Genomic DNA, 57,671 nt, shown 5'->3' on the forward strand with positions numbered 1-57,671 from the left:
TGGTGGGTGCTGAGAGGCTCGAACTCCCGACCTACGCCTTGTAAGGGCGCCGCTCTACCAACTGAGCTAAGCACCCGTTGCTTGTCTCAGAAAACCATCCCGACGTTTGTCACCACGTCTGGAAGAGGCGCTATTATAGGACGGGCGAAATCCTTCTGCAAGCGCTTTTTTCACTTTACTCTGTAATGCCCCATTGCGATAGCATCCACGCCATATTGAACGCATTCTCGGCGATGGCGTTATAGCGGCCCGAGGCGCCGCCGTGGCCGGCGCCCATATTCGTTTTCAGCAGCAGGGGATTGCCATCCGTTTTGTACGCGCGCAGCTTGGCCACATACTTGGCCGGTTCCCAGTACATGACCTGGCTGTCGTTGAGGCCCGTCGTCACCAGCATGGCTGGGTAATTCTTGCGCGCAATGTTGTCGTACGGAGAGTAGCTGAGCATGTAGTCGTAGGCCGTCTTCTGGTTCGGGTCGCCCCATTCCAGGTACTCGCCCGTCGTCAGCGGCAGGCTGGCGTCCATCATGGTGTTCATCACGTCGACAAACGGCACGGCCGCATGCACGGCGTGGAACAGGTCCGGGCGCATGTTGACGACGGCGCCCATCAGCAAGCCGCCCGCGCTGCCGCCCTGGATGATCAGGCGGTTCGGGCTGGTCCATTTTTCGCGCACCAGGTAGTCGGCGCTGTCGATGAAGTCATTGAAGGTGTTTTTCTTCTTCATCAGCATGCCGTCTTCATGCCAGGCTTCGCCCATGTCGGTGCCGCCGCGGATATGCGCCTGCGCATAGATGACGCCACGGTCCAGCAGGCTGATGCGGCTGATGGCAAAACTGGCTTCCGTGGAAATGCCATACGAACCATACGAGTACAGCAGCAGCGGCGCGGAACCGTCGAGCTTGACGCCTTTCTTGTAGACGATCCACAGCGGTACTTGCACGCCATCGCGCGCCTTCACCCACAGGCGCTGCGTGGTGTAGCGGCTGCCGTCAAAGCCGCCGACGATTTCCTGCTGCTTCAGCACCGTGCGCTTGCCGTCTTGCATGCTGACGTCGATGACGGTGGGCGGCGTGACGGGCGACTGGTAGGACATGCGAAATTGCGTGGAGGAAAATTCCGGCGTACCGACGGATGTCGCCAGGTAGACGGGGTCGTCGAACTGCACCGTTTTCCAGTTTTTATGCGCGAAATCAAGGATGCGCGCGCGGTTCAGGGCACGGGCCTTTTCCATCACCACCAGGTAGCCCTGGAAGACGTCGATGGACTGGATCACGGCATCCTTGTTGTGCGGCACGACGGGTTTCCAGTTCTGCGGCTGCGGCGCGGACAGCGGCGCGCTGACGACACGGAAATTCTTCGCCTCCTTGTTGGTCAGAATATACAGCTGGCCATCGCGGTGCTCGATGCCGTAGCGGTGTCCTTTTTCACGTTTCAGCACGGATTGAAAGGTGCCTTGCGGCGTGCTCGTTGGCAGCAGCAGCACTTCGCTCGTATCCGTGCTGCGCGCGGTGAGCACAAAGTAGCGATGGTCGCGCGTGCGGCTCACGCCGATGGCGAACTGTTCCACCGGCTCGTGGTAGACCTGCTGCAAGGTGCCGCCCAGCGGCAGGCGGAACAATCGGTCCGCGCGCTTGGTCGTGGCGTCTTCCTGCGTCAGCATCAGGGTGGCGTTATCCGCCGCCCAGGCCAGCGATGTCACGCGCGGCATGCTGTCGCCCAGCAACTTGCCCGTCTTCAAATCCTTGACATGCAGCTCGTACTGGCGGAAACCCGTCGTGTCGGTGGTGTAGGCCAGCAACTGTTCATTCGGGCTGATGCTGAATGCGCGCACGGCAAAGAACTTCTGGCCTTCGGCCAATTGATTCTGGTCCAGCAAGATTTCCTCAGCCGCCTGCGCATCGTAGGCGCCGTTCTTGCCGACGGGGCGGCGGCAGTGAATCGGGTATTGTTTGCCCGCTTCCGTGCGCGTGTAATAGTAGAAATTGCCCTGGCGCGCAGGCACGGACAGGTCCACTTCCTGCATGCGGCCCTTGACCTCCGCAGTCACCTTGTCGGCCAGCGGCTGGATCGGGGCCGTGACGGCGGCCGTGTAGGCGTTTTCCGCATTCAGGTAATCGATCACGGCAGGATCGGTTTTCTTTTGCAGCCAGCGGTAGTCGTCCGTGACGACCGTGCCGTGGCGCGTTTCCTGCCACGCCGTCCTGGCGGCGACAGGCGCGGTGGCGAGGGGGCTGGTGTCGGCCAGCGCGGATGGCGATAGCGTGGACAGCAGCAGGGCCGGCAGGATGGATAACCAGGCGGACCGGCGGCGCGAAGCGTGATGTGCTGTGGACAAGGCAACTCCCTAGGTTTCGTTGTTGTGCAGCGATTCTATTCTTGCTAAATAGAAAAGCCAATCATGATTTCAGTCAATACCGTTCCGGCGCTTGCATCCACGGACATTTGCAGTGATACTGTATATAATTACAGTATCCGACAGCATCCCGCCGCGAGGTGCCCTTGACCACATCTGCCCTTACATTGCCTGAAACCCGCCGCTGGATTGCCCACCTGGACATGGATGCCTTCTTTGCCTCAGTGGAACTATTAAAATATCCGGAACTGCGCGGCGAAGCCGTCGTCATCGGCGGCGGGCGCTTGCAGCAGCCCGTGCTGCAGGAAGACGGCACGCGGCAGTTTGCGCGCATGCGCGATTATGTGGGGCGCGGCGTCGTCACCACGTCGACCTATGCGGCGCGCGCGTTTGGCGTGTTTTCCGCCATGGGCATCATGAAGGCGGCCAAGCTGGCGCCCGACAGCATCCTGCTGCCGGCCGACTTCGAGGCTTACCGCGAGTATTCGGCGCGCTTCAAGCAGGCCGTGGCCCAGTTGTGCCCCATCATCCAGAACGTGGGCATCGATGAAATCTATGTCGACCTGACGGAGTATGGCGAGCAGGCGCCGGCCATGGCGGCGCGCCTGAAGGCGGCCGTGTCCGAGGCGACGGGCCTGTCGTGCTCGATTGGCCTGGCGCCCAACAAATTGCTGGCAAAAATCTGTTCCGACCTGGAAAAACCGGACGGTCTCACCATTTTGCAGCCCGAGGATATCGAAGCGCGCGTGTGGCCCTTGCCGGCGAAAAAGATCAATGGCATCGGCCCGAAGGCGACGGCCAAGCTGGAGGCCCTGGGCATAGTCACCATCGGCGAGCTGGCACGGGCCGACATGGCCATGCTGCGCACGCAGTTTGGCGACTTGTACACGGGCTGGCTGCGCCAGGCGGCGCTGGGCATCGATGACCGGCCTGTGCAGACGAGCCGGGAAACCAAGTCCGTCAGCCGCGAAACGACGTTCGAGCGCGACTTGCAGGTGGTGCGCGACCGCGCCACCCTGTCGGAAAAGCTGGAAAGCCTGTGCACGCGCGTGGCGGGCGACCTCGACAAGCAGTCGCTGGCGGGGCGCACGGTGGGCATCAAGCTGCGCTTCGAGGATTTCAGCACCGTCACGCGCGACATCACCTTGCCCAGCGCCACGGCGGACGCGGCCGCCATCCTGCGCGCCAGCCGCGATTGCTTGCGGCGCGTGCCATTTGAAAAGAAAATCCGCCTGCTGGGCGTGCGCATCTCGACCTTGTCCGATCCGGCCATCGTGACGCGGCAGGCGCCCGCCCAGGCGGAGCTGTTTCCCGCCCTGTAGCGGCATTCCCCATGCATCAACAACACCGCGCCAGTCCGCGCTTTTGACGGCATTCCCGTGTCGAAAGTGTAGAATGGCGTTCCCCTGGCACTACTGAAACAAACGGAAGACAAAAACTATGTGGTTCAAGAATCTTCAGATTTACCGCCTGCCCGCACCATGGGCCTATACGCCAGAACAACTGGAAGAGGCCTTGTCCTCGAACAAATTTACGCCGGCGACCAGCATGGATCTGATGCGCCAGGGCTGGGATACGCCACGCCCGAACGGCGGCCTGGTCCATGTGGTCAACAAGCAGATGCTGATCTTGCTGGGCACGGAAAAGAAACTGCTGCCAGCGACCGTCATCAATCAGGTGGCCAAGGCCCGCGCTGCCGAGATGGAAGAAGCACAAGGCTTTGCGCCTGGCAAGAAAGCCATGAAGGAATTGAAGGAACGCGTGGCTGACGAGTTGCTGCCGCGCGCCTTCAGCATCCGCAGCAACGTCTGGACGTGGATCGACCCCGTCAATGGCTGGCTGGTGGTCGATGCCGCCAGCCCGGCAAAGGCCGATGAAGTCATCAAGCTGCTGTTGAAAGCCGTCGACAAGCTGCCGCTGGAAAGCCTGCGCGTGCAGCGCTCGCCCGTGGCGGTGATGACGGAATGGCTGCAGGCCGACGATGCGCCTGCCGGCTTCACGGTCGACATGGATACGGAATTGCGCGCCACGGGCGAAAGCAAGGCCACCGTGCGCTACGTGCGCCACACCCTGGAAGCGGACGACGTGCGCCGCCACATCGCGGCCGGCAAGCAGTGCACGCGCCTGGCCATGACGTGGAACGACAAGATTTCGTTTGTGCTGACGGAATCGCTGGCCATCAAGAGCGTCAAGCCGCTGGACGTGATCAAGGAAACGGAATCGAGCACGAAGAACGACGAAGAACGTTTCGACGGCGACGTGATGCTGATGACGGGCGAACTGAGCAAGCTGATGGCCGACGTGGTCGAGGCATTGGGCGGCGAAGCGACGGCGTAACAGCAGCCATGCTGCTACAAAAAAAGGAGCTGCGGCTCCTTTTTTTTCGCCTGTGCAATATGTTGCAACATAAAAAAGCGCCTTGCACGGTGAAGTGCAAGGCGCTTTCAGGACAATCTAATTTAAGACATCAAATTAGAACTTGTAGCTACCGGTGAAGTAGAACGAACGCATCATTGGATCGGCGTAGCGTGGATCGAAGCCAACCTGGTGGCCCGACGAAGCGCGCAGCGACAGAGGCGGTTCACGGTCAAACAGGTTCTTGATACCAGCGCGCAGCGTCACAGCCGAGTTGAAGGCATAGCGGCCTTGCAGATCGACGGTGGTGTACGAAGGAACTTCCAGACGGATCGTTTCCAGTTTCCTGGTATCGACGTTCAGTACCGAAGCGGCTGCATCGGTGTAGCCGTTACGATAGCTGACAACCATGGTGCTGGTCAGTTTGCCGGTTTCCAGGCTCATGTTCAGCTTGACCAGGTTACGGAACGTGACTGCATCGGTGATGCCGAAGTAGTTCATGTTGGTCGTCCACTGATTCTTGGTGCCTGGCACGGTGTAGTCAGCCTTGAGCATGTGGGTGCCGCTCAGGTTGGCCGTCAGGTTACCGAAATCAAAGCGATGACGCGCCGTCATGTCCCAGTCGATACCGCGGTTATGCGTCTGGCCGATGTTCATCGACAGCGATTTGAAGGCGAAGTAAGGCAGGCCGGTCGATGGCTCGATGTAGGTGCCGAACAGGTCTTTGTACAGCGTTGGATTGCCGAAGGCCTGGGTTTCGCTGACGGCCGAGACCGCGTCGGTGATCTTCACGTCCCACAGGTCGGCGCCGAACGAGAATGCCGAGCTAGGTTCGATACGGAAACCGACGGTGTATTGCTTCGATTTTTCCGGTTTCAGGTTTTCGTTACCACCAGCCAATTGGTTGTACTGGGTTGCTGCTGGACGGCACATGGCGTCGCCTGGGAACGGGCAGTTCCATGGTTTTGCCGTGAAGCCGTTGTTGACCAGCGGCTGGCCGATGTCCAGCATGCTCGGTGCCTTGAAGCCCGTGCCGTACGAACCGCGCAGCAGTACTTGCTGCACTGGCTGCCAGCGTGCCGTCACTTTGTAGGTGCTGGCGCTTTGGTCTTTACCGATGGACTTGTTCACCACGCCGTTGTCGATCTTGGTGATGGTGTCGTAACGGCCAGCCAGGCTCACTTCCACCGTTTTGGTGACAGGTGCCAGCAACTCTGCAAACACGCCGTAGGTTTCGCGGCTCAGGTCGTAACGTGGCGAGGTGTTGAAGTTGTAGATCGTGCTGGTGCTGGCACCGGCGCTTGGCGATTGCTCGTACTTGTATTCGCGGTAGTCGCCGCCGATACCGATATTGGCCTTGCCGCCTGGCAGGGTGAACAGTTCGCGCGAACCGTGCGCATCGATACCGCGCATGGTGGTCGATGCCGTACGGATCGAACCGTTGAATTGCGAATCGTTGATCAGCTTTTGCAGTTCTGGCGATGCGTTACCGGCTGGCAAGAATGGGTTGAACTGCGGATTGCTCTGCATCTTGACGAAGTCGGCGTTCTTGGCATAGCCGCCCACGTAGCGCTCGTCGATCGCGTTTTGCGACCAGGTCAGGGCCGATTCCACGTTCCATTCGCCGACTTCGCCTTCCACGCCGACGACGAAATGCTTGGTGTCGGTGATGGTGTTGCTGGCGCGGGTGCCCCAGTCGACCATGCGGTAGTTGGCGGTAACGGATTTCACGTCGTCATGCTGTGCTTGTGTCAGGCCTGGGCGCACGTACTGGTTGTACAGTGCGCTGTTCTTGGCGATGCTGATCGGTACCGGGTTGGCGGCGATACGTGCCGTCAGGTCAAAGCGCGACAGGGCCACTTCGGCAAACGCATTCAGGTTGTCCGTCAGTTTGTAGGTACCGCGAGCGAACAGGCTGTCGCGTTTCGATTCTGGAACGATTTCAACCGTCGAGCCGCCATCGAAACCGCAAGCCTTGCTATTGGTTGCCGTGACGTAGTTGGTCGGACCGCAATCGTTGCTGGCGCCACTGGCTGCCAGGTACGGATTGAACATGATCGGTTGCGTCGCGCTATTGTTGAACGCAACGGTGGCATTCGCTGGCGCGGTCGAGGTGCTGGTACGGTCGTAGATGTAGTTCTTGCCGCCATAGCTGACAGGAATGAACGACGAACGGGCGAACGAACGGTCCGTTGCGCGCAGTTTCGACTGCTCATCGTGGCGGTACGATACCAGCACGTTGAAACGGTCTTCGTCAAGATCGCCGAAGCCGTAGGTGACGTTGGTGTTCCAGGCGTTGCCGCCTTTATTTTCCGGGCCGCCATAGGTGGCTTCCAGAGTGCCGCCTTGGACATTTTTCTTCAGAATGAAGTTGATCACGCCGGCAATAGCGTCCGAGCCGTACAGTGCCGAAGCGCCGTCGGTCAGGATTTCGACGCGCTCAACCGCGCTCATTGGAATGGCGTTCAGGTTGACGGAGGTGCCCGAGCCTTGTGGCGCGATGCGGCGGCCGTTCAACAGGACCAGGGTGTAGCTTTCGCCGATATCATGGATCGACGCGCTGGTGCGGCCGCCCGAGTTGGAACCGGCAGCCACGGCGCCGATGGTGAAACCTTGCATGGCTGGCAGGCTTTGTACCAGGTCAGCCACGGTGGTAGCGCCGGTACGGGCGATCGCTTCTTGCGTCAGGCGCTGCACTGGCAGTGCGCCTTCGACGGCGATACGTTTGATACTCGAACCGGTAATTTCAACTTTTTGAATTGCTTCGTCCGCCATGGATTGGCCAGAGAACAAGACGCTACCTGCCAGGACGGTCAGGGCCAGGCGTACGCTGCGCACGCCAATTTTTTCTTTAAATGCCATTATAACAATTACTCCGTAGTAGTTTTAATAACGACAAGCAGTACACGAGCACCGCTCAAGCCATCGGATGGATGGCCAGCGGAGGCGTGTACGGTAGGCGGAACCACGTCTGGGGGAGGTGGAAGACTACTTAGCGCAATATTGTTATAAATGCACTTCTTACTTGTCGAGGCAAACATTATGTCGTCTCAGCAAGAAAAAATGCACCTCAACCGTGTCGGATTTGGCAATAAATTGTGGATACAGAAGAATATTTAATTTAACTGTTAAATTACAGTTTTATATTTATATATATCGTCGTTTTTAAAAATGATCAATGGTGTTTTTTTACAACATAAAATTATTCTATTGGCAATTCGATGTTTTACCTACAATAATTCGAGAAAAACTATTGCTTTGCAGAATTTATGAAAGGTAAAAAAACGTAAAAAAAGCCCGTTAAAACGGGCTGGTCGAATTGTGACAGAGTGTCAGTCAGACCGTGTGCCGGTCTGCTTGCCGCGCCCCGTCTGCCAAAGGCTTACAAGGGTTGGAACACGCCGGCGGCGCGGTTCTTTTGCACATTGTCCCAGGCGAAGATCTGGCCATTCATGGCCACATATACGCCGGCTGGCAAGGTTTGCGCCACACCGCAGGCAAAGCCCAGGTTGAACAAGGCATCGGAGTTGTCGATTTCGTAGGGAATCATGGCGCCCGTCAAGATCACCGTTTGCTGCAGGTTCGCCGCGCCCAGCACTTGCGCCGTTTCGCGCATGGTGTCGGTGCCGTGGATGATGACGATGGCTTTTTCCTGTGCCGCGCGGCACGAGGCCAGCACGCGCTGGCGGTCCGCATCTTGCATGTCGAGCGAATCGAGCAGGGGCAGTTGCTCCAGCGCCACGGGCGCCGTCATGCGCGCGCGGGCAATCGCTGCCGGCAAATGACTGTCGGAAAAGCCCAGGGTACCGTTCAATTCGTTGTAGTGTTTGTCGAAAGTGCCGCCAGTGGCGAGTATGCGCAAAGTCATGATGTGGTCACGATGTCAGTGGAGAATGACGCGCATGATAGCGTGGATTGGCACCGTTGCGTGAATGCCGCCGCAGATGGGGCAGCGTGCCTGCCGCCCTGTGCCAGCACCGCATCTGGAAAATTTGGCCATCTGTGAGTACACTGGTTTCTTTGTTTGCCTGCCACCCCGACTCCGTATGAAAGCGCTCGCTCCCGGCACCGTCATTTTTCACCGCCACCGCGGCTACGGGGTGATTACGTCCGTCAATTTGCTGACGGGCTGGATCGCCGCCCGTTTCGGCAGCGAAGCGCGGACCCTGGACCTGAACCTGTCGACCGATGACGTGCAATTCGCCGATGGCGAAGCGATCCTGTTTCGCCGCGCGCCGCCGGACCGCATGCCGCATGCACGCCTGATGGCCATGGTGCGCGAGCTGCACCAGGCCGGCTATCAAAAACTGTATCTGTATTCCTGGCCCAAGCCTTCCGGCCTGCACTGGCGCTGGCATTTGTTTGCGGGGCCGCGCGACTGGATGCAGCGGCCCTGGCGCGAAGGCTGGTACGGCTCGGGCGCCGATTACAACGTCAACCCCGTGATGGGCTGGGGCGATACGCCGGGCGCCACTACTGGCGAGCTGATCGATGCCCTGGCCCGTTTCGATCCGCAAGGCCTGGCGCAGGCGCTAGGGCGCGACGACGACCATAGCGACTGGTTTGGCCGCGTCTGCGATGCTTTATTGCCCAATTACATGTACAGCCTGGACATGCAGCGCACGCCAGGCGAGCCCTTGCAAGACATGCCACCCGTGCCGGTCGTCGCCGTGCGCGCCGGCGTGGCGCCGTACGGTGGGCCGGACATCGCCTGGCCGCCCGGCTGGGCCGGCCTGTGGCGCGGCCGGCACGTGCTGCCCGCGCCCGCCATCCGCATCACGGGCGAGCCCGATTTGTTGAAGGGCTTTCAGCGCTCCTGAGGGGCTTGCCGCGCGTGTTGCAATGCCTCGGGATTGAGCAGGCGCGTGCATTGACCTTGCGTAAAATCGACGATGTTTTGCAAGGCGTAGCGGAAATACAGCTCATAGCTGTCACGCTCGACGTAGCCCAGGTGTGGCGTGGCCAGCACGTTCGGCAGCAGCAGCAATGGCGAGCCTGGCGGCAGCGGCTCGTCCGTGAACACGTCCAGCGCTGCGGCGCCCGGGCGTCCCTGCGGCAGTGCCGCTTCCAGTACCCCATCGGCGACCAGTTCGGCGCGGCTGGTGTTGACGAACAGGGAAGTTGGTTTCATGCGCGCCAGGTCCTCTTTTGTGACCAGGCCGCGCGTCTTGTCGGACAGGCGCAGGTGCAAGCTCAGCACATCTGCCTGCTCGAAGAAGGCTACACGCGATTCTGCCGCCGTATCGCCGGCCGCCACGGCTGCCGCGCGGCTCGCTTCGCTGCCCCACACGAGGATGGTCATGCCGAAGGCGCGGCCATAGCCGGCGATCAATTGACCGATCTTGCCGTAGCCCCAGATGGCCAGGGTGCGCCCTTTCAATACCGTGCCGAGCGTGTTGCGCGCCGGCTCGATGGATGACGTTTGCCACAGCCCTTCCTGTAAATGTTGCGCGTACGGCACGATCTTGCGCTGCGCCGCCATGATCAGCGCCCACGTCAGTTCGGCCGGTGCCGTGGGCGAGCCGATGCCTTCCGCGATGGCGATGCCCAGCTCGGTGGCGGCCGGCACATCGATGTGTCCGCTGACCTTGCCCGTTTGCGAAATCAGTTTCAGATTCGGCAGTTTCGACAGCAAGGCCCGGTTGAAACTGCTGCGCTCACGGATCAGCACCAGCGCATCGAACGGCGCCAGACGGATCGCCAGCTGACCCAGGCCCCGCGCCGTATTGCTGAACATTTTGACCTCATGGCCATCGAGTAACTGGAAACAATCGAGGCTGCGCACGGCATCCTGGTAATCATCAAGTATGGCAATTTTCATGGTGGATGGCCGATTTTAGCGAGGATTTGGTAGGGAAATAACAGGATACGGGAAATGCTGAATAGCCTACTACATTAGTCAAGCTATTCTCCTACATTTTTGCGAGAATAGCTGTTTGGCGGGTGTACAATCGCCGGCACTTTTGAAGCTTCCTGATTATAGTTATAGCGCAAACTGTTCTTGCAGCCTGGGAGCATGATCCAGGTAAATGCCGCTGGCGCGAACGCCGCGGCTGACACGACACCAGAGCCCTGCCCGCGTGAACACGCCGCCCGCAGTGAGCCGCAGCCACCTCTCAACGATGCTGCCTGTCTTGCAGAACGACCAGAATTTCTTTTATTGGTATTGGAGGTAATATGAATCAGCCCGTCATGGGTGGCGTCGCCGCACTCAACGTCCCAGCTTATATTAAACAACAGAAACTGATCAACTGGGTGGCCGACATTGCTGCGCTGACCAAGCCAGAGCGCATCTACTGGTGCGATGGCTCGCAAGAAGAGTACGAGCGCCTGTGCGCCGAAATGGTTGCCAGTGGCACCATGAAAAAACTGAATGCGCAAAAGCGCCCGAATTCCTACCTGGCCTGCTCCGACCCGAGCGACGTGGCCCGCGTCGAAGACCGCACGTATATCTGCTCGGCAACGAAAGAAGCGGCCGGCCCGACGAACAACTGGACCGAACCAGGCGAAATGCGCCATACCTTGAACGGCCTGTTCGACGGCTGCATGCGCGGCCGCACCATGTACGTCGTGCCATTCTCGATGGGCCCGCTGGGCTCGCCAATCGCGCACATCGGCGTGGAACTGTCCGATTCGCCTTATGTCGCCGTCAACATGAAGATCATGACCCGCATGGGCCGTGCCGTGTACGACGTGCTGGGCACCGATGGCGAGTTCGTGCCGTGCGTGCACAGCGTGGGCGCCCCGCTGGCCGCTGGCCAGGCCGACGTGAAATGGCCGTGCAACAGCACCAAGTACATCGTGCATTTCCCGGAAACGCGTGAAATCTGGTCCTTCGGTTCGGGCTACGGCGGCAACGCCTTGCTGGGCAAGAAATGCTTCGCCCTGCGCATCGCCTCGAACATGGGTTACCAGGAAGCGCAATCGGCCGATAACAACCCGGGCTGGCTGGCCGAACACATGCTGATCCTCGGCGTGGAATCGCCGGAAGGCAAGAAGCATTACGTGGCGGCAGCCTTCCCGTCGGCTTGCGGCAAGACCAACTTCGCCATGCTGATCCCGCCAGCAAGTTTTAACGGCTGGAAAGTGACCACCATCGGCGACGATATCGCCTGGATCAAGCCGGGCGCCGATGGCCGCCTGTACGCCATCAACCCGGAAGCGGGCTACTTTGGCGTGGCGCCGGGCACCAACGAAAAAACCAACTACAACTGCATGGCGTCCATGCGCGACAACACGATCTTCACCAACGTGGCGCTGACGGACGATGGCGACGTCTGGTGGGAAGGCTTGACTAAGGAAGCACCAAGTCACCTGATCGACTGGCAGGGCAAGGACTGGACGCCTGCGTCCGGCACCAAGGCCGCGCACCCGAACGCGCGCTTCACTGTTGCTGCTACGCAAAACCCGGTGATCGACGCTGCCTGGGACGATCCGGCCGGCGTGCCGATCTCGGCCTTCATCTTCGGAGGCCGCCGCTCGACCACCGTGCCGCTGGTCACGGAAGCGCGCAACTGGGTTGAAGGCGTCTACATGGCCGCCACCATGGGCTCGGAAACGACGGCTGCCGCCGTGGGCCAGATGGGCGTCGTGCGCCGCGATCCATTTGCCATGTTGCCGTTTATCGGCTATAACATGAGCGATTACTTCCAGCACTGGCTGGACATGGGCGTCAAGGTGGGCAAGGTCAACCCGGCCGCCTTGCCGAAGATCTATTGCGTCAACTGGTTCCGTACGGACGAGGCTGGCAAATTCGTCTGGCCTGGCTTTGGCGACAATATGCGCGTGCTGAAATGGATGCTCGAGCGTATCGAAGGCAAGGCGGGCGGTGTGGAAAACCTGTTCGGCACGACACCGCAGTATGGCGACCTGAACTGGGATGGCTTGCCATTCACGCAGGAACAGTTCGACACCATCACCTCGATCGACAAGGCCGCGTGGGTGGAAGAATTGAAATTGCATACGGAGTTGTTTGAAAAACTCGCGTATCATCTGCCGCAAGAATTGGCAGATAACAAGGCTGCGCTGGAAAAGCGGCTGAGTGCGTAAGTAAGTTAACGTAAAGCGGCACATGACAAGCGTAGCGAGCGGCAGTGATTTGTGGCTAAGAAGCGCAACCGTACTTTAGTACGGTGAGCATCGCAGGCCGCAAAGCGCGCCGCGCAGTAGCTTGTCAGGTGTTGAGAGTTGTAGTGGGGGAGAAACACGCCGGCAAAGACTGGCGTGCGATAAATGACACGCCGGCAATGACTGGGGTGCTAGCAAAAAGAGAAACGGCGCGGATTGCATGAGCAATCCGCGCCGTTTTTTATTGCGCTGCCGTCGTTACTGCTTCAGCAGCGGCCCCAGGTACTTGCCCGTCACGCTGGCCGGGTTCAGTGACACGTCTTCCGGCGTGCCCGTGGCGATGATCTGCCCGCCGCCGGCGCCGCCTTCGGGACCCAGGTCGACGATCCAGTCGGCCGTCTTGATGACGTCGAGGTTGTGCTCGATGATGACGAGGGTGTTGCCCTGGTCGCGCAGGCGGTGGATGACTTTCAGCAGCAAGTCGATATCGTGGAAGTGCAAGCCCGTCGTCGGTTCATCGAGGATGTACAGGGTGCGGCCCGTGTCGCGCTTGGACAGTTCCAGCGACAATTTCACGCGCTGCGCTTCGCCGCCGGACAGGGTGGTGGCGCTCTGGCCCAGCTTGATGTAGCCGAGGCCCACGTCGAGCAGGGTTTGCAGCTTGCGCGCGATCAGTGGCACCGGCTTGAAGAATTCATGCGCCTCTTCCACCGTCATGCCCAGCACTTCCGTGATGTTCTTGCCCTTGTATTGCACTTCCAGGGTTTCGCGGTTGTAGCGCTTGCCGTGGCAGACGTCGCATGGCACGTAGACGTCGGGCAAGAAATGCATCTCGACCTTGATCACGCCATCGCCCTGGCACGCTTCGCAGCGTCCGCCCTTGACGTTGAACGAGAAGCGCCCCGCGCTGTAGCCGCGTTCCTTGGCCGTTGGCACGGTGGAGAACAAATCGCGGATCGGCGTAAACAAGCCCGTGTACGTGGCCGGGTTCGAGCGCGGCGTGCGGCCGATCGGCGCCTGATCGACGGAAATGACCTTGTCGAAATGCTCCAGGCCGCTGATCGAATCGTGCGGCGCCGGTTCCGTCTGCGAACCATACAAATGGCGCGACAGGGCAGGATACAAGGTATCGTTGACCAGCGACGATTTGCCTGAACCGGACACGCCCGTCACGCAGGTCATCAAACCCACCGGCAAGCTCAGCGACACCTTTTTCAGGTTGTTGCCCGTCGCGCCCGTGATCACCAGCTGCTTCTCCGGATTGCTGGCGTGGCGCTTGGTGGGCACGGCGATTTTCAGCTTGCCGTTCAGATATTGCGCTGTCAGCGATTTCTTGTTCTTCAAGATTTCGGGCAGGGTGCCTTCGGCGATGATTTCGCCGCCGTGCACGCCCGCGCCGATGCCCATGTCAACGATATAGTCGGCCGTGCGGATGGCGTCTTCGTCATGCTCGACCACCAGCACGCTGTTGCCGATGTCGCGCAAGTGTTTCAGCGTTTCGATCAGGCGGTCATTATCGCGCTGGTGCAGGCCGATCGACGGTTCATCAAGCACATACATGACGCCCGTCAAACCGGAGCCGATTTGCGACGCCAGGCGGATGCGTTGTGCTTCGCCGCCGGACAGAGTGTCGGCGCTGCGGTCCAGCGACAGGTAGTCGAGGCCCACGTTGTTGAGAAATTTCAGGCGCGAAATGATTTCCTTGACCACGCGGTCGGCGATCTCTTTCTTGGCGCCCGTCAGTTTCAGTTTCTCAAAGAATTCCAGCGTCTCGCGCAGCGGTTTTGCCGCCACTTCATAGATGGCCCGTTGCTGCTTGCCCGTGCCGACCTTGACGAAGCGCGCTTCCACGCGCAGGCGCGCGCCATCGCATGAGGGACAGCATTTTTCATTGATGAACTTGGCCAGCTCTTCCTTGACGGCCATCGAATCCGTCTCGCGGTAGCGGCGCTGCAGATTGTTGACCACCCCTTCGAACGTGTGTTCCTTGATGACGGTGCGGCCCCGTTCGTTGACATAGCTAAACGGAATCACTTGCTTGCCGGAACCGTACAACACGGCTTGCTGTGAGTTCAAGTCCAGTTGCTCGAACGGCATGTCCAAGTCGAACTCGTAATACGCGGCCAGGTTCGACAGCATCTGGAAGTAAAACTGGTTGCGGCGGTCCCAGCCCTTGACGGCGCCGGAAGCGAGCGACAGGTTCGGGAACGCGACGATGCGTTTCGGGTCAAAGAATTCAATGTGTCCCAGGCCGTCGCATTCGGGGCATGCGCCCATGGGGTTGTTGAACGAGAACAGGCGCGGTTCCAGTTCCTGCAGGGAATAGCCACACACATTGCAGGCGAACTTGTTGGAGTACACGTGTTCCTGGGCGGTATCCATTTCGTAGGCAATGGCGCGGCCATTGGCCAGACGCAGGGCCGTCTCGAAACTTTCCGCCAGGCGCTGCTTGATCTCCTGGTTCACCTTGATCCTGTCGATGACGACGTCGATCGTGTGTTTTTCCGTTTTCTTCAGTTTCGGGAGATCATCGACTTCATAGATCTTGGCCGCATGCGTGCCGCTCTGCACGCGAAAGCGCACGAAGCCCTGCGCCTGCATCTGCTCGAACAGGTCCACGTGTTCGCCCTTGCGGTTGGCGACGACGGGCGCCAGGATCATCAGCTTGGTGTCTTCCGGCATGGCCAGCACGGCGTCGACCATTTGCGATACGGACTGGGCCGCCAGCGCGTTTTCCGGGTGGTCGGGGCAGTAGGGTGTGCCCACGCGCGCATACAGCAGGCGCAGATAATCGTGGATTTCCGTCACGGTGCCCACCGTCGAGCGCGGGTTGTGCGAAGTTGCCTTCTGTTCGATGGAGATGGCGGGGGATAAGCCCTCGATCAGGTCGACGTCGGGCTTTTCCATCAATTGCAGGAACTGGCGCGCATAGGCCGACAGCGATTCGACATAGCGGCGCTGCCCTTCCGCGTACAAGGTGTCGAAGGCTAGCGAAGACTTGCCGGAGCCGGACAAGCCGGTAATCACGATCAGCTTATTGCGCGGCAAATCGAGATTGATATTCTTGAGGTTATGCGTGCGAGCGCCGCGAATGCGGATCTGTTCCATGTGATTGCCTTGCTTTCAGTGAGTGGTGCGGCCGGCGCATTGTGCCTGGGTGCGGATGAGGAGCCACAACGGGTCAACCTGTAACTATAGCCGGGTTTTGCTCTGCATGCCTGGGGCAGCCACGGGCGGATTGCGCCGCCAGGCGAACGTGCCCTGACAAAGTTTGATACAGATGCGTGCAGACGTTTAAACACTGTATATAATACCAGTATTCAAGTTTCTTGTTTTCACCTGCCGTGAAAAAAACGTGCTGCCGCACGGGAGAGGGCGTCCGCCAGAAAGCGGGTGCTTTGCGCCGCGTGGTCGCTTATAATCCTCGTTTAGTACACTAAACTAACGCGCGGGACACCGGCTCCCGCTGCAGTTCATCAGGAGTTATTCATGGCATCAGTCAACAAAGTCATCATCGTCGGCAATCTGGGCCGTGACCCGGAAATCCGCTACATGCCTAGCGGCGACGCGATCGCCAACATCGCCGTGGCCACTTCGTACAAATCGAAGGACCGCAACACGGGCGAACAAAAAGAATTGACAGAGTGGCACCGTATCTCGTTCTTCGGCCGCCTGGCGGAAATCGTCGGCCAATACCTGAAAAAAGGTTCGTCCGTCTACGTCGAAGGCCGTCTGCAAACCCGTAAATACACGGACAAGGACGGCGTCGAGAAGTACGCAACCGACATCATCGCGGAACAGATGCAAATGCTGGGCGGTCGTTCCGGCATGGGCGGCGACGCCGGCGGTGGCGATGACAGCTACGGCGGCGGCGGTGGTGGTGGCTACGAAGCCCCGGCCCCGCGCCAGGCACCGGCCCCGCGCCCAGCCCCGGCACCGGCGCCACGCCCGGCACCGAAGCCAGCACCGAACTTCTCGGATATGGACGACGACATCCCGTTCTAGGACCCAATAAGCCTAATTCGTAAACAACGTCCTGCAAGTCATTGATTTGCAGGACGTTTTTTTCGTTTACAGTTTTTCTCATTGAAAGGTATAATTTTTTATTACCTAGTTGAGGAAGTGTAAACGCAAATGAGCGAATATGCGGTGCGATTGGTTGCCTTCGGGGATGGTGAACGACTCCCGTTGCTTGTGAGTAATTCTACTTTGCTTGGAGATTTTGAGGCTGCAGCCTTTGCGCTGCATTTGCGAGGACAGGCGCTCAAGACTAAGACCATCGACTCTGCAATCCGCGCGGTACAGCTCCTTTACGAAGTCCTTCACGAGAAGAAGGTCTCCCTCCTAGAGCGAGCTCGTGCTGGCGAGTTGCTGAGGCAATCTGAGGTAGAGGCTATCTCCGACCGCTGTAAAACCCGGAAGGAAGCACTTGCTGACTCCTCAACGGGAGTCATTTCGCTGGCAGTTGCGCGGCGTCGAAAAGGGCGATTCACGCGTTCGAAAGAGGAGTCGGTCCGCTCCAAGACCGCTGTTATCCGCTTGCATTACATCATTGCCTTTCTTAAGCACTTCGCGGGCCGTGCCCGGCTGCAAAACCTTCCCATCAAAAAATCTGAATTCAACCAAGCTACTGAACTTACGCTCAATGCATTAAGGCTGAAAAAGCCTGTGGTTCCCAAAAAATCTGACCGAAAGGGCCTGCCCCAGGAAGCAGATGTACGGCTCTTTGAAGTCACCAATGTTGATTTTCCCGGTAACCCATGGAAGAGCGAGTTCGTCAGGCATCGCAATCAGCTAGTCGTAAAACTGCTGTACGGCTTGGGCATTCGTAAGGGCGAATTGCTTGGAGTGAAGCTGGAGGACATAAATCTGCGAAATGGCCTTATCTTCATTGCTAAGAGGACCGATGATGAAGATGACGACCGTGGGCGCCCGGCTACCACCAAAACTTTGTCCCGGGTGCTGCCTCTTAACGACGAGATGGTCCAGCTATTGCTGCACTACATACAAGACGTCCGGCCGACCCGCCGATTGGCTGGGTACAACCCGTATCTAATTGTCTCAGATGAAGGGAACGAGTTGGCTTTAAATGGCATCGATTATCTATTTTCGTCTCTCCGCCGTGCGTTCCCTGAATTCGTTCAGCTATCTGCTCACGTCTTGCGCCACACTATCAATGACCGATTCGCGAAACTTTGTGAGGGGATGGAAGCGCCTTTGGTTCAGTTGATTCAAAACTATCTTATGGGTTGGGGAAAGGGTTCACAAACCTCCCAAATTTATACGAAGGCTTATATCGAACAAAAAGCAAATGAAGTTCTGACGGCCTTGCAAGGGAAAGTGTACAAATGAACTTTCCGATAGCTACTGCCGCTCAGCGAAGCTTCTTTGACATCGGGCTTCCCACGACCGTTCGTCTTCGCAGCGGCGCCACGTTTCATCCGGACCAAGAGCACTGGAAATTTGTTGATGGAATTTACACTGTCTATATGAATTTCGCGGATTTACCTGTTCAGGTAACGCCGCTTATTCTTTACGTCAAGCTGGTTTTAATCAACTTTCTTGAAGTCAATGCTCCGTCATATGCGGTCAATATGTACAGAAGCTTTAACCGATTGGCTGACGTGATAGAGCTGACTGCCATTGCCGAAGTTGGGCAGGTTACTGAAGCCCACATCCTGAATTTCATTGCTTATCATCGAAGTAGGCTCGGCATTGATACGCACTTGTCGGCTCTAGTTACAAGGTGGGATGACTTGGGACTGCCTGGGCTGTCGAAGGACGCCGTCCAGCTCCTTAAGAGTATGCGCAAGAAGGGTAACAAGAAAGGGCATGCTGTGTTAACGCAGGACCCAATCGAAGGACCATTTACGGAGTTTGAAATCCAGCAGCTCTCTCAAGCTTTGAACTTGGCTTACGCCGATGGTCGAATCGTGCCGAAATTCTATTTCTTGACGTGGCTAGCTATGCTGACTGGGCAGCGAGTTTCCCAGTATTGTGCCCTTAAGGTGTGTGACTTGGTGGTTAGAAAGGACGGTGACGGCGCCTTGTCATATGAGGTCTCGATTCCGAAGGCGAAACAACGCGGCGCCGTTGTTCGTGATGATTTTTTGGTACGCCCGCTCCTTCGCCAGTTTGGCGAGGAGTTCCTTGCTTATGCGCTCGAGGTACAGGCTAGCTATCCAGTACTCGGCGTGAACGCACCGATGTTTCCGACCGATATCGACTCTAGTTTGGTTCAACTGGACGGTGATTTCGCCGAGCATTGGACCTCCACCAGCCTCGCAACACACTTTAGAGAAGCCTTGACAGCAATCGCGCCAATAAGCCCTCGAACCTCAGAGCCGATGCACATGGCTATCGGTCGCTTCAGGGACACGCTGGGCACGCGGGCTGCCCAAGAGGGGTTCGGCGAGTTGGTTATCGCTGAGATTCTGGGTCACGTTGATACGCAAAACGTGAAGTGTTATGTAGCCGTTATACCGGAAATCGCAGAGCGGCTAGACAAAAAATTGGCAAAGGATTTGGCTCCTATCGCAAAAGCTTTTGTCGGAACAGTTATAACCAAACTCTCTGATGCGACGCGCTTCGAAGATTCCAGTAGTCAGATTATTGACTACAAGAATAGCGGTATGGGTGTAGGCAACTGCGGCACGATTTATAACTGCCAATTCCATGCCCCTATCGCCTGCTATACCTGCCCTAAATTTGAAGCGTGGGTTGATGCCCCACATGGCGAACTCTATGAGCAGTTGACGAAAGAGCGAGAGGAAATGCTCGAAATTGGCGGGGAGCGCATGGCGGCTGTGAATGATTTGACGATAATAGCTATCAAGAACGTCATGGATGAATGTGCGCGTATGAAGGCTGAGTTGGTAGGAGAAATCGATGAGTGATGTTCTTCTATTTAAATCTAAGGCCGAGTTGTCTGCCGAACACAACCTGGCGGCTTTCGAAAAGTACTGTCGTCACGAGCTTGTTCTTTTTGGGGTGGACTTGCAATTTGATGACGATGTCTGGGATATCACGGCTACGTACCCCACTAAGGGCTCTAACAAAAAGTCGCGCGCGATTTTCTCTAGTTACGACGCCGCGCGGTCTCGAAATGACCTTCCGGCCATGTCGCCTGGATTTGTCGGCTTTGCGAAGTCCTATTTCCGCTACTCTTTGAGCCTCAAGGGAAGTACAACTTGGTCAAATCGGCTTGCCGCCCTGCGTGTCCTGGACCATGCTTTATGCATAGAAGGACTCAATGGTAAGGTAAATCACGCGACATACGATGTCTTCGTTGCCGCATGTCGAGTCATAAAGCGGGACTATCAGGCCATGACCGCACCAAAGATTGCTGGGCAGCTTGAAAAAATAGGCGACTTCTTGCTCGAACAGGGCTTGTGTCAAATGAAGATGGCCTGGGTTAATCCGCTCAGAAGACCGAGTGATACAGGTATACGAGTCGGTGCCGAAGCAGACAAAGCAAGGGATGAGAAGCTTCCTTCCAAAGAGGCAATCGAAGCCCTAGCATTCATCTTTCAGACGCCAGCTTCGCTTGCGGAGCTGTTCGTGACCTCTGCCCTTGCTGTGATGTACTGTTTTCCACAGCGTATCAACGAAGTCGTAAGGCTGCCTTACGAGTGTGAGGTCGAGTACGACAGTGAGCAAAAGCCGCACTACGGCCTGCGGGAGCCTGGTTCCAAGGGATTTAACGACTCTGTGCGATGGATTTTGCCAACTATGGAGTCGGTTGCTCGTAGGGCTATCAAGAACATTAAAGAAGCCTCGAGCAAAGCTAGGCAGGCTGCTTTATGGTATGAGGCTCATCCGCACGAGATTTACCTGTTACCAGAGTGTGAATACCTGCGTGAAAAGCAATACGTCAGCGAAGAAGAGGTTGGCCTAATGCTCTATGGTCGGCCGCGGCCTATGAGAAAGTTTTGCGTCAACGAAAAGGTCAAGCCCGTTATACCGAAGCACTATCTATTCAAGGACATTGAAAGGGTTGTGCTCGGGAAACTTCCCCAGGACATCTGCGAGCCTACAGCTGGACTGAAGTACAGCGATAGTCTGTTTATATGCTGCCGCTTTGACCTTGACGAGAAGCTGAATGCCTACTCGTGCATTATCGACAGAATTTCGCCTGGCGAAATCACATCGCGTTTGACCAGCAGTGGTAGTGCGAACTCCATCTTCGAGCGGCGCGGTTTGAAAGAGCGTGACGGCACCGCCCTTGAGATGCGTTCGCATCAGGCCCGGCACTACCTTAATACTTTGGCTCAGTCTAACGGTGCTTCTCAGCTGGATATTGCAATGTGGTCCGGCCGCGCCGACCCCTCCCAGAACTCGGCGTATGACCACGTCTCCTCTGGTGAAATTCTTAGCAAGACTAGGGCAATCGCCGTCGCTGTGGGGTCGCAGTTATTTGCGGGCGTCACCGAGATACCGAAAATTCGTGTCGTAGCGCACCGCGACGATGCTACTGGAAATCTGATAACGGGTACGGCTCATGCCACGCTGTACGGCATGTGCAGGCACGATTTCGCATCGTCCCCTTGCCCAATTCATCGAGATTGTCTGAACTGCCACGAGCACATCTGCGTTAAAGGCGCGCAGGTGAAGCTTGCAAATATCCGACGCCTGCGCGACGAAACCGAAGTCCTTCTTGCGCAGGCTGAGGCGGCCGAACAGCAGTCAAAGTACGGCGCGTCTCGGTGGGTTGTACATCATCGAAATACTCTGGTCCACTGCGAGCAACTCGTATCGATATTGGAGAACCCAGCCATAGCCGATGGAGCGCTAGTTGCCCTTAGCGAAGTACGGTCGGCATCCCGATTTGAACAGGTCGCCTTCTTACGGCAGGAGAAGCTAGGCGAGCCGAAAAAGAACAAGCTGCTAGAGAGGTTGCGAAATGGCAAAAAGTAGAGCGAGGGTCATTGATGACGACGTCATCGAAGTGGTACATGAGATTCTTTCCGATTGGACCGGGAAGCTGACCTGGGACCTACTAATTGCCGCCATAAAGAAGGGTATCGGTGCTGAATACACTCGGCAGGCACTTGCCAACCATAAGAAAATCACTCAAGAGTTCAACCTTCGTAAGCGTTCGCTTCAGCTTGAGGCGGGCCGTCCCGTTCCAGCCGATAGTCGAGTTGAGGCTCTGCAGAAGAGGCTGGACGGACTTCAGGCAGAAAACGAACGTCTCACCATTGAGTGCAACAACTATCGTGCTAAGTTTTTTGTATGGGTGCACAACGCAGGAAAGCACGGTCTGTCTGAAAAAAAGCTCAATGAGCCTCTGCCTCACTCCATGCGCGAAAGTACTGACGACATAGTGCCTGTCTACGATACGGCCCGTCGGAAGAAAGGCTAATTATGGCAAATGGCCAGCAGCTCGGAGAGTAAAACGGATGATGATTTTCGGCTAATCGTCGTCCGTGGGGGGCCTATCTCCGTGCTTGTCTCATTAAGTTCATAACTTGTCGCACGGTCGTATCTCTTCCCACATATTGCAGCAAACTTCGAACGAAATATGAGTTTTTGTTATTGAGATAAAAGAAAAAAGAGGCCAACTTCCTGATGTAATCTCCTCTTTTCTAGAGCCTGTTACATCGACAACTTCGACAGAAAATATTGCCCTTCTTGCTTGTTTCATCAAGTTTATAACTTGTGGTACGGGGGTGTTAACGTCAAGGCCGGAAAAATTACAAAAGTCAACTATCAACATATTGTGGAGGCGAGTTTGCTTTCTTTCTTCAGCATATTTAACTGTGGCATTCATTACTGCCTTCGCTTGGGACGAAATCCCTGCAGTATAAAGCTTATATGTGGTTTTTATGGTCATTGTTGCAATTTGCTCGGCCCATCGTCCGCATCTGGTTGATGCTTTAGCGGGCAACTCTATTGCTTGGAATTTGCGGCCTTAACGATAAGGCACGTCCCTGCAGGGACTGTTGATAAATGCAATGGCTCCTACTGCATGCCTTGCCGTTAGAGTTCAGAAATGCGTTGAGTGAGAAGAGCGCATCCAAGTTAGAAAATGAAATGACAATTCTACGTTCTTCGTAGAGATTTTTCAAGCTGATCCTACGATTATCGTAGGATGGTAATGAAGCAACCGTCGACAGTATTCGGCAAACGATTGAAAAGTGCACGGCAGAGACTCGGTATCCCCCAGGACCGGCTTGGATGGGCGATTGGGTTGGATGAGCACACAGCTAGCGCTCGTATGAGCCGGTACGAAACTGGTATCCACGAGCCACCCTACTCTTTGGCGCAAAAACTGGCAGAAGCTTTGGGCTTGCAGGTTGCGTATTTTTATGCGGATGATGATGAACTTGCTGAGTTAATTTTGAGGTGGGGGACGTTAGGGCAGATTGAGCGTACGCGAATGATGAGTTTGCTCAACACAGAGTTTGGTGACTGTGATGATTAACTGGCTTGCTTTCGACTCTTGCGATACCGTTCTGCGTTTTTATCCATAAATCTTGTATTTAAGGCATTCCAAGAGATCGGCAGCGATCACCTTTGAAAACCTATTGCCCCCCGTCATTGCTGGTTGGTCTAAAGCACAAGTTCCACTTTGCCTCCATTTTAGTCCTTCACCGAGCTAGGCCTAGCGCGCTTCGCGGGCTTGGCACAGTTCGAAACATCTATAACTGCGATCTCAGGCTGTGGACCAGGCGGTGATGTATTTCGAATGTTGATTGCCATTGCGCGCAGCCGTTGAACTACGGTTTCGAAGTTTATGTATGTTCCGTCAAGTAGTTCCCATCCCTTCGGGCGAGGTACTTGGTAGACTAACAAAAGGATGCCCTCGCGACCATTTTGGGAACGAAGGTACTGACCGCAAAGCTGTTTAATCAGAGCTGTCTCCAATTCTGCTAGTGACCAACTACTAGCCACCTTGATCTCAATCGCAACGCTGGCATCGCTAGCCTTTCCTCTGAAACGTATGTCTGGTTCCTTTTCTTCGGCAACATGCGGCTCACGCTCAATCGAATAGGCATGCCCTTGTACGTGCCGGAGCCGATCTGCTAACCAGTTCTGGACTGCGGCCTCATCTGGTAGCGCGCTCAGGGTTGTTCCCTGTTGAAAATCACCGTGAATCAAGTCATGCTGAATATCTTCCAGTCGCCTCAGTGCAACAATCTGTAGTTCTGTTCCCGTTATCGGCAGACGTTCAAATTGACGTTCAAATCGGACTACCTCATCCGCAGTCCATGGAGTATGTTCCGCGTCGGCTGAGGCTCGATCATGTGCGAGAGCGCGTAGGCGGGAGGTTTGTATCGGGAAGTTTGGCGTATCTATCAAGCGCATGATTGCCTTGAATGTCGCCGCGCCCGGAATACTCACCAGCGCCTTGAATGCCGTCGATCGCGCGTTCTGTGCCTCATCCCGTTCATCTGGTGAGTACACTTTATTGTTGGCACGAACATGATCGTTTTCGACCCGTACGATGCCATACGCTAAGATGACGAGACGCTCCAAGGTTGCTAAATCAAGGGACGTGGAAGTTGGCTCGGAGCGTGACCAGTGCGAGCGGAATATCTGAGGCAGAACGCGTTCCACAAGGGTAGTTGTTTTGGCTTCGTCTAGTCTGTCGAGCTTTAAGGCCAACGCATTGGTGGCACTTTGCGCGTTGATCGCATAAGCTGCGCCAAGGTATTGCGCACTAATCTGAGGGTCATCAGTACTATGAAACCGATCGACAACTAAGTTGTAAAGATTTTCCCTATCACCATCGGAGACGCTACGCACGAGAATGGGTAACAAATATCGTAACGCAGGCGGATTCAAGCCTGGGCGAGTTTGTAATTCGTGCCACAAGACGTGTGCCATTTGGTGTGCAAGGTTTGAGGGGCCACGATTAATGTCTTCCAATATCTGGTAATGAGCGGCCGGCGTAGGGTTATCGAGAGCACTGGCCGTTTCTTTCGCAAGCACCTGTTCGACTGCTGCAGGCCACGCTGTAGTCAACTCTCGAATCCAGTCAGGGAAACCGTTGATTTCAAGCGTCGCGTACTCGGCGGCACGGACGGCTTGTTCCCCTGTAAGTAGTGATGCCCAGTTTGGACATGTTGCTGCCTCAATGGAGACGCCCGCGATACACATGCAGTCAATGCTACTTATTTGGTTCCTCTCGCTGGGAGGGCGAATGCTACGCAGTGTTGGTTGCCACGCCCGCCAAATCTCCTTGAGCCCTTCGGTAAAGGCAGCGGCAACTTTCTCCCCGGCGATCTGCGCAATAGGTTCGGCGCTGGCAATGGCATAGTTTTCCGCGCGATAGGTCGCCTGACGAAGCAGTTGCCACAGGTCGTAAATCCGCCGATCAACAGTTTGCGTCGTTGTGGGGGAGAGTTTCCGAAGTTGCATAGGATCAGCCCGTATTGCCGCTATGAAATCGATCCAGGACTGTTCTCGTTTGGATTGCACTCTTTCTCCAATCCGCATTGACTTCGCCAGTCTTGCTTCGCTCTTTACCTCTGCCGCAGATTTGATTCTCGGAGTCATTGATTCAATGTAGGTTGCCTGCATCTCGGTATCAGTGCTGGCTACAGATGCAATACGTGCCCTTAATGCATCGTCTTGCTTGCCTTCGGATTGCCACAGGCTAAGCGCGGCATTAATTGCCAGATGCCGTTCCGTAGCGCGCTCTCTACCGGGCGCATCGACCAGCAACCAGTTGATGTCATCGAGGACTAGGCCAGGCGGCCAACCGAAGAACTCCATTTGGAATGTGTTTTGTAGCGGCTGTCCGGCAAGTGCGGGATGGTTGTTGAGACGGTCAGCCGCTCTCCAAAAGGCCGTTCGTCGACGCTCCAGCGTTAGATGTAACTGCTTGACGGCGTGTGCGCACTTATCGACATAACGTTGGGATCGATCAAAACGATGGTCACCTATCCGCAATATTGCGTCGATTGCTATTATGGGTGCGACATTCGGCGGCGAAAGTTTCAGCAACTGCTCGGCGGCTGTTGCAAGCGTTGTCGCGTACTGTGCACTTCTTAATGAGTTCTCGTCGGCGTCAGGATCGTAAGGTTCGTGTTCAAGCTGACTTAAGAGCCCTTCGATAAGCCGAGTTAGATCGGCGGCGCTTGTTAATTTCACGACTAGATCAGCACCGTGCCAATCCAGGTCGAATCCGCCGCCTTGATCATTTCCGAGGTGAATGGTTGCAGTAAATGTAAGTAAATCGTCGATATCAATTAACCGTGGAAACAGAGCTTCGACCGCTTCCCAAACTACGGTAGTGGGGATCACAGAGAAATTCTGCCTAATATAGTCGGCGTACGTTCTATGTTGATGAGCATCGCCAAGTGAGAGCAAGGCCCGACCAGCAGTGATCGCTGTATAAGTATCTGGGTAGTGTCCAAGTGATGCGGTCTCAGCCAAATCTGCGCACTGTTGGATGTTACCTAGCCATATCAAGCGCAGCACGAAACATCGGATCTCGACATTGGTTTTGTCTTGCTCCCATATGACGCGCAATGCAGGTGCGATGTCTGGCTGAGCAAATCGCACTAGACTGTTGTTGTCAAGCGATGGTATCTCTTCTCCTTTACGCATGCGGTCAACTAGAGCCTTCAGCGCAACTTGGCGGGCCGATGTGGAGAGGCTTGCTGGGTCGCCTGCTGTGAAGAGCAGGAAAGGCGCACGTCGACTAACCTCTACGGCTACACTCTCATCCCATAGGCTCAGCCAAGCCGCTGTTTCCAGCATTGAAGGCCTGACCAGTTCGATCTCATAGGTTCGAGAAAATAGTAGGTCGTGCAGCTGACCTAGAGATAGATTTTTCTGCCTTAACCGTAGTAGCCAGCGTGCGGTTAAGTAGGCACGCACCACACCTTCGTTGTCGTTATGTAACCTCGCACGGGCGAACGTTGCTGGGTCAAACGCTGGACGGGTCAACAACTGAAGACGATCTTGGGCTGACCAGTCCGACAGTACGTCGTCGATCTTGAGTGACGCTCGTGCGTCTTCGCTGGTAGCATCTGTGTCTGGTATCGAAATCGTATTTTTTCGACCGAAAACTAGCGCCGTACCGATCCGTTCTAGCCCTAGCAGCGCGCGATCAGCATCTAGACGATCACGACGCGCGCGGTCCGGGTCAGTTTCTTGTACTCGTTCGCGTAGGCTAGCCTCGATCATGGCTTTCAAACTGCCCAGGCGGCCGTGGCTGCGCCAGTAGCGCACGATCCAATTAAGGTCCAGCGGCCGTCGTGCAAATTCCCACAAGTTCGCCAGTTGGATCGCATCAAGGAGGCCATTAAGATCTGGAGCCTCTTTACCTGCGGCGTATACCTGAACCTTATTAGCATCGAGCGGAGCCATCACTACAATCAAAGATGTTTCTACCGGCCTCGGTTCCGGACGCTTGTCATTGCGCAGCAGGCCGCATACAAGTACTTCAAGTGAAGGTATGGGCTCAACCGTATTTTCAACTGGCAGTGGTAATTCTTCGTTTAGTCGGCGCGCGTCGCGGGTGAATTCCCAGTCTGTATGACGGCCGGACAAGACGATATGGGATCGGGCTTCGTTACCAGCTATCCCGTTCGCAATTTGCCTTAGTGCTCGTTCTAGACGAATGCTGTCGAGCTTTGCTTCATCAATTGAGTCGATGAAGAACCACCCGGGTTGGTCGCCGCTTTGCCATGTTTCCAAACGTTCTCGATCAATAGGGCGCAGAGCGTTTCGGAGCCCATCTCGACCAACGTCCTGAACGGTCGCATAGAAAGCGAACTTACCTGTGGATGCTAGAAGACGTGCTTGTTCCATCAGCTCTTCGGTCTTGCCGCTGCCGGCTTCTGCCAGGACTACGACACGACGTTTAGCAAGTAAATCGGACCATCCGAGTCTACCATCTGACCGGCCAGTGACTGTTCGGTACCGCGAACGGGAGAGCCCATCTGCATCGTCGCGCCATTCGTAGAACTGGCGGTCAAGGGGAATTGTGGTCACTCTGGTTTCTGCCTCTGTTAGCCCTAACTAGCGGGGTGATGAACGGTGTTGTTGATTGCGTGGTGCGATGACATAGCCTATCCACAAGAATAGCGTACCGAGGTTTTTATGCAAACGTCAGATCATCGCAAGCATCAATTGGCATGTGCCGCTCAAAACCTCGTTTACTGAGTTTGACGGACCAATCATAGGTTGCAGATCCTTTGGCGGAAGACCTTTCTACTCCGTCCTGAACTTGATCGCATCAATCGGATTTCGCAATTCCATTGGGAAGTACTTGGCCTCATATGCTTCTACGAGCGTGGCCAGCATGTCTAAGTGATCCCCTTGCGGTGTACCCAGTTCGGCCGACATAAGCTCGTCTAGCGCTTGGAGCGCTGCAGAGTAGTCTGCAGCGGTCTTGATTGGTTTGATTTCCATTTGCGACCTCATGGTGAGCCGCCCTCGGCTTGCTTGAGGATGGAGATGATCTGGCTATCGGTAAAACGGGACGTCTTCATATAGAGCTTTCAAAAATCTGAGTTTGGAAAATTCTACTTTTAAACGCGATCATTTGGTGGGGGGATCACCCCACGCCACTCACATACAGCTCTTTATTCTCGCTATTGAAGGCTGCAAACAAATAATTGTAGGCAGCGATCTAGTTGACAATCGACGTCATTTCACCTCAGCAGGCTCAGCCTCCAGCATGTCCTTCTGCTGCACGGCGATGGGCTCAATGAACCTGCTCAGTTCTATCTGTTGCTCCACAAGGAATGGAGCATCTTTCACCTTGTCGTAAAGCTTCAAAAGACGCTGTTCAGCGCGACTCAAGATAATGCTGTACAACAGGGGCTGAATCCTCACCTTGTCGTTGTCTTCGGTGCGGGTGCCGCCTTCACCAGCCTCAATCTGATCACCAAGGACGAAGCCATCCACCCGCGTTTCAGGCTGGATATATCCCTTCTTCTTCAACTCTTTCACATACTTCCAAATCTGTTCCTTTTCCTTGGAGCCCAGTGAAAGCTTGGTGGTCTTCAAATCAACGATGACCAAGTGCCCCACGCCCACTTCTTCATGTTCCTCGTTGTAGGAAGGCAGAGAGTAAAAGCCGATACTGCCGTCACCGCGGATCACAAAGTCTGGCCGATTCAACGAAGCCTTTTCAGCCGTACCGTCAAACAACTCACGGATCACGGTGGTCATGCCCTTATTGGACGTGAAGTGGATGGATTCAAACTTATCTCCAAACATCCAAAGGCCCTTGGCAAAGAGCGGCTGGAGTTCTTTGACTTCATCGATTCCAGCAACCTGAATCTTGATCCTCAACTCGTTGATGACTTTGAGCCGGCCCTGAATTTCGTCAAGAACGACCTTTGCCATGCCAATGGTCCACTGGCTCAAAACTTCGTGAAGGGCATCCAGGTCATGCGGATCTTGGTTGTGAAGGATTTCAAGCAGCCCATACTGAGACTTGCTCTTTTCCAGCTTCGCCAGAATGTCTGTCAGCTGCACAATCTCTTGCTCACCAAAATTAGGGCAAGAATCCACGACTTCATTAACGAACGTGGTAACGCGATCCTTACTCAAAAGTGGCAGGGCATTAACCGATTGCCCCACTCGCTCAAGAACAGCAGTACGCTTATCTTCGCGTTCTGCTTTGCTGGAATCAAAAATGATTTTGCGAATGCAGTCCTGGGCCGCCTCGCGGGTTTTCGTCCATGCCTGGTTGTCGTCCTTAAAACCACTCCAGTCACTCAGCACTGCATCTTGAGCATTCAGGTAGTCAGCTTTAACGATGAAGGTAAACCGTTTGGCTTCCGAGGTTCGTCCATCAAGAATGCGTTCGTAGTCACTTCGACTCCATTTACAATCACCGACAGCACGCCCTTGCACCCACCATGCCAGCCCATGCTGCTTTGTCGTTTTATCAGCCCTCTTGGTGTCGATGTGAAGGATCGTAACCTCACCATATCCCGGCACAACGACCACACTCCTTGAGAGCAAATTAGAGATGTCGTTGAACGTGATTTCACTGCCATTCAGCTTCACCTTGAACGCTGGGTTTGCAAGGAAGCGACTGCCGATTAATTCACGAGCTTTATCTTTCGAGAACATGAGCCGTGGGATATCGCCATTCCCGACAATTTCCGTTCCATGACCAACGACACCTTTATCCGTAAAGGAGACTTCCTCAAGGACCAGTGGATCAGTTGGTGTTCGGTGAACACGGCAGACGAACTCCTGCCCGTTCTTCCTAGAAGTGATCAGGTACTCAGTGGAAAAGCAAAAACTGGCAAAACGTCCTTTACCGTTTTTGCCGAACACAGCTCGCGGCAATCCTTGAACATCGGCCGGCGGCAGCGAAGTAGCATCACCAGCGCTGAGTCGGTTGTATGCGATGGTCCGCCAAATGTGCTGGAATTCTTCACGAGTCATTCCATGCCCATTGTCCGCAATCTTGAATTGTCTTTCAAGCTCGTGATCAGGCCATGTGATTTTCACTTTCGTTGCATAGGCATCCCAGCAGTTGGCGACAAGTTCAACGATGGCTGTGGCGGGATCAGTGATGATGGAGCCAGCGTAGCTTTCCAAGAAGCGTTCATCGTAAAGAAGTGTTCTTTGCTCCATTTGATTCCCTTACTGATTCTTATTTGAAACCCGAAAAATCCAGGCTTACCGCAACCGTCTCTAGACTAATTTTCTTCTGACCGGATCGGACCGCTGTTGGCCGACAGCGGCCTTCTGATATCCTTTTTAGCGCACTTAATCAATGCCCGTTTCATCCAACCAAGATGCAAGTCCAAGCTCTTTTGCGGTTTGGATAAAGCAGTTTTTTCCTCGACAGAAGATTATTTCAACTCCGCTGAAATCTTTTCGAGTGCCGCGACATCCTCCTCCGAGGTGTCGCCAGCTTGATTATCTATATATTGTGTGGTGAATATTATGGCGCGTGCAAGTGTTTTGATATGACTCTCCGTGAATCGAAAAATATGCTCATCGGCGTCCGTCTTTGGCCGCTAGCGGCCCATGAGCATAACGAATTAGCAAGCGAGAAAAGTCACGAATTGTCACGGCAACGCGAGTGGCGGCTTCTGCCTAAAGCGGAAGTCGTCCCTGGAAGATTGTATCGTATGGGGTAACAGCTTTACTCGAAATTTTGGATGATCCGGCTGTTCCGAATAGCGCCGTCGTCCGGTTGATGCCTGCGGATATTCCATCCAGATTGGAGCATGCAGCACAGGCCCGTGCGTTGCTGTTTTCTCCCATGGGTATACCCATCAGCGAGCCTTGGCGCTCGTCGCGCCAGTGTTTCGTCCCCGGAAGGTTGGAATCTTAGAGGGCTACAATTCTTCTGAAACTTCTTAGCTGGCTTGGAAAATACGGCCGCCCGCTAATTGGCCTAGGCTCAGTACTCTGCTACCATAACTGCCATACCTCTTGCGGAGCGATCACTTGACCACCAAGCAGCAGCCGATGTGGGTTTTACCCGCCGAGATCCCTTTCGCTAACCTGAAAGCGGGAGACCTCGAAGAGTGCGTCTATTGGTTATTGGATGCCATGGGGGCTCGCGACCTGGAATGGCGTACGGGCAGTGCCGGCGCAGGCGCGGCGGATGGTGGTCGAGATCTAGAGGCGACGTTTTACCAGTCATCGCCTGATGGCAACATGGAACCTCAACGCTGGTGGGTTGAATGTAAAGGCCGGAGCAAGACCGTTGAGCGCGATGCGGTACAAGCTGCGGTCGTCAATGCGCAGGCGAGACAAGGTCTCGCATATATTGTGATCGTCACAAATTCAGCTTTTTCCAATCCCACGCGCGATTGGGTGAGTGATTGGCAAATCACTCACCCGATGCCGAAAGTCAAACTATGGGATCGATCAACACTTGAACGCCTTTGCTCGGAGCAGCCTAGTGTAGTTCTCCGCCTATTTTCTAAGGCATTAAGCGTTGAAGGGCAGCTCCAGGCCGCGCGCGAAAGATTTTGGCAGAAGGTCGAATATGTGCAGGTCAAAGCCCTTGAAGAATTTTGGGCGCAACGGGAAAAACTGGAAATCGGTCCTTTCGAACGCATCGCCTTGATCGCCAACGAACTTGCCAACGGTAGTCTGATCGAGCGTCCATGGGGAGCGCACGCGAATTCGGAAGAGCTGCACGATGCGCTTCAGTTTGTTCTACTCAATCTGCCATACCTCTTAGCGCGTCTGATACATGCCGGCGCGGACCAGGAAGCCATCATAGGCATGGCGGCCCATTTGGTCATGCGGTCTCTGCAAGAATACTCGGCCAATTCGATCGCCACACTCATGCATCTCTGCGCTGCCCCCAAAGGCAAACTGTTATCGGAAGATGTGCTCGATGTTCTATGGTCACCTATTTTGAATCAAATTTGGGCTGAGCTACAGGACGTATGCACCGCAGACTGCGATCGGTTTCACGCAAATAGCCGGCAGGTGTTGGTAGCTGGTCGAGATCCGGTTGATACTTACTGGCTCCGATTCGATAACAAGGGAGCTCCACCGGATAAAGGCGATGGACGCTGGGTCCGTCTGGAAAATACCAAGGCTGCGTGCAAAGTTGGGTTCCAAATAGAGACTGGCTGTAGCTGCCCGCTCTTCGAAATCGATCCCCAGATAAACAATTTGACGAGCACCCTCGATACGGTAGAACGCATCATCGACTTTCGAGTACGCACTTAAATAGCAATGTTAAAAATTCGATTTGACCGCAGCTTAAAGGCATGGACAGGTCGACAGCAGGGGTTGCTGTTTCACTCAGATCAGGGGAGCCAGTACGCCAGCCGAAAATTCCGTCAGCGTTTGTGGCGCTATCGGATACGACAGAGTATGAGCCGTCGGGGAAATTGTTGGGATAACGCCCGGATGGAGCGCCTGTTCCGCAGCTTCAAAACGGAATGGCTGCCGTCAACCGGTTACATGACGGCACAAGAGGCACAACGGGACATCAGCCATTACCTGATGCACCGATATAACTGGATACGGCTACATCAGTTCAATCAAGGATTGGCACCAGCCGTCGCCGAAGAAAAACTTAACGTAGTGTCCGGGATGGGTTGACCACTACTCTACATTTCTGTCTGGAGGGGACTGCATGGCAAGCATTTATTCGGAGTACCATCGCTTTTTGGTGCATCTGGCTCAGCGTGACGTTCCTGAGGACACACGCAGGCTGGCACACTTGGTACTCAACCATCTTCAGCACCTCGCCGAAGTTGGTGCTGCGCGTCGCGGACGGTCGGCGCGTCTGGCACCACTAGCAGTGGCCCATTTGGCCCAGACGCCCGTTGCGCATGACGGGGAAGCTCACGACGCGGAAGGCGGTTCCGTGCTCGGACGACTGCATCGACTTGAAGTGGGACCGTTCCGCGGATTCATGAGACAGGAGACGTTCGATCTTAGTCATGACATAACCCTCGTCTACGGTGCCAACGGCACTGGAAAAAGCAGCTTTTTTGAGGCATTGGAAGTTGCCCTGCTTGGTTCAATCAGTGAAGCGCAGGTCAAGCGAGTAGACCAACGAATTTACTGCAACAACGCGCGCCTGCGGCGCCATGTGGTGCCGGCGCTTTCTGCGACCGGGGAAAGTGAGCCTCAAGCCGTGGTGCCAGATGAGGCCGAATACCGCTTCTGCTTCATCGAGAAGAACCGCCTAGACGACTTCGCGCGTATCGCCGCGCGGACACCTGGTGATCAGAGGCAGCTCATTGCAACTTTGTTCGGCGTTGACCAGTTCAGCGAATTCGTGCGTGGTTTCAACCCGTCTCTCGACCAGGACTTGATGCTCGTCGGAGTACACGCGACGCAATTGGCGCAGCGTCGTCTGCAGCTTGCCAATTCGGAACAGATGATTGCTGCGTACCCGCAAAAGGTCGCTACGATCGAGGTGGGAGAACAGCGATTGGCTCAGCTGCTGTTTCCAGGCGTGGCCTACCAGGCGTGCGTTGATTGGTTACTTGGTACGCCTGAGCAGCAGGGGCAACTTACATATGTGCAGGCACAGCTCGATGCAATGCCGCCCCCAGTCTACGATGTCAGTCAGGCGAAGTTGCATGCGCTGCTTGCAGAGGTATATCGCGTTCATGGACTATGGCAAGCATCATCAGGGCAGCTTGCTGTCCGCGCGGGCGAGGTATCCTACGCCAAGCTTTACGAGGCCGTCCTTGCTTTGGCGGAGGGGGCAACCGCCTGTCCAGCATGCGGTACCGGACTGGCGGCTGTTGCGCAGGATCCTTTTGCCAAGGCACGCGTGGGATTGCAGCAGCTGGCACAACTTGTCGTTCTTCAGCAGGAAGAGTTAAATCTTCGGACGCAGTTAAATGATGCGATGCGTGCGTTGTGGGATGAAATGCGGCGCGTGGTTACGGTTGCAGCAACTGCGTGCCCAGCGGACCTACAATTGAGGGGCCTGCCTCAGCTACCTCAGAGCGCTGCGGGAGCTTGGCTGGGCGCATGGGTCGATGGTGATCGTGTTGCCTGGAACGCACTGCTGCAGATCGCTGCAATAATCGAGGGCTTCGACGCGCAAGCACGTGAGGTGAATGCCCAGCGGGGCGTGCTGGCACAGCAACGGGATGTCTTGAACCAGCATCGCCTGGAGGTTGAGCGGCTGCGGACTTTGAGGGCAGCGGCGGAACAGGAAGTTGCCTCAGCTCGCCGAACTGTAGCCCAGTTCGATGAGGATAATCGAGAACTGATCCAGCTTGTCAACAGCGAACTGCCGGTGGTTGCACAACATCAAAGGATCAAGGCCGCGTACGACCGTTTCCTGCCAGAGATTCATGCCTACCTCGCAGCATTGCCAGGCGTGCTGCTGCAGGGGTTGGGAGAACAGGCCCGCAACCTGTACAACTCGTTCAACCGCGCTGATCCGCCCGGTGATTTACTGCATGCGTTGTGGTTGCCGGTGGCTGAAAATGGCAAGATCGAAGTAGAGTTCGCCAGCGAGCCTGGTGTACGCTATGACGCACTGATCATTTTCAGTGAAGGACACATCAAGTGTCTCGGGCTTGCGATCCTGTTAGCCAAGAATATTGCGCAAGGCTGTCCAGTGGTCATTTTCGATGACGTCGTGAACGCGATTGACGATGACCATCGTGATGGAATCTGGCGCACCTTCTTTGAAGAAGACCTGCTAAGCGATAAGCAAGTCATCCTCACTTCTCATGCTGAAGAATTTCTGCATCGTATTCAGCAGGAGTTGGGCGCCCGGCGCGTTGGCGCTATCAAGCGCTACAAGTTTTTGCCACATGAGGGCGAACACGAGCTCCGCGTTGATGGGGACCCACCGATGAAGAACTACGTATTGCTGGCGCAGCAGGCATTGGCGGCTGACGAGAAGCGCGAGGCACTGCGTCAGGCACGCCCTGCTCTTGAGAGCCTGACTGATCGCCTCTGGACCTGGCTTGGCCGCCGTGCCGATGGTCGCATCGACATCAAGCTTGGTGGCCCTCGTGTGCCTTGGGAGTTAAACAACAAATGCACAAAGCTGCGCGCCGCCGTCGCTCGCATTGCGGGGCAATATCCGGGGGCGTCGGATGCTGTTGCTGCTTTGGATCGCCTGCTAAATGTCAACGGTACCAGTATAGAATGGGGCTGCCTAAATAGTGGCGTGCACGATTCGCAGCGTGGTCATGAGTTCGACCGCGCTGCGGTAAGGACCGTGGTCGAGGCCGTTGTGGCTTTGGACGCAGCGCTTGATGTCATGCAAAGACGGTGAGGAGGCGGGCAAGCATTGCTACCATCCGCCCCTCGTCACGGTAGTTGTAGCCCCCACTAAGGTCAACGAGCGTCGCTTGGCCTTGGAGTGTCGCATTGGAAAATGAAGACGACAACCGAAGTTGGCTGGCCGGCTTCTGGAAACTGACGAGTGACGACCTTCACGCATGCCGAAAGATTCGTGACTGTAGGCGACTTTGTCGGAATATCAAGCACAAGGACACAGCCTAATCCGGTTACTGCAGCATAGGCGGCCGCTTGCCCGGTAGGCTTGTATTTTTCGTCGATGATGGTATCCACCAATGCCGTTTTTTGGCCCCTACGTGCTTTGAGTTCAATAGGGATTTCGCCGAACAGAATATCGACGTTGCCGCCGAATCGCTCGGGCTTTTTCGAAACTAGCGGACCAAATTTTTCCCTCAGTTTTTCATAGACGATGGGTAGGAAGAAGTCATCTTCCATGCGCTGATATACATCGCCATCATGAGCTTCTAACCACTTGAGTGCGGGAGTTTTTAAGTGGCTGGGCTCCTCCAGGCAATACACAATTTGCCTGACCGCCCAAGTGGAAAACTCGACGAACTCTGCTTGCAATTTGGGTTTGCCTACGAAGCAATGATTTGCCTGCAACGCTCGTATCATGTCCTCGTAGACGTTGATCTCGCCTTCTGTCATGAGCTTGCGCTTTTCTGGCGATAGCGAGCAGTACGTGGCGCCAAGATAGTTTTTCACAGCCGGTCGGCGAATAGAGAACTGAATTTCAACGTCTTCAATTTGCTGCACCGGTGTCGTGATTTTAACTTGTTCGATATCGATCTCACCTTTGAGCGCTAAAGCAAACGGCAAAATGGCCTTTATACCAGCGTCATTCGACAAGGGAGAAAGCATCAAGCCATTTCCGCCGAGTCCGTCAAATGATAGCAAGATACGGCGGTAGTTGAACTCTCTCAATTGAAAGCTGAACATCGTTTCACCGGTTGAGTCTCTCCTATGAGTGAGATAGGCACGTAAATAGTCGAGTTGTTTTTCAATCGAAACCGCAGGCTCGGACAGGGCGACGGTACCCCTTAGTCGCTCCTGCGCCATCTCTTGAAAATTCAACATGCCGACGCAGTTTGCCCTGAAGGCGGTGATGAATTTTTCTCGTATAACGGTGATATGGAAAGTAGGAACACCAAATTTGTCCAGAGTTTTCGCTTCAAATTCCTCGATTGCTGGCGTTGTAAGGCCTGTGTCCCCATCGCGAAGATATCCCAGAGTCAGTGTCAAATGGTCACCGAAATAGTCACCTAGCGTCTTTGCCTCCCTGGTATCCGCATTTGGTAATTCTTCCTTAATCACATCACCGAAGAAAAGCGAAAAGAAAGCGATCATGTCGCGGCCTGGGCCGCTGGTCTTTGGGACTCCCACAGTAGATTCAGGCGTTAGATCTCGCAGCGCGTTCTTGACGTAAAGATCCGAAAGTCCGAAATGAAGCGTTACAGGATCTTGTTCCTGATTCGCATTCAACTTTGTCAGAAGCACTCCGCTTATAAAAATTTCGCGCAGCTCATCGAAGGGGATTTTGTAGAACTCTGCTGCATCTTCAGTTCTTACGATTGTCATGTTTTCTCACCTGGTCTCGGTTGGATTATTAGCTATGCAATACCGCAGCAGTAAATTCTATCGCGCATTTGGCGTCCAACTCCAGTCTAAATAGCAAGCGGTAGCAGAATGCACCGTGAATTATTTCCACTGCCAGTGCCGGCTTGGATATGACATTGAGTGGATACTACAATAGTGTATCTGGATCGCGGCCGGCTTCACCGACATGCGCTGTGGGTTCAATGGACTGGCCACCAAGGCGTCAGCCAATGTCTGCCAGCGTGATGTGCCGGCCGGCGATGTTCTTGGTTCTAAAGTGGACCCGTCAGTCAAGACACTCTGCCATACTTGCTCGACCAAATTGCACGGAGCGAGACCATCGCGAGCGTCAGCGGCGACGGTACCTATGACACGAAAGGCTGTCACGAGGCCATTGCCCGGCGCGGCGCACAGGCGGCTATCCCGACTCGCAAGAATGCCAAGCCGTGGAAGGATGGGCGCCCTAGTGCCGATGTCCGCAATGCCATTCTGGATGCCACCCGGCGTCTCGGCCGAAAGATTTGGAAGCAATGGACAGGCTATCATCGACGCAGCCTCGTTGAAACCAAAATGCGTTGCTTCAAGCTGCTGGCGAGAGGGTGATGGCGCGTGATTTCGACCGCCAAGTGGCAGAATTACAGGTACGTGCCGCCATCCTTAATCGCTTTACCCGACTGGGCACGCCCACGACGGTGGCCATGTCATAAATCTGCCTGGGGTTTGGGGTATTACGCGTTCAGTCTATTTGTGCAACAAAGCCTCGCGGCGTTGTCCCAGCAATTTCCTCGGCGGATCGAGGAGCTCTCAAGCGCGAGTTGGTTAAAGTAAATAACCTAAAGGGCCGTTCGGGTTTAGCAATGATCTTAGTGCACTCGGTTCAACGCTTACATACGTCGGTCCATACGCTCCCGCGCAAATATCTCTTCTTTGATAAATTAAGGTCACGACACCATCCTTGATAAAGAATTCTTGATTGTCCTTGATTTCAGTTGGTTCCCCCATTTGCACCTTCTCCGCGTCGCAGTACGCACGTTGCTTGACTAAAGAAAGCAAAGATTTTTGGTAGCCAGATCGGAAGAGATCTTTAAGTTCAAAACGTTCACCATTTTCCAGATTAAAAACTAACGTTTTGACTGTGGACACGCTTGTGGCAGCACCGACATAGATACCACCGTCTTCCATAATGAGAGATAGGGTATTGTCTTTGATGTAAACCACTTCATAATTTGCAACGTGATCAAGATGCTCGCTCATATGGCTGGAGTTCACCCCTGCCCATTCAATGATTTGGTCATTGATTTTACGCTCAACTTGCTTATTTGGTAATCCACTTATTTGTGGATACTCAATTATTACATTAACTGTTACTGATTCTTTCCACAGATTATTAAAATCCGGATACTGCAATTCAAATTTCTTTGCATTAATATCGACAAAACGAGCGAGATCTGTCTTCAAAGTATTTGTGGATACCGTCGTTGGTGGGGTTGGCGGCAACGCTTGATGCGAATATTCTAATTTCTTGTATTTATAGAATGAGCCAAAAATGACTAAAATAAAGGGTAAAACAAATCCCAATATGAGAATAAGCTTCACCACTTGGCTGCCAGCTCCTTTGGTAAGTGGTGGAATTATGCCTTTTGCAATTAGTGTCTTGGCAAAGCCAGCAGATAAAAGCATTGAGAATCCGACCAAAATATAGGGATCGGTCAAATATGGCGCTACACGTGTGAAATCCATTGCTTTTTCTTTCAAAGGGATGATTTGATATTTAACGTTTTTTTAGAATCAAGATCATGTGGATTTTATCAGTAGTCCAAATCGACCGTGTAGTCGCGACGGAGGGATTGTGGAAGCTTATCTTTTTCGAGAACTATGAACTGGCGGTGAGACGTACGTTTTGGTAGCATATTGAATACTAATGAATTTTACAACCCATTTGTAGTGGATATTAGCTAAAAGACCGATTATTATCACGGGTCTCTATGCGGCATGGCTTGATAATCCCCCATTTTTAGATCGCGCTAAAAGTACAGGATAAACGGCCATGACAAGCTTCTGTTTTGGTGTAATGCCGCCAAGTGCCATGTTGGGCCAGTCGTGATTGTAAGTCCCCAGCCAGTAGGTTGCAAAATCCTGAATCTCATCGAGCGTTTCAAACAGATGATGTGCCAGCCAGTCGTAGCGCACCGCGCAGTTATAGAGTTCGACATAAGCGTTCTGCTGTGGCTGGCCAGGCTGGATGACTTCGATGCGTATGCCACGTCATTTGATGATCCTGTCGAGGTACTCCTGCCGTTTGTGCCTTGTGTGCAGGTTACGAGGGGGAAAGTGGCGCGCAGATGAGTACGACCAGGAAGCTGCGACTGGGGCCACTGCCTAAGATCGAGAACGTCAAGCTGACCTTCGCTTGCCCGGCCAGCCTGAAAGCAGACCGCGACCGCTACGCCGCGCTACACGCGCAGGCGTATGGCGAAACGGTCGATGCCATGACGCTGATTCCTCACATGCTGGAGGCGTTCATCGCTGGCGATTGGGGATTCAAGAGGGAGATCAAGTAGAAGTAACAAAATCCGAACGGGACTCTATAATTTCCGTAATCGGCGGCGGACAGTTATGGCCTGGACACAATCGACTGGCTATAGCTTCCAGTTTTTGCGGATCTGTGACCGCTGTCGTCATTACCAGTCATTGAACTTCCCACGGACTGAGTGACCGCTGCGCTGCCAGGGGCGGCGATTGAGCAGAGCGCTCGCAATGGCGAGCAAGTTTCGTTGTGCCCATACTGCTCAAAGACCGCTAATGCAACAGCGCCCACTGAGATTCGAACGCTAAAGGCTCCGGCGCGATCACACGCAACTGCATTGGTCAGTGCTTTCGGTCCTACGATGCGATAATATTCTGGGGAAATAAATCATATAAGCAGGGAGGTTGGGAATGACCAAGAGGGACGAATTCAAAGCAGCCACGAAAGTAGCTCTTGCCCGTCGGGCTGCACACTTTTGCTCCAACCCGCGTTGTCTCAAGCTCACGATCGGGCCGCACTCTGACCCAACCAAAGCTCTGACTTCGGGTCACGCCGCACATATTCACGCGGCATCCGTGCTGGGGCCCCGCTACGAGGTCTCGCAGACCGTCGCAGAGCGAGCGTCCATAAATAACGGCCTGTGGCTTTGTAGGGAGTGCGGAGTCATTGTCGATGGTGACGAGTGCGCTTACGACGCGGACTTGCTTCGCAAGTGGAAGAAAGACCACGAGAATATGGTGTCAGAGGTCCGCACCGAAGGATATTCACGCAGCCTTGCCTTGCTTCAATCTGGACGCATGGAGCCGCAGATAGCGAAGGAGATCGTCTCTGCCATGACGGATCGTCGCTCATTATGGGCCACATTCGATGCCGAATGTCCCGACCACGTCCGACAGTCGCTTGATGAACTTCGCCGACGGTTCACCACTATTCGAGGGAGTCTCCTTGACGGAACAGCACTTGATGAAATCCTGCTGTCGCTGAGCAAGACGATTCTGATTTTCTTCGACGCCATGAAATCAGTCGACCTTAGAACATTGCGATGCAGTTCAGCTGATCCTGAGTGGCTCTATTTCAATGACGCGCTGTCAGCACTTCGGAAATCCATAGGAATGCAGATTGCCAACCTTGCAAATGCCTATGGCATTGCCTTGTGCGAAGATCTTCAGAGTATTGCACCGACCAGAATATAGCCATTTTTTCACACAGAGGTGGTCGTATATTGAGGTGTGCAATGCAGGCCCAGATAATGCAAACCCGATGGCTTATCAACATCGCTTGAGGAAAATCCAAATGAATCCAGACCAAATCGAGTTCAACAAACTTCTGGGCCAAACCCAGAAAGACGCCAGCATAAAAGCTTGCTTGCGAGTAGGCGACGATAAACTTAAATGCTCTGGAAAAATTATCCACGCCCACTCCATCCAACGGGGCAAGATCCTCGAATCTATCGCAGATGTAGCGGGGGGGAACGAGGGAAAGATCTACCACCTTGGCTTCGTGCCGGCAGAGGACATGCAATCCATGCAGCCGGATTTCAATCTACAAGGAATCAAAAAATTCAGCACCTTCACCGGATTCTGCGGCGGCCACGACAAAGCCATATTCCAACCGATTGAAGATATGGCGTTCAGCGCAACGACCAAGCAACTGAACATCTACGCCTATCGGGCTGCAGCCAAGGAGTTGCACTCCAATCTTGAGTCGAAGAATTTTTGCGAAGTTCTGCTGGGCGACAAGTTGAACGTTGATGACTTTCCGCAGCACTTCCAGATGACGCTTCCACTGATCAAGGCGGGCGAATTCTCGGTCCCTGGCTTCATACTCGAAGGCATGTTGCAAGGCGAGAAGAACCATCAAATTCGGGTAAGGCACATGCAGTGCCGGCATAGTATTTCTGAGTTGCAGCAGATCTGCGATGACCTGACAGATGCTATCGAACGCGAAGAGTCGTTGGAATTCGAACACGTCTACCATGCCCTCGACGGTGCCTTCCTTGTAGCATGCTGCGCGTCGTTCATCCCATACTTCGACCATGATGGCAGTCGCATCATATCCAAGGAGGAAGAGCAGCGAATGGCTCGATCGAGCGCAGCGAGCAAGGCTGAAATGAAGAATGTGATGCTCAACGTTTTTCCGGAAGGCGGAAAAACCCATGTCATCTTCACCTTCTCTAAGGGCAACCAGAGCTTCAAGGCGTCGATAGAACGACTGCTCAAGCTCGAGGATGAAGCGCTGAAGATTGGCCTTTCAAACATTGTGCTCAACTACGTTGAAAACTCCGCCTACGGCCCGAAGTACATCAACGATAACTTCAGCCCCGAACAGATCAAAAACATTGCGGAGGTGTTCGCGGTCTCTGTATTCGATAGAAGTAAGTTTCGAAGGAGCGGCATAAATCTATTTGTTGGAAGGCCAACCGCTACGACTCTGTGACTGGCATCTCAGGGACTGGTGAGTTGCCCTCGGCTTGCTTGAGGATGGCGATGATCTGGCTATCGGTAAAACGGGACGTCTTCATGTAGAACTTTCAAAAATCTGAGTTTGGAAAATTCTACTTTTAAACGCGATCATTTGGTGGGGGGATTAGATGACCTGATAGATTCGTTGATGATCAGGTAGCGGTAACAACGGTCGTCGATTCATATCTTGGTCGCCCCGTCTAGCTTTCGATGAACGTAGGATAGGATTCCAAACACATCAATCGCGTCCTGCTCCGGCATAGCCCAAGTCGTCTTGGTTGCATGGGCTACAGGATTCCGTATCGCACCAAAAATACCAACCAGCATGTTGGCAATGCCCTTTTGCTCGCTCAGCTCGGTGTCTGTCTTGAGCGAGTTGATGGCTAAGATAGGAGTCTTCACCGAGAACACAGCATTTACAAGTTCAGCACCGTCTGATCCAAGTCCTGACATGAGTCGCAGCCGTTCGGCCACACCCTTCACGGCTTCGAGCACTGCATGGAAATAGTTCTCTTCGAGTAGCTCGGCCTTGCAATACTTGAGTACCTCCGTGTGGATGCCTCGGTTCTCAAGCAGGGACCGGAGGCGGCCAGCGCGAGCACGAGCACCATCTACGGTCGATTCCTGCGTCGAGTGCGCGACTTTGCCATCATCTCGTACCCTGTAACCAACGAACGCAAGGGCGACGTTGAGACCATCCCGACGCAAATGAAAAAGTTCAGGTGTGGAGACGTACTTAGCCGGAGCCATAGCCTTGTTGATGAACTGAATCACAAAATTGCCTGCTTGGACTTGGTTCTGCTTCTCAGCCAAAGCGTTGTACAGTCGCTTCCACTTGGTCATTGACGGAGCGGTGTCGACCACTCCAATCTCCGATAACAAGTGAGCAATCTCGCTGCCAGTTAAACCGTTCGTAGTATCGCCGAGCACTTTGCACGCGGCTTCGAGTTCCGCCGAAGCGAAGCATGGAAGATTTGCCATGGTTAGTTGTTTTGATTCCTCTTATCTGATGACGTTAGCCGAGATTCCATGCACCGCTTCGGTACTGGTACACCACTAACTGGTGTCTGCTAGGCAATCTTCAAGGGGGGGCGAGCGTTTCAGCGTATGATGCAGTCGAAGTGACTTGCCACTACGTTAAAGACGAATTAGATTGTTCGTTTGCGAGCAGGATTGACCCTGTCGACTTGACCCTCCGTCCATGTCCTCGCGAATGCCGCGACCCTGTCGTAAGACTCCTCAAATCCCAATTCTTTTAAGTCCTCATGGATCTGCTTTAGCGTGCGTCGCTGTTTGAGCGATCGTGCCGCCTCAGTTTTGAGCATTGCCGAAAGTTGGAAAGCGTATTGGTCGATAGCGCGCTTGGAGCGCCGCTCAGCGTAGGCTGGTTCTATGGTTTCCGAGCGCAGATAGCGCCGGACGGTGTTTCGTGAGATGCCGAGGCGCTTGGCACTTCTCTCAACGGAACTTGATCCCGAAGGTGTTGACGTCAAGTGCTGTCGATCGCCAGCATATGCTGCGTGCGTGACTGGCAGCGCCGGCAGCGTTGTGCAGCTGCCGCTGATCCAGCATCGAACCCTTGGAGCTTTCGTACCAAGTAGCTGTCGCTAGAGACGCGCTTGCGCGCCTTCTCATCAAGAGGTCGACCTAGTTGGTCAAGCTCCGTTAGCACCCGGGAGAGAACCAGTGAAATCGTGCAATAAAGAAATATCGATGTTAGCCATTTTTGCCATATTAGCTGTACAGCTAATCTCTCTTTGTGGAGGCGGAGCCCAGCGGTAAAGAGATAGTTTTCAAATGGTTCGATGGCAGTTGAATTGCACGTGGTTTTGACCCGGCACGCGGGCGTGTTTTGCATTGATCCACAACCCATCCCGCGCTGCCAGATGTTACGCTCCGGTAGCATAGTGAACATCCTGAATACGAATGGATTTTGCAACCTATTTGTGGTGGACCTTAGTTAAAAGACCGATTACTATTCACGGGTCGCTATGCGGCATTGCTTAAGTTTTATTCATTTCTCCACTATCTCTTGCGGCACGCCTCTTGACCAAGTCGTCTACTTGGACTGACCACGAACAGTTCGTCTTGCAGTATGTGTATGGCGACGTCCGACCACCCCATTCCTTTGTACAGACATGCACAGAGTGACGGCGAAACATAAATTGCATCAGACCACTATTGCCACTTGCTAGGCACAACTTTTACCTGTTTTCTGCTGCCGGAATCTTGCTTGCGGCGATTTTGGCTCTCAGTCATGGCCGTATCTCAGGGGGAAGAATGTGTGCTGATGTGCCAGAGCGTGAAGTTGCACAATGTTCTCAGGCGATGAGAGAGAAAATGTAAACAACTGCGTGAAAAACGGCTCTTTATTGACATTTTTTCTCTATGATTCTGTAGAAGCCTTTAGAATCAAGACTTACAAGACTGTTTACACTTTTTGTTGCGCATAACCGTTCTGATCGGAACACATCATGTCATCAGCAATGCCCTGCACATCCTTGATGTGCAGGGCATTTTTCTTTGGCGCGGCACAAGCGCGCACGTCCAGCACACAGGCCGAAGCGCACTATTTTTTTGAGGGAGCAAAAACCGCTGTCGATACAGTTTACTGCCCGGTGGTGACAAAACGAGAGAATGTCGTAGATGAAAGCTTATAAAATAATCTACGCCGCCCTTTGCCGGTGGCCGGAAGCGTGCATTTTTTGCGGTTCCGAGCGCAGGTCCATCACTCAAGGAGAAACTTATGATTAGTAACACTCAAGTGGTTCATGGTACCGGGTCTTTCAATACCTCTGGCTATTCCCTGAAACGCGCCAGCCGCGATATCGCTCCTGCCAGCAATGTCGCCGTTGCCGCACTGGATATTGCCGCGCTGGAAAACAGCCGCATGCACGGCGCCGCTCCGAAATGCTCGCGCAACAACCTCGAGTGCATCGTTGGCCCGAGCACCGTACTGTCGTCGATGTAATCACTGACTGTGCCCAAGGTGGTGCTAGGCCTAGCCCACCTTGGGCTTTATCCGAGGGAAGCTCAATGAATCGAGAATTAATTGTAGTAACGACCCATGGAACATCCAGTTTTGACATCGGCGAAGACGAGCGCGTGCTCGATGCCCTGGCGCGCAATCATGTGCCCTGGACGGCGGTGGCGACCTATCTGCGCGACCCATCCGGCGCCTATACCCTTTTTCCTTGCCTGAGTGAAACTGGCAGTTCGATTCCGCCGGACCGGCAAGTCTTTGCATTTTTTCAAAGAAATATTGATCCTTTCCTGCACACCAACAACACCTTGCAGGTTTCCCCGCCGGCCAACAATGAAGAAGCCGTTGCCGAATATATCTACGCCAACGGCGCGGCAAAGGGTGGCCCGAATATCCTGAAACGCCTCTCGTCGAACGAGTGCAAGCTGGCCGTGCGCGATGCCGTGGCACAAACGCTGCGCGACACCCTGTCGCCTGGCGACAAGCTGGTGGTTGGCGTGAGTGGCGGAGGCGACAGCAATGCCCTGCTGTATGCCTTGTCGCAATTTGACGAGTTCCCGATTGACATCCATCCGGTCATTATCGAAGGACCGGGCGAGTGGAATTCCGGCGTTCCGCGCGCGCGCGAGCTGGCGCAGGCCTACAATCTGCCGCTGACCGTGGTATCGGAAGAAGAATCGAAAGCGATACTCGGCGCCAGCGCTGGCGGCCTGGGCATCACCGACCGGTTTGCCCGGGAATTTCCCGACGATGACTTCGAATTCCTCGGCACCCTGATCATCCGGCGCGTACTGACGAGCGTGGCCAAATCGCTCGATGCGAAATTCATCGCTACCGGCCTGAATTTCGAAGACTTGCTGGGCGAGATGTTCGCGATCATGGCAACCGAGCGCCGTTTATTGCCTCTGCCGGCCCGCCCGATTGGCGATGTCACCCTCGTCTATCCCCTGTGGATGACGCCCAAGAAAATCATCGATGGCTGCTTCCCCAAGTATTCGTTTTCGAATTACGCAGACCGTTATCCCGGCTATGCGGAGGGACGCAACGCATACTATTCGATGGCGTACTGGATGGCGTCGGCGTTTCCTGGCTTGCCCGAGAAAATGTTGCGCTGGGCGGCAAAGGAAGGTTCTGCCGGGGAGACGGTGTTCCCTGTGGATGAGGTGCTGGGCTATGAGACGCTCGAGCCCGTGAACTGGGCACTGAGGGAGCGCTTCCTCAGGATGTTGCGCACGACCGCCTAGCCTGCCGGACAACCGCTGGCGCACCTTGCCCTGGGCATCCTTCGCATTGCCGCGCGCCACGGTTGTTCAGATGCTGTTGATACTCCATTAGCTACCGTTGGGAATGATATGTCCGTCATCAAAGAACACACGGCACACCTGGCTGCCGCCGCCCACGCCCTCGCGGCCATCCGGAACGCCTCGGCGCACGCGTTGATTACGGAACGCGAGGTGGCTGGCAAGATCGCGTGGTCCATGACCTTGCATGCGGCGCAGCAGGCACTGTCGACGGTACAGGATTGCTGCCAGAGCTTTGCCCTGGGTGAAGCGCCCGGCGCCCCGCATTGCGGGGATGAGGGCGTGCATATCGACGCGCATTTCGCCGCCCTCCGGCACAGCATGCAGGCGCTCGCCTCGCTCGGCTTGTGGGCCAAGAGCGAGCTGGCGGCACAGAAGGTCCTGTGGTTACTGCCTGCCATGCAGAGCGGTTGCCAGCGCCTCGAAGGCCAGGTGCTACCGGCGCAGTGGGATTGTCCCGAGCTGCCCGGGCGCCCCGAGCAGCTGGAGATCGTCGACTACGTGCGCTATGAGCTGGACCGTGATTATCCGCGCAGGAAATTGCACCAGCAGATTTTCAATGTGGAAGTATGCGCCGGCGAAGTGTGCGCCATGCTGGTGCTGCGATTCCCTGAGTTGCCGGGCGCCGTGGCCGAATCGCTGACCTTGCAGTGTGCGGAAGAATTCCGCCACGCGCAGCTGCTGCTGGGCGCATTGGCGAATGAGGGGGGCCGCATCGGCGAAACGCCGGTATCCCTGGGCATCTGGAAAAGTTGCCGGGCGGCGCAGAATGCGGCAGACTGCATCGGCCTCGAGCAAGTGATCGGTGAAGGCTTTTCGCTGGGCGCCGACCTGTACTATGCGGAGCTGTACCGTGCCATCGGGCGCGCTGATATTTCCCTGCTGCATGAATGCATTTATATCGACGAGGTCAACCACGTGAAGAATGGCCTGGCCAGTTTTCACACCCTGCTCGGTGCGCAAGCCGTGCAGCGTTTGCGCACCTTGGAAGAGTCGTCCAAGGTGAGCGTGATCGGCGGACGGTTTTTCAATGCCGCCGCGCGCCAGTATGTCGGTTTCAGCGCGACGGAAATCGAGCGCCAGCGGGACCGTTCGCAAGCGGTGGAGTTACCTGATCTGCAGGGGATGATGGAATGAATTTCGACGCAGCCCGCCAGTTGGTGGAACAACACATCCTGCCCGCCTATCCGCATGCCCAGGCGGCGATCATCGGCGGTTCCATCGCGCGCGGCCAGGGAACGGCCACCTCGGATATCGACCTTCTGGTCCTGTTCGAGAACGTGCCGCATGCCTGGCGCGAGACGCTCAAGCTGGACCAGCAGACGGTGGAATTATATGGCCATGACTTGCGCTCCTTCGATTACTTTTGCCGCAAGATGGACCGTCCCGGTGGCCGGATCCCGATGGCGATGATGGTCATCGAGGGCAGGAATCTCTTGCCGCAGACGAGCGCGTCCGCCGCCCTGTACCAGCTGGCGCAAGCCATTTACGATGAAGGCCCGCCAGCGCTGACGCCCGATGCCCTGGCCAGCCGGCGCTATGAAATCACGACCTTGCTGGAAGACCTCGTTGACAGCACGGTAGCCGAGGAAACGCTGGCGATCGCCACCAAGCTGTATGACGTGCTGGCCAATTTCGTGCTGCGTGCCGGGGGCGCGTGGAGCGGCGTCGGCAAGCATCTGGCGCGCCGGCTCAGGGCCCATAGCCCGTCGATTGCGGATGACCTGCATGCCGCCATGCGCGCGATCCTGCTCGACCCACCCGCCGGCAAGCAGGCGTTTGGCGACCTGGTCGCGCATGCGCTGCAGCCGTATGGCGGACCCTTGCTCGACGGGTATGCCTTGCATGCGCCGGCGGAATGGAAGAGTGACACGCCCGCGCTTGCCGCCTGAGACGGCTGGCACTGTGTTGATGCGCACGGTGCAAGGCCGGCCGGTACAGCTGTTCGGTTTTCCGCTGGTCTTCATGACCGTCCTGATCGACGTGCTGTGCGCGGGACTGGTGGCCCCCGTCTTGCCGCGCCTGCTGCTGCAATTGAGGGACAGTCCCGCCCAGCCCGTGTTATGGCTCGGTTATCTGGGGATGCTGTTTTCGCTGTCGCAAATGTTTGCCTTGCCACTGCTGGGAGCATTGTCGGACCGCTTTGGCCGGCGCCCGCTGCTGTTATTGTCGAACCTGGGCGTGGCCGTGTATTTCTTCTGCCTGGCGGACACTGAAACGCTGGGCCAATTGGTGCTGGGGCGTATCTTGTGCGGCATCACCGCCTCCAGCTTTGGCATCGCCTATGCATTTATTGCGGACTGTTCCGAAGGCGCCGCGCGCACCCGCGCCTTTGCCTCGATGGGCGCGGCGTACAGCATGGGACTGGTGGCGGGGCCGGCCCTGGGCGGCTGGCTGGGCAATATCGATGTGCGTTTGCCCTTCTACCTTGCCGGCTGGCTGTCGCTCGGCAATCTCCTGTATGGCGTGCTGGTCTTGCCCGAGTCTTTGCCGCCGGACAAGCGCGTTCCCGTCAGCTGGCGCATGAGCAATCCATTCGGTGCCGTGTTCGAGCTGGCCAGGCGTCCCGAACTGCGTTTCCTGACGCTCGCGTATCTGCTGGTGGCCAGCGCGCACTGGTCGATTTCCGTGGCGTTCGTGTTTTACACGCAACAGCGGTATGGCTGGGACTCCACCCAGGTCGGCTTGATGCTTGCCGTGCTGGCAGGCTGGGGCGGCGTGGCGCAGATGAAGTGTGCACCGTTTCTGATGACACGATACGGCCCGCGGCGCACGGCCATGCTGGCCTATGCCGGCTGCTGTGCCGGCTTCCTGTGCCTTGCCCTGTCGCGCCAGTCGGCGGGGGCATATTTGGCCATTTTCCTGCTCGGCGTGGGAGAGATGGCCAACCCGGCCCTGCAGGGTCTGCTGACCAGTGCCGTATCGGCGCGGCAGCAGGGCTGGCTGCAGGGCGCCGTCAAGAGTGCCGGCAGCCTGGCGGGGCTGGCGACACCGGCCCTGTTCGCCATGCTGGTCGCCGTTGATCCTGCCAGCCACGACAGCGGTGCGGCATTTGTCCTGGCCGCCATCCTGTTGCTGGCCGCGTGCCTGGCGATCGCCGCCAGCAAATACTCGGCTGGCAGCAAGCCGGCATGATGCGCATCAATGCGCTGCGGCTTCTTTGATGCTCATTTCCAGGCTGTAATTCGCCACCGCATTCCTGCGCGCCGCATTGCGCATCAAATACACCTGCACCGTGTACTCGCCATCGGCCGGTAGTGCCGCCTGGTACGTGTTGCCGCTGGTCGAGCCGATGAACAGGGCTGCATCCTGGCCTGGCTGGCGGAGGTTGAAGTAGTTCGATGGCTGATTGGTTTTCAGCTTGACGCTGAAGGTCTGTCCCGCCTTGCCTGACACCGTGTATTCGGCCGTGGCATAGCCCTTGATCTTGCCCTTGACCGTATGCGTGGCCTGGTTCGCCGTCAATGTCACGCTTTCCTTGTGGATGGGATCGGCGCTCCAGGCGGGCGTGGCAAAGACGAGTGCCGCCAGCAGCAGGCTGGCGCGGATGGGCAGTGGACGATGCGGCATGCGGTTTTCCCCTTGAAGTGGACACCAGCGCGGTTGCTGGCGATGCTTGCCATCTTACGCCAGGCACAAAAAACGGCCGCGCACTGGTCGAAGGCGCGGCCGGTTTGTGTTGCGTCAAGCGCGTTGATGCAAGTCTTAATTGAAACTGACTTCCTTGCGGTTATCGCGCGAGACCCGGTCGATCATCTTGTTGTACGGATCGACACCCACCTCGAACGGTTTTTCCTTCACCGTGATGGTGATCACCGGGTCGCTGCCCGGCAACACGCGTTTGTCGGTGAACAAGACTTTTTCATCTTTCTCCTTGGCGCCCGGCGCGCGCGCGAAGATGGCGATTTCCACCGGCTCGTCATAGGCGCGCGCGCTTTCCTTGCCCTTGCCGTCGGACTCCAGTTTGGCCAGGTGCAACTGCATGGTGACATCCCACTGGCCATCCGGGCGCTTGACGGCCGTCGCTTGCGTGACGCGGTTGTCGTAGAAGACGATCTTTTCGAACAGGTCCGTGATCAGGGCTTGCTTGTCCTGCGGCGCTTCGGCGCGGATGTACGCCAGCAATTCCGACGAGGTGGTGAACGGCGCCTGCTGGTAGCCCTTGTCCTGCAGATAGCGTTTCAGGGCACGGTTCAGCGCCTCTTCGCCGAGCTCGTCGCGCAGGCGGTAGAACACCAGGCTGCCCTTGTTGTAGTGGATGTATTGCTGTCCTTCCACGCGCGCCAGCGGCAATTCCTCGATGGCTTCGCCGCCGCGTCCGCTCAGGTAGCGGTCCAGTTCATAGCGCAGGAAGCGGCGCATTTTGTCGCGGCCGTATTCCTTTTCCATCACCATCAGGGCCGAGTATTGCGACAGCGATTCCATCAGCATGCTGGCGCCTTGCACGTTTGCGCCGATTACCTGGTGGCCCCACCACTGGTGCGCCATTTCATGCGCCGTGACGTAGAACACATAGTCGATGTCATCCTTGTCGCGCAGGTCGGCGATGAAGCCGATGCCTTCCGAATACGGAATCGTATTGGCAAACGACTGCGCAAAGCTCTGGTAGCCGGGAAATTCCAGGATGCGTACCTGCTTGTGCTGGTAGGGCGTGAATTGGGTCGTGTAATAGTCGAGCGACTTTTGCACGGAAGTGATCATGCGGTCCGTGTTGTAGCCGTGTTTCTTGTCGACATAGATTTCGATCGGCAAGCCGTGCCACTCGCCTTTTTTGACTTCCCAGCGCGCCGACAGGTAGGCAAAAAAGGGCAGCATCGGCTGGTCCATCTTGTAGCGGTAGTAGCGGCGGCCATCCTTTTCCCAGCTGCCTTGCAGATAGCCGGGCGCCAGGGCGATCTGCTCGCCGCTGGTGGAAACTGTCGTGTCGAAATGGATCCAGTCGGCATCGCCGCCCAGCACCGTGTTGCCATACGCGGAAGAGTCTTCCAGCTTGGCCATGCGCTGCGGCTCGCCCAGGCCCCGCTTGCGGCGCTCATTGCGGTCCAGCAATTCCATTTCCTTGGCATAGCCGAAGTGGGGGAAAAAGGCCTGGTTGTTGAAGAAGCTGCCGTTCAGGTTGAGCTGGTCCGGCGCGCCGCTGTTGGTGAAACCCTGGTGCGTAACGGCCACCGTGAAGTCCAGCGGCAGCGTGGCGCCCGGTGCCAGGGGCTGGGTCAGCTTGAGGATGCTGAAACCGAGTTCCTTGTCGTCCAGTTCGACCTTGTGCGCGGGCAAGTTCAGCCATGCCGTTTTCAGCTCGGGGTCGAGCTGGATGCGCAGGGTGTCGAGCGCTTGCGCCGTCTTGTTTTGCAGCACGTAGTGGCCCTTGATCAGCACCTTGCGTTGTTCAGGATAAATATCCACATTGGCCTGGACTTCCGTGATCTTCGGCTGCGGCAAGTGCTGGTACCGCTTGTACAATTTTTCATAGCGCGCCTGCTTGTCCATGCCGATGTTCGATGTCTCGTACCGGTTCAGCACATTCGTGTTGTAGAAGATCCAGCTGCCCGTGCCTATCCAGCACAGCAGCACCGCTGCCAGTGCGGCACCCGTACGGCCTTGCAATCGCTGGCCTGCCAGGCGCACGCGTGCCGGCCAGCCGTTGGACAGGCCGCGCACCCAGAACGCTTGCGCCAGCATGACGAGGGCCACGGTAAACAGGCTCCAGTACAGCGCAAACCAGGCCCAGCCCGTCAGGAAGTGGCCATAGCCGTTCATGTCTGAATACTTGATGGACGGCGTGGCGGCGAAGTTGTACAGCTTGTGTTCGAAGTGCAGCATGCCCTGCACGGCTTGCGCCACCATCAGCAGGATCACCAGCAGGTAGCCGATGAACTTGTTGTTCGACAGCACTTGCAGGGTCAGGGCGCACAAGCCCATCAGCACGAAGAAGAGGGCGCCCAGCAAGGTGCCTTGCAGGTACAGTCCCAGTTCCACGGGCGCGCCGCCCTTGACGAGCTGGAAGCCGATGGCCGTGAGGACGCCCGCCAGCAGGTAGCCGGCGATGACGCCGATTAAAGCCGTGCATTTGGCCAGCAGGGGCACCCAGTCGGGCACGGGCATGGCGTCGCCGACGTCGGCGATCCTGGCTTGCCGTTCCTTGAAGATCAGCTCGCCTGCATAGAAGGTGACGATGATGATCAGGAGGAAGCTGAAGCTGTTGCTGATTTGCTGCAACAGCAAATGCGTCATCGGATACACGGCCGTGCCATACATGTTCTTGTCGACATTGGCGGCCGCGATCAGGTTGATCATGCCGAACAGCAGCATGACGAGGAAGGGCAAGCTCTTGAAGACGCCGGCGGCGTCGAAGCGCAGGATGTGCCACCACTGGCGCCAGGCTGTCGCGGCGGTAAATGCGGGAGTGCTGCGCGGCAGGTGCAGCTGCGCCGTGACGGCCGGTGCGGCGGCGGCGGCCTTGGCCTTGCCGAACAGGCGTTTTCCCGTCCCCGTGCGCTGCGGCTTGAACAGCACGACGGTGGCGAGGAACAGCAGCGTCGTGATGCCCAGCCACAGCAAGCGGTTGGCCAGCAGGAAACCGGAAAACGGCGGCAGGCCCGCGTTCGATTCGGCGGAGGTGAAATAGCGCGTCATGCGGCCAAAGGCGCGCACGCCGAACGGGTCGAGCAGGACGGCAAGCCATTCGTTGTTGATGTCGCGGGTAAAGGCGCCGGCCACGGCCCACAGCACGAAGAATCCCAGCACGCCCACGTAGACGAGCATCATCGAACGCGTGGTGGCGGCCAGCAGCATCAGCAGGGCGCCGATGAAGAGCAGGTTGGGGATGACCAGGACGGCGAAGCTCCACGCATAGGTGTGCAGCGAGAACGCGCCCACGCGCTGGGGATCGACCCATGGCATGAGGGGCCCCAGCATGGTGGCCAGGGCGATGGCGACAAAGATCACCAGGCAGGCGACGAAGCCGGCGCCGAAGCGGCCGAACAGGTAATCCCACTTGCGCATGGGCGTGGCGAACAGCATGTCGGCCATGCCGACTTCGCTGTCGCGCAACACGGCGCCGGCGATGAAGACGGTGACGAGAAACATCGCCAGCAGGCTGAAGATCCCCAGCATCTGCGCCACCACGGTGGGCGCATTGCGGTTGATATTGCCGATGGCGCCGCCGATCTGGATCGAATCGCTGCTGCTGGCGCCAAAGGCCATCAAGGCCATGACGGCGGCAAATACCCACAGCAGCGGCTGTTTCAGCTGATAGCCGAGGTCAAACTTGAAAAATTCCTTCCACATGGTGTGCTCCTTACGCCGCGACGGCGGATGGTGCCTCAGCGGGAACGGCAGCGCCGTCGCGGGCCGCGTTGCGCACATGCAGGAAGTACACGTCTTCCAGGTCCGGAGCGATCTGCACGAAGCCGCTGTCGGGCTGGCTGTCGGCATACACATTGATTTGCGGTTTGCCGCCCACCAGGCGCGTCGACAGCACATTGTGCGACTGCTGGTACTGCGCCAGTTCTTCCATGCTGACGCTGCGGCGCCACACCTTGTTGTGCAAGGTGTCGATGGCCGCCTGCGGCTCGCCCTGCACCAGCACTTGACCCTTGACGATCATGGCCATGCGCGGGCACAGGTCCGTCACGTCGTCGACGATGTGCGTCGACAGGATCACCACCACCTGCTCGCCGATCTTTGCCAGCAGGTTCAGGAAGCGGTTGCGCTCGTCCGGGTCCAGGCCGGCAGTGGGCTCGTCGACGATCACCAGGCGCGGCGCGCCCAGCAGCGCCTGGGCGATGCCGAAGCGCTGGCGCATGCCGCCCGAATACGTGCCCAGGTTGCGCTTGCGCGCTTCCCACAGATTGGTTTGCTGCAACAAGGCTTCCACGGCTTCCTTGCGCGGCCCCTTCTCCGTCAAGCCTTTCAGGACGGCAAAGTGGTTGAGCAGGGTTTCCGCACTGACCTTCGGATACACGCCGAAATCCTGTGGCAAATAGCCGAGCTGGCGGCGCAAGCCGGCCTTGTCCTGCAACACATCGACGCCGTCGAAATGGATGCTGCCGCTATCGGGATCTTGCAATGTCGCAATGGTACGCATCAGTGAAGACTTGCCTGCGCCATTCGGCCCCAGCAAGCCGAACATCCCATGGGGAATTTCCAGGCTGACATTGTTGATGGCCTTGACGCCATTCGCATATGTTTTGTTCAGCTGTTTGATCTTTAGCATGCAGCACTCTCCAGGACATGGTTCTAAAAGCCGGCAGATGCCTGCCTGCCGGCCTGTGGAAGGGGATCCCCCTTGTTTTTATCAGCCGCGATGGCGGACGTTACTTAAAAACAATAATGTATATGCAACTGAAAGGAAAAGAATGGTTTTGCGACCAAGGGAGGAAATGCAGGCATGAAATGCCGGAGGGCGGGGATGAGTGACGGTGATAAGATCGCGGACTGGATCAACGCCATCGTGCGGGAAAGTTCTTCATGCATGCAATAAACAAGGTCATCGCGTTGCGCGCCATTGCCCCGGGCGAAGAGGGCGCATTGGCGCGGCTGTTTCAACTGTACTGTTATGACAATTCCGCCTGGAGCGGCGAGGCGCTGCTGGCCGGTGGCCGCTACGATGTGTGCGATGCGGGGCTGGCGTCGTATGTGCATGGCGCCGGCCACACGGCCAGCTGGATCGAGGTCGATGGCGAACTGGCCGGTTTTTTCATCACGGAGCCCGGCATGGCGGGCGAGCTGGCCGTGCAGGAGTTCAGCGACTTTTTCATCCTGAAGAAATACCGGCGCCGGGGCGTGGCGCTGGAAGTGGTGCGGCGCGTGCTGCTGGACAGCGCGCACACGTGGCTGGTGGCGACGTTTCGCGACGATGCCGCTGCCTGTGCGTTCTGGCGGCAGGCGTTTGCGCGCCTGCCGTTTGCCAGCGTCGAGGCGTGGAACGATCCGGACTTGCCGCAGTTCCAGCTGACTTTGCTGAAACCGGCGGCTTGAACTCGTTTAGAAGCGCACTTTCACATACGCCGATGGCCCCGTCAGGCGCACGTTCAAGTCGGCATCGCGTTCGCTGTCGCGGTGCAGCTTGATTTTCGAGATGCCGTAATCGGCCACGAAGCCAATGTTCTTGAACGGAAACCATTCCACGCCAATATTGCCACCGTAGATGTGGCCGTTGATGCGCCCGCCATTTTTCTTGATGCCCGACGCTTCCGCATACATGCGCAAGTCTGGCGTGAAGGCGTGGCGCCAGCCTACTTCCAGCAGCGGCGCGAACGCGTGCTCGCCGATGGAATCGCGCGCCGTGGCCGTTTCGCCATTGACGACGCCGGTGGCCGTGCCGTTCAGGTTGGCATTGTAGTAGGCGGCACCCAGGCCGATGCCGAAGGTGTCGTTGCCGCTGCCGAGCCACCAGCGGTAGGACATCTTGGCCAGGTCCAGCTTCAGGTCGGCGTCCGCCGTGGCGGTGCCGGAAACCGGCTGGCCATTGATGGTGGTCTGGCCGGTCAGCGTTGGCGTGTAGGATTTGTCGTAGCGGTAGTAGTCGAATGCCAGGGCATGATGGTCGCCGATCAGCAATTCGGCCTTGATGCGGGGAATGGTGGTGCGGCTGGGATTCGATTCGGGTGCGTCGATGCGGCCAAACTGCGTGTCGGCGCCGACATTGATGCGCGGATCGGCGGAAAACGCTCCCACCGAAATGCTGACACGGTCCAGGGTGGGCGACGGTTCGGCCCGCGCCGTGGCGGCGGCCGTGGCAATGCCCAGCATGCCCAGCATCATGGCGCCGCGCAAGGCGAGGTGGTGCGGGCGTGGTGGGGACAGGCGGGTGGACACGGACATGGCAAACATGGGGCTACTCCTCAAGATAAAGTGAAAACTGTCGCGACGCTTTGGGCAACAGTGCAATGAGGAAATGGTAGCAATTGTTACTTTTAAATTACGTAGCCGCACGTCGCAAGTGGCCGTCGGACTTGTCCTACCGCCGGTAAACCCACTGTAACGACTGGTAAGGAAGGGATGGAAACGATGCAGAAAATCATGGAACTGGTGACGCCGCGACTGGTGCTGCGGCAGTGGCGCGACAGCGACCTGGCGCCGTTCGCGGCCCTGAATGCGGATCCCCGCGTGATGGCATATTTCCCGACGGCCCTGTCGCGCGAAGCCAGCGACGCCATGGCGCGGCGCTGTAGCGGCTTGATCGACGAGCGGGGCTGGGGCTTATGGGCCGTTGCCTTGCGAGAAAACGATGTTTTCATCGGCATGACGGGCTTGCATATTCCCGCTGCGCAACTGCCATGTTCGCCGTGCGTGGAAATCGGCTGGCGCCTGGCGTTCGATTACTGGGGACAAGGTTACGCGCAGGAAGCGGCGCAGGCCGCCCTGCAGGCAGGTTACGAGCGCTTGCAGCTGCCGGAAATCGTCGCGTTTACGGCGCTGCCCAACGTGCGCTCGAGCGCGCTGATGGCGCGTCTGGGCATGCGCCGCGAGGCCGCCACTTTCGAGCATCCGGCCTTACCGCCAGGACATGCATTGCGCACGCATTGCCTGTATCGTCTGACGCGTGCAGAATGGTTGCACAGGGAGGTAACATGAGAATCGCCGCTATTTCCGATATCCACGGCAACCTGGATGCGCTTGAGGCCGTGCTGGACGACATCGCCCGGCGTGGCGTGGACGTGACTGTCAACCTTGGCGATATCGTTTCGGGCCATTTGCAGCCGCGCGCCACGGCGGCGCGTCTGATGGCGCTCGATTTGCCCACCATCCGCGGCAATCACGAGCGCCAGTTGCTGGGCGATCCGGCCCGCATGGGCGTCTCGGATGCCTATGCGCGCGCGCAACTGCTGCCGCAGCAACTGGACTGGATCGCGGCACTGCCGGCCACCGTGCGCCTGCGGCAGGACGTGCTGCTCGTGCATGGCACGCCCAGCAGCGACCTCGTATATTTTCTCGACAGCGTCACGCCGCAAGGCAGCCGCGCGGCCACGCCGGAGGAGGTGGCCGAACGGGCCGGTATGACGGACGCGGCCTTGATCCTGTGCGGCCATACGCACATGCCGCGCCAGGTGCGTCTGTCCGATGGGCGGCTGATCGTCAATCCGGGCAGCGTGGGCTTGCAAGCCTACGACGACGACCATGGTTATCCGCACGTGATGGAAAACGGCACGCCGCATGCCCGCTATGCCATCGCCGAACAGGGAAGCGATGGTGCCTGGACGGCGCAGCTGCATGCTGTGGCATATGACTGGGAAAAGGCGGCCCGGCTGGCGCTGGCGAATGGGCGACCCGACTGGGTCACGCCCTTGCGCACGGGCCGGGTCGGCTGATTAGCGGAACTCTTCCGCCA

40 protein-coding genes, 1 tRNA gene and 3 pseudogenes (1 of these 44 running past the window's edge) are annotated in these 57,671 nt (G+C 56.2%); 25 read left to right on the forward strand and 19 right to left on the reverse strand.

Going from position 1 to position 57,671, the window contains the following annotated elements; translation table 11 throughout:
- Positions 1–76, reverse strand: a tRNA-Val gene (locus tag IGS58_RS27580).
- A gap of 99 nt (positions 77–175) precedes the next feature.
- On the reverse strand, positions 176–2,335 hold the full coding sequence (locus IGS58_RS27585) for a S9 family peptidase (RefSeq protein WP_230523187.1): 2,160 nt from the start codon (positions 2,333–2,335) through the stop codon (positions 176–178).
- A gap of 185 nt (positions 2,336–2,520) precedes the next feature.
- Here IGS58_RS27585 and dinB point away from each other — a divergent pair, with 185 nt between their 5' ends.
- Both dinB and IGS58_RS27595 read left to right on the forward strand, forming a co-directional pair.
- Complete coding sequence (gene dinB, locus IGS58_RS27590) at positions 2,521–3,675, forward strand: DNA polymerase IV (protein WP_034781190.1); 1,155 nt, start codon at positions 2,521–2,523, stop codon at positions 3,673–3,675.
- Between the two features lie 118 nt (positions 3,676–3,793).
- A complete protein-coding gene (locus IGS58_RS27595; protein ID WP_034754435.1) occupies positions 3,794–4,690 on the forward strand; it encodes a recombination-associated protein RdgC in 897 nt (298 codons plus the stop codon).
- 135 nt (positions 4,691–4,825) lie between these two features.
- Here IGS58_RS27595 and IGS58_RS27600 read toward each other — a convergent pair whose 3' ends face one another.
- Together IGS58_RS27600 and IGS58_RS27605 are read right to left on the reverse strand one after the other, a co-directional pair.
- On the reverse strand, positions 4,826–7,570 hold the full coding sequence (locus IGS58_RS27600; RefSeq protein WP_230523188.1) for a TonB-dependent receptor: 2,745 nt from the start codon (positions 7,568–7,570) through the stop codon (positions 4,826–4,828).
- Between the two features lie 520 nt (positions 7,571–8,090).
- On the reverse strand, positions 8,091–8,576 hold the full coding sequence (locus IGS58_RS27605) for an asparaginase domain-containing protein (RefSeq protein WP_034781194.1): 486 nt from the start codon (positions 8,574–8,576) through the stop codon (positions 8,091–8,093).
- A gap of 178 nt (positions 8,577–8,754) precedes the next feature.
- Between IGS58_RS27605 and IGS58_RS27610 the strand changes: the two genes are divergently transcribed.
- Positions 8,755–9,528, forward strand: coding sequence for a hypothetical protein (locus IGS58_RS27610; protein WP_034781196.1), 774 nt, complete (start codon positions 8,755–8,757; stop codon positions 9,526–9,528).
- On the opposite strand, the gene IGS58_RS27615 is transcribed toward IGS58_RS27610, so the two are convergent.
- Positions 9,516–10,529 (reverse strand): D-2-hydroxyacid dehydrogenase family protein, encoded by a 1,014-nt coding sequence (locus IGS58_RS27615; protein ID WP_230523189.1) that lies wholly within the window; start codon positions 10,527–10,529, stop codon positions 9,516–9,518. The two genes, IGS58_RS27610 and IGS58_RS27615, sit on opposite strands and share 13 nt — an antisense overlap.
- A gap of 356 nt (positions 10,530–10,885) precedes the next feature.
- On the opposite strand from IGS58_RS27615, the gene IGS58_RS27620 reads away from it, so the two are divergent.
- Positions 10,886–12,757: a phosphoenolpyruvate carboxykinase (GTP) gene (locus IGS58_RS27620; RefSeq protein ID WP_070280132.1), complete on the forward strand. Its 1,872-nt coding sequence runs from the start codon at positions 10,886–10,888 to the stop codon at positions 12,755–12,757.
- A gap of 276 nt (positions 12,758–13,033) precedes the next feature.
- On the opposite strand, the gene uvrA is transcribed toward IGS58_RS27620, so the two are convergent.
- A complete protein-coding gene (gene uvrA / locus IGS58_RS27625) occupies positions 13,034–15,883 on the reverse strand; it encodes an excinuclease ABC subunit UvrA (protein WP_230523190.1) in 2,850 nt (949 codons plus the stop codon).
- A gap of 381 nt (positions 15,884–16,264) precedes the next feature.
- Here uvrA and ssb point away from each other — a divergent pair, with 381 nt between their 5' ends.
- The 5 genes from ssb to IGS58_RS27650 all read left to right on the forward strand — a co-directional run bounded on the left by ssb (position 16,265) and on the right by IGS58_RS27650 (position 22,139).
- On the forward strand, positions 16,265–16,780 hold the full coding sequence (gene ssb / locus IGS58_RS27630) for a single-stranded DNA-binding protein (protein ID WP_230523191.1): 516 nt from the start codon (positions 16,265–16,267) through the stop codon (positions 16,778–16,780).
- A gap of 129 nt (positions 16,781–16,909) precedes the next feature.
- Entirely contained in the window at positions 16,910–18,127 is a 1,218-nt protein-coding gene (locus tag IGS58_RS27635; RefSeq protein WP_230523192.1) for a tyrosine-type recombinase/integrase, read from the forward strand.
- A complete protein-coding gene (locus IGS58_RS27640) occupies positions 18,124–19,671 on the forward strand; it encodes a site-specific integrase (RefSeq protein WP_230523193.1) in 1,548 nt (515 codons plus the stop codon). Before IGS58_RS27635 ends, IGS58_RS27640 begins: the two co-directional genes overlap by 4 nt.
- Entirely contained in the window at positions 19,664–21,691 is a 2,028-nt protein-coding gene (locus IGS58_RS27645; protein ID WP_230523194.1) for an integrase, read from the forward strand. Before IGS58_RS27640 ends, IGS58_RS27645 begins: the two co-directional genes overlap by 8 nt.
- Positions 21,678–22,139, forward strand: coding sequence for a hypothetical protein (locus tag IGS58_RS27650; protein WP_230523195.1), 462 nt, complete (start codon positions 21,678–21,680; stop codon positions 22,137–22,139). Before IGS58_RS27645 ends, IGS58_RS27650 begins: the two co-directional genes overlap by 14 nt.
- Before the next feature lie 99 nt (positions 22,140–22,238).
- Here the strand turns inward: IGS58_RS27650 and IGS58_RS27655 are convergent, their stop codons facing one another.
- Positions 22,239–22,610, reverse strand: coding sequence for a hypothetical protein (locus IGS58_RS27655; RefSeq protein ID WP_230523196.1), 372 nt, complete (start codon positions 22,608–22,610; stop codon positions 22,239–22,241).
- A 264-nt stretch (positions 22,611–22,874) separates the two neighbouring features.
- Here IGS58_RS27655 and IGS58_RS27660 point away from each other — a divergent pair, with 264 nt between their 5' ends.
- Positions 22,875–23,201, forward strand: coding sequence for a helix-turn-helix domain-containing protein (locus tag IGS58_RS27660; protein ID WP_329958025.1), 327 nt, complete (start codon positions 22,875–22,877; stop codon positions 23,199–23,201).
- Between the two features lie 158 nt (positions 23,202–23,359).
- Here IGS58_RS27660 and IGS58_RS27665 read toward each other — a convergent pair whose 3' ends face one another.
- From IGS58_RS27665 to IGS58_RS27675, 3 genes are all read right to left on the reverse strand, one after another.
- On the reverse strand, positions 23,360–27,727 hold the full coding sequence (locus IGS58_RS27665; RefSeq protein ID WP_230523198.1) for a hypothetical protein: 4,368 nt from the start codon (positions 27,725–27,727) through the stop codon (positions 23,360–23,362).
- Between the two features lie 219 nt (positions 27,728–27,946).
- On the reverse strand, positions 27,947–28,147 hold the full coding sequence (locus tag IGS58_RS27670) for a helix-turn-helix domain-containing protein (RefSeq protein ID WP_329958026.1): 201 nt from the start codon (positions 28,145–28,147) through the stop codon (positions 27,947–27,949).
- Between the two features lie 237 nt (positions 28,148–28,384).
- Positions 28,385–30,337: an ATP-binding protein gene (locus IGS58_RS27675; RefSeq protein ID WP_230523199.1), complete on the reverse strand. Its 1,953-nt coding sequence runs from the start codon at positions 30,335–30,337 to the stop codon at positions 28,385–28,387.
- An 825-nt stretch (positions 30,338–31,162) separates the two neighbouring features.
- On the opposite strand from IGS58_RS27675, the gene IGS58_RS27680 reads away from it, so the two are divergent.
- The 3 genes and pseudogenes from IGS58_RS27680 (at position 31,163) to IGS58_RS27690 (ending at position 35,444) form a co-directional block, all read left to right on the forward strand.
- On the forward strand, positions 31,163–32,407 hold the full coding sequence (locus tag IGS58_RS27680; RefSeq protein ID WP_230523200.1) for a restriction endonuclease: 1,245 nt from the start codon (positions 31,163–31,165) through the stop codon (positions 32,405–32,407).
- Positions 32,408–32,455: 48 nt separating this feature from the next.
- Positions 32,456–32,785 (forward strand): annotated as a pseudogene (locus IGS58_RS27685) (integrase core domain-containing protein); the annotation flags it as partial.
- Positions 32,786–32,819: 34 nt separating this feature from the next.
- Entirely contained in the window at positions 32,820–35,444 is a 2,625-nt protein-coding gene (locus IGS58_RS27690; RefSeq protein WP_230523201.1) for an AAA family ATPase, read from the forward strand.
- Between the two features lie 62 nt (positions 35,445–35,506).
- Here the strand turns inward: IGS58_RS27690 and IGS58_RS27695 are convergent, their stop codons facing one another.
- Positions 35,507–37,048, reverse strand: a complete 1,542-nt coding sequence (locus IGS58_RS27695) for a hypothetical protein (protein WP_230523202.1) — start codon at positions 37,046–37,048, stop codon at positions 35,507–35,509.
- 318 nt (positions 37,049–37,366) lie between these two features.
- On the opposite strand from IGS58_RS27695, the pseudogene IGS58_RS27700 reads away from it, so the two are divergent.
- Positions 37,367–37,773, forward strand: a pseudogene (locus IGS58_RS27700) (IS5 family transposase); the annotation flags it as partial.
- Between the two features lie 112 nt (positions 37,774–37,885).
- Here IGS58_RS27700 and IGS58_RS27705 read toward each other — a convergent pair.
- Positions 37,886–38,806: a DUF3298 and DUF4163 domain-containing protein gene (locus tag IGS58_RS27705; RefSeq protein ID WP_230523203.1), complete on the reverse strand. Its 921-nt coding sequence runs from the start codon at positions 38,804–38,806 to the stop codon at positions 37,886–37,888.
- A gap of 243 nt (positions 38,807–39,049) precedes the next feature.
- Positions 39,050–39,328: pseudogene (locus IGS58_RS27710) on the reverse strand (integrase core domain-containing protein); the annotation flags it as partial.
- Between the two features lie 80 nt (positions 39,329–39,408).
- On the opposite strand from IGS58_RS27710, the gene IGS58_RS27715 reads away from it, so the two are divergent.
- From IGS58_RS27715 to IGS58_RS27725, 3 genes are all read left to right on the forward strand, one after another.
- Positions 39,409–39,627: a DUF2274 domain-containing protein gene (locus IGS58_RS27715; protein ID WP_230523204.1), complete on the forward strand. Its 219-nt coding sequence runs from the start codon at positions 39,409–39,411 to the stop codon at positions 39,625–39,627.
- 376 nt (positions 39,628–40,003) lie between these two features.
- A complete protein-coding gene (locus IGS58_RS27720) occupies positions 40,004–40,786 on the forward strand; it encodes a hypothetical protein (protein WP_230523205.1) in 783 nt (260 codons plus the stop codon).
- Between the two features lie 100 nt (positions 40,787–40,886).
- Positions 40,887–42,029 carry a hypothetical protein gene (locus IGS58_RS27725; RefSeq protein WP_230523206.1) on the forward strand — a complete coding sequence of 381 codons (1,143 nt, stop codon included), beginning with the start codon at positions 40,887–40,889 and terminating at the stop codon, positions 42,027–42,029.
- Positions 42,030–42,235: 206 nt separating this feature from the next.
- Here IGS58_RS27725 and IGS58_RS27730 read toward each other — a convergent pair whose 3' ends face one another.
- Entirely contained in the window at positions 42,236–43,036 is an 801-nt protein-coding gene (locus IGS58_RS27730) for a TIGR02391 family protein (protein ID WP_230523207.1), read from the reverse strand.
- 1,765 nt (positions 43,037–44,801) lie between these two features.
- Between IGS58_RS27730 and IGS58_RS27740 the strand changes: the two genes are divergently transcribed.
- From IGS58_RS27740 to IGS58_RS27760, 5 genes are all read left to right on the forward strand, one after another.
- Positions 44,802–45,026: a hypothetical protein gene (locus IGS58_RS27740; RefSeq protein WP_131688859.1), complete on the forward strand. Its 225-nt coding sequence runs from the start codon at positions 44,802–44,804 to the stop codon at positions 45,024–45,026.
- A 65-nt stretch (positions 45,027–45,091) separates the two neighbouring features.
- Positions 45,092–46,282: a hypothetical protein gene (locus IGS58_RS27745; protein WP_139144537.1), complete on the forward strand. Its 1,191-nt coding sequence runs from the start codon at positions 45,092–45,094 to the stop codon at positions 46,280–46,282.
- 108 nt (positions 46,283–46,390) lie between these two features.
- Positions 46,391–47,476: a DUF455 family protein gene (locus IGS58_RS27750; RefSeq protein WP_230523208.1), complete on the forward strand. Its 1,086-nt coding sequence runs from the start codon at positions 46,391–46,393 to the stop codon at positions 47,474–47,476.
- Complete coding sequence (locus IGS58_RS27755) at positions 47,473–48,231, forward strand: nucleotidyltransferase domain-containing protein (protein ID WP_230523209.1); 759 nt, start codon at positions 47,473–47,475, stop codon at positions 48,229–48,231. The genes IGS58_RS27750 and IGS58_RS27755 overlap by 4 nt, the downstream gene beginning before the upstream one ends.
- Before the next feature lie 19 nt (positions 48,232–48,250).
- Complete coding sequence (locus IGS58_RS27760; protein ID WP_070280128.1) at positions 48,251–49,474, forward strand: MFS transporter; 1,224 nt, start codon at positions 48,251–48,253, stop codon at positions 49,472–49,474.
- Between the two features lie 6 nt (positions 49,475–49,480).
- Here the strand turns inward: IGS58_RS27760 and IGS58_RS27765 are convergent, their stop codons facing one another.
- The 3 genes from IGS58_RS27765 to IGS58_RS27775 all read right to left on the reverse strand — a co-directional run bounded on the left by IGS58_RS27765 (position 49,481) and on the right by IGS58_RS27775 (position 54,554).
- On the reverse strand, positions 49,481–49,909 hold the full coding sequence (locus tag IGS58_RS27765) for a hypothetical protein (RefSeq protein ID WP_230523210.1): 429 nt from the start codon (positions 49,907–49,909) through the stop codon (positions 49,481–49,483).
- Positions 49,910–50,044: 135 nt separating this feature from the next.
- Positions 50,045–53,626, reverse strand: coding sequence for an ABC transporter permease/M1 family aminopeptidase (locus tag IGS58_RS27770; RefSeq protein WP_230523211.1), 3,582 nt, complete (start codon positions 53,624–53,626; stop codon positions 50,045–50,047).
- Positions 53,627–53,636: 10 nt separating this feature from the next.
- The gene (locus IGS58_RS27775) at positions 53,637–54,554 is read right to left on the reverse strand and encodes an ABC transporter ATP-binding protein (RefSeq protein ID WP_176374352.1); all 918 of its coding nucleotides are present in this window, start codon (positions 54,552–54,554) and stop codon (positions 53,637–53,639) included.
- A gap of 254 nt (positions 54,555–54,808) precedes the next feature.
- Here IGS58_RS27775 and IGS58_RS27780 point away from each other — a divergent pair, with 254 nt between their 5' ends.
- Positions 54,809–55,318, forward strand: a complete 510-nt coding sequence (locus IGS58_RS27780) for a GNAT family N-acetyltransferase (protein WP_230523212.1) — start codon at positions 54,809–54,811, stop codon at positions 55,316–55,318.
- 6 nt (positions 55,319–55,324) lie between these two features.
- Here IGS58_RS27780 and IGS58_RS27785 read toward each other — a convergent pair whose 3' ends face one another.
- The gene (locus IGS58_RS27785) at positions 55,325–56,173 is read right to left on the reverse strand and encodes a MipA/OmpV family protein (protein WP_092613279.1); all 849 of its coding nucleotides are present in this window, start codon (positions 56,171–56,173) and stop codon (positions 55,325–55,327) included.
- A 177-nt stretch (positions 56,174–56,350) separates the two neighbouring features.
- Between IGS58_RS27785 and IGS58_RS27790 the strand changes: the two genes are divergently transcribed.
- The gene (locus IGS58_RS27790; RefSeq protein WP_230523213.1) at positions 56,351–56,917 is read left to right on the forward strand and encodes a GNAT family N-acetyltransferase; all 567 of its coding nucleotides are present in this window, start codon (positions 56,351–56,353) and stop codon (positions 56,915–56,917) included.
- Positions 56,914–57,651 (forward strand): metallophosphoesterase family protein, encoded by a 738-nt coding sequence (locus IGS58_RS27795; protein ID WP_230523214.1) that lies wholly within the window; start codon positions 56,914–56,916, stop codon positions 57,649–57,651. The genes IGS58_RS27790 and IGS58_RS27795 overlap by 4 nt, the downstream gene beginning before the upstream one ends.
- Here IGS58_RS27795 and IGS58_RS27800 read toward each other — a convergent pair whose 3' ends face one another.
- On the reverse strand, positions 57,652–57,671 hold the 3' end of the coding sequence (locus tag IGS58_RS27800; protein ID WP_034781227.1) for a sigma-54-dependent transcriptional regulator. It continues 1,324 nt past the right edge of the window; the window shows 20 of its 1,344 coding nt (coding positions 1,325–1,344); the start codon falls outside the window, past its right edge — the gene reads right to left on this strand; the stop codon is at positions 57,652–57,654.

This window comes from Janthinobacterium sp. EB271-G4-7A (assembly GCF_020858075.1).
In the GTDB taxonomy this organism is placed as follows: Bacteria; Pseudomonadota; Gammaproteobacteria; order Burkholderiales; family Burkholderiaceae_D; genus Janthinobacterium; species Janthinobacterium lividum.

Excerpts from the sequence above, each read along its gene's own strand:
- IGS58_RS27595 (WP_034754435.1), top strand. The coding sequence starts at position 3,794 with ATGTGGTTCAAGAATCTTCAGATTTACCGCCTGCCCGCACCATGGGCC.
- IGS58_RS27600 (WP_230523188.1), bottom strand. The coding sequence starts at position 7,570 with ATGGCATTTAAAGAAAAAATTGGCGTGCGCAGCGTACGCCTGGCCCTG.
- IGS58_RS27605 (WP_034781194.1), bottom strand. The coding sequence starts at position 8,576 with ATGACTTTGCGCATACTCGCCACTGGCGGCACTTTCGACAAACACTAC.
- IGS58_RS27610 (WP_034781196.1), top strand. The coding sequence starts at position 8,755 with ATGAAAGCGCTCGCTCCCGGCACCGTCATTTTTCACCGCCACCGCGGC.
- IGS58_RS27615 (WP_230523189.1), bottom strand. The coding sequence starts at position 10,529 with ATGAAAATTGCCATACTTGATGATTACCAGGATGCCGTGCGCAGCCTC.
- IGS58_RS27620 (WP_070280132.1), top strand. The coding sequence starts at position 10,886 with ATGAATCAGCCCGTCATGGGTGGCGTCGCCGCACTCAACGTCCCAGCT.
- uvrA (WP_230523190.1), bottom strand. The coding sequence starts at position 15,883 with ATGGAACAGATCCGCATTCGCGGCGCTCGCACGCATAACCTCAAGAAT.
- ssb (WP_230523191.1), top strand. The coding sequence starts at position 16,265 with ATGGCATCAGTCAACAAAGTCATCATCGTCGGCAATCTGGGCCGTGAC.
- IGS58_RS27635 (WP_230523192.1), top strand. The coding sequence starts at position 16,910 with ATGAGCGAATATGCGGTGCGATTGGTTGCCTTCGGGGATGGTGAACGA.
- IGS58_RS27640 (WP_230523193.1), top strand. The coding sequence starts at position 18,124 with ATGAACTTTCCGATAGCTACTGCCGCTCAGCGAAGCTTCTTTGACATC.
- IGS58_RS27645 (WP_230523194.1), top strand. The coding sequence starts at position 19,664 with ATGAGTGATGTTCTTCTATTTAAATCTAAGGCCGAGTTGTCTGCCGAA.
- IGS58_RS27650 (WP_230523195.1), top strand. The coding sequence starts at position 21,678 with ATGGCAAAAAGTAGAGCGAGGGTCATTGATGACGACGTCATCGAAGTG.
- IGS58_RS27655 (WP_230523196.1), bottom strand. The coding sequence starts at position 22,610 with ATGACCATAAAAACCACATATAAGCTTTATACTGCAGGGATTTCGTCC.
- IGS58_RS27660 (WP_329958025.1), top strand. The coding sequence starts at position 22,875 with ATGAAGCAACCGTCGACAGTATTCGGCAAACGATTGAAAAGTGCACGG.
- IGS58_RS27670 (WP_329958026.1), bottom strand. The coding sequence starts at position 28,147 with ATGGAAATCAAACCAATCAAGACCGCTGCAGACTACTCTGCAGCGCTC.
- IGS58_RS27675 (WP_230523199.1), bottom strand. The coding sequence starts at position 30,337 with ATGGAGCAAAGAACACTTCTTTACGATGAACGCTTCTTGGAAAGCTAC.
- IGS58_RS27690 (WP_230523201.1), top strand. The coding sequence starts at position 32,820 with ATGGCAAGCATTTATTCGGAGTACCATCGCTTTTTGGTGCATCTGGCT.
- IGS58_RS27695 (WP_230523202.1), bottom strand. The coding sequence starts at position 37,048 with ATGACAATCGTAAGAACTGAAGATGCAGCAGAGTTCTACAAAATCCCC.
- IGS58_RS27705 (WP_230523203.1), bottom strand. The coding sequence starts at position 38,806 with ATGGATTTCACACGTGTAGCGCCATATTTGACCGATCCCTATATTTTG.
- IGS58_RS27715 (WP_230523204.1), top strand. The coding sequence starts at position 39,409 with ATGAGTACGACCAGGAAGCTGCGACTGGGGCCACTGCCTAAGATCGAG.
- IGS58_RS27720 (WP_230523205.1), top strand. The coding sequence starts at position 40,004 with ATGACCAAGAGGGACGAATTCAAAGCAGCCACGAAAGTAGCTCTTGCC.
- IGS58_RS27725 (WP_230523206.1), top strand. The coding sequence starts at position 40,887 with ATGAATCCAGACCAAATCGAGTTCAACAAACTTCTGGGCCAAACCCAG.
- IGS58_RS27730 (WP_230523207.1), bottom strand. The coding sequence starts at position 43,036 with ATGGCAAATCTTCCATGCTTCGCTTCGGCGGAACTCGAAGCCGCGTGC.
- IGS58_RS27740 (WP_131688859.1), top strand. The coding sequence starts at position 44,802 with ATGATTAGTAACACTCAAGTGGTTCATGGTACCGGGTCTTTCAATACC.
- IGS58_RS27745 (WP_139144537.1), top strand. The coding sequence starts at position 45,092 with ATGAATCGAGAATTAATTGTAGTAACGACCCATGGAACATCCAGTTTT.
- IGS58_RS27750 (WP_230523208.1), top strand. The coding sequence starts at position 46,391 with ATGTCCGTCATCAAAGAACACACGGCACACCTGGCTGCCGCCGCCCAC.
- IGS58_RS27755 (WP_230523209.1), top strand. The coding sequence starts at position 47,473 with ATGAATTTCGACGCAGCCCGCCAGTTGGTGGAACAACACATCCTGCCC.
- IGS58_RS27760 (WP_070280128.1), top strand. The coding sequence starts at position 48,251 with ATGCGCACGGTGCAAGGCCGGCCGGTACAGCTGTTCGGTTTTCCGCTG.
- IGS58_RS27765 (WP_230523210.1), bottom strand. The coding sequence starts at position 49,909 with ATGCCGCATCGTCCACTGCCCATCCGCGCCAGCCTGCTGCTGGCGGCA.
- IGS58_RS27770 (WP_230523211.1), bottom strand. The coding sequence starts at position 53,626 with ATGTGGAAGGAATTTTTCAAGTTTGACCTCGGCTATCAGCTGAAACAG.
- IGS58_RS27775 (WP_176374352.1), bottom strand. The coding sequence starts at position 54,554 with ATGCTAAAGATCAAACAGCTGAACAAAACATATGCGAATGGCGTCAAG.
- IGS58_RS27780 (WP_230523212.1), top strand. The coding sequence starts at position 54,809 with ATGCATGCAATAAACAAGGTCATCGCGTTGCGCGCCATTGCCCCGGGC.
- IGS58_RS27785 (WP_092613279.1), bottom strand. The coding sequence starts at position 56,173 with ATGTTTGCCATGTCCGTGTCCACCCGCCTGTCCCCACCACGCCCGCAC.
- IGS58_RS27790 (WP_230523213.1), top strand. The coding sequence starts at position 56,351 with ATGCAGAAAATCATGGAACTGGTGACGCCGCGACTGGTGCTGCGGCAG.
- IGS58_RS27795 (WP_230523214.1), top strand. The coding sequence starts at position 56,914 with ATGAGAATCGCCGCTATTTCCGATATCCACGGCAACCTGGATGCGCTT.